At 60.1% G+C, this 56,306-nt stretch carries 52 protein-coding genes, 1 tRNA gene and 1 pseudogene (1 of these 54 running past the window's edge); 26 read left to right on the top strand and 28 right to left on the bottom strand.

Translation table 11 applies throughout. The features are described from left to right. Positions 1-1,064 carry the 3' portion of an MFS transporter gene (locus CW267_RS16250; RefSeq protein WP_012540273.1) on the top strand. The gene continues 307 nt to the left of window position 1, outside the view, so the window shows 1,064 of its 1,371 coding nt (coding positions 308-1,371); its start codon lies beyond the left edge, outside the window; it ends in the stop codon at positions 1,062-1,064. Positions 1,065-1,077: 13 nt separating this feature from the next. Next, positions 1,078-2,340 (top strand): gallate dioxygenase, encoded by a 1,263-nt coding sequence (locus CW267_RS16245; RefSeq protein ID WP_046620776.1) that lies wholly within the window; start codon positions 1,078-1,080, stop codon positions 2,338-2,340. On the opposite strand, the gene CW267_RS16240 is transcribed toward CW267_RS16245, so the two are convergent. After that, positions 2,337-3,563, bottom strand: coding sequence for a LysR family transcriptional regulator (locus tag CW267_RS16240; protein ID WP_046620775.1), 1,227 nt, complete (start codon positions 3,561-3,563; stop codon positions 2,337-2,339). The two genes, CW267_RS16245 and CW267_RS16240, sit on opposite strands and share 4 nt — an antisense overlap. A gap of 127 nt (positions 3,564-3,690) precedes the next feature. On the opposite strand from CW267_RS16240, the gene galB reads away from it, so the two are divergent. The 4 genes from galB to CW267_RS16220 are packed head-to-tail and all read left to right on the top strand — an operon-like array spanning position 3,691 to position 7,093. Continuing rightward, a complete protein-coding gene (gene galB / locus CW267_RS16235; RefSeq protein ID WP_008806774.1) occupies positions 3,691-4,431 on the top strand; it encodes a 4-oxalmesaconate hydratase in 741 nt (246 codons plus the stop codon). Continuing rightward, entirely contained in the window at positions 4,428-5,141 is a 714-nt protein-coding gene (locus tag CW267_RS16230) for a 4-carboxy-4-hydroxy-2-oxoadipate aldolase/oxaloacetate decarboxylase (protein WP_008806775.1), read from the top strand. Before galB ends, CW267_RS16230 begins: the two co-directional genes overlap by 4 nt. Then, positions 5,142-6,227 (top strand): 4-oxalomesaconate tautomerase, encoded by a 1,086-nt coding sequence (locus CW267_RS16225; protein ID WP_046620770.1) that lies wholly within the window; start codon positions 5,142-5,144, stop codon positions 6,225-6,227. A 2-nt stretch (positions 6,228-6,229) separates the two neighbouring features. After that, positions 6,230-7,093 (top strand): NAD(P)-dependent oxidoreductase, encoded by an 864-nt coding sequence (locus tag CW267_RS16220; RefSeq protein ID WP_046620769.1) that lies wholly within the window; start codon positions 6,230-6,232, stop codon positions 7,091-7,093. A gap of 3 nt (positions 7,094-7,096) precedes the next feature. Here CW267_RS16220 and CW267_RS16215 read toward each other — a convergent pair whose 3' ends face one another. The 8 genes from CW267_RS16215 to eefA all read right to left on the bottom strand — a co-directional run bounded on the left by CW267_RS16215 (position 7,097) and on the right by eefA (position 17,876). After that, a complete protein-coding gene (locus tag CW267_RS16215) occupies positions 7,097-7,387 on the bottom strand; it encodes a YicS family protein (RefSeq protein WP_002923120.1) in 291 nt (96 codons plus the stop codon). A 106-nt stretch (positions 7,388-7,493) separates the two neighbouring features. After that, on the bottom strand, positions 7,494-8,396 hold the full coding sequence (locus tag CW267_RS16210; RefSeq protein WP_002923118.1) for a DMT family transporter: 903 nt from the start codon (positions 8,394-8,396) through the stop codon (positions 7,494-7,496). 151 nt (positions 8,397-8,547) lie between these two features. Beyond that, positions 8,548-9,978: a PTS N-acetylmuramic acid transporter subunit IIBC gene (gene murP / locus CW267_RS16205; RefSeq protein WP_100781160.1), complete on the bottom strand. Its 1,431-nt coding sequence runs from the start codon at positions 9,976-9,978 to the stop codon at positions 8,548-8,550. A 24-nt stretch (positions 9,979-10,002) separates the two neighbouring features. Continuing rightward, positions 10,003-10,905, bottom strand: coding sequence for an N-acetylmuramic acid 6-phosphate etherase (gene murQ, locus CW267_RS16200; RefSeq protein WP_012967024.1), 903 nt, complete (start codon positions 10,903-10,905; stop codon positions 10,003-10,005). Between the two features lie 162 nt (positions 10,906-11,067). Further along, positions 11,068-12,231, bottom strand: a complete 1,164-nt coding sequence (locus CW267_RS16195) for a multidrug effflux MFS transporter (protein WP_016162000.1) — start codon at positions 12,229-12,231, stop codon at positions 11,068-11,070. A 45-nt stretch (positions 12,232-12,276) separates the two neighbouring features. After that, complete coding sequence (gene eefC, locus CW267_RS16190; protein ID WP_012967026.1) at positions 12,277-13,641, bottom strand: multidrug efflux RND transporter outer membrane subunit EefC; 1,365 nt, start codon at positions 13,639-13,641, stop codon at positions 12,277-12,279. Between the two features lie 3 nt (positions 13,642-13,644). Next, complete coding sequence (eefB, locus tag CW267_RS16185) at positions 13,645-16,752, bottom strand: multidrug efflux RND transporter permease subunit EefB (protein WP_016161998.1); 3,108 nt, start codon at positions 16,750-16,752, stop codon at positions 13,645-13,647. Beyond that, the gene (gene eefA, locus CW267_RS16180; RefSeq protein WP_012967027.1) at positions 16,752-17,876 is read right to left on the bottom strand and encodes a multidrug efflux RND transporter periplasmic adaptor subunit EefA; all 1,125 of its coding nucleotides are present in this window, start codon (positions 17,874-17,876) and stop codon (positions 16,752-16,754) included. The genes eefB and eefA overlap by 1 nt, the downstream gene beginning before the upstream one ends. A 206-nt stretch (positions 17,877-18,082) precedes the next feature. Here eefA and CW267_RS30650 point away from each other — a divergent pair, with 206 nt between their 5' ends. Then, positions 18,083-18,205, top strand: coding sequence for a hypothetical protein (locus CW267_RS30650; RefSeq protein WP_046620780.1), 123 nt, complete (start codon positions 18,083-18,085; stop codon positions 18,203-18,205). Here CW267_RS30650 and CW267_RS30645 read toward each other — a convergent pair. Next, positions 18,165-18,281 (bottom strand): hypothetical protein, encoded by a 117-nt coding sequence (locus CW267_RS30645; protein WP_046620779.1) that lies wholly within the window; start codon positions 18,279-18,281, stop codon positions 18,165-18,167. The two genes, CW267_RS30650 and CW267_RS30645, sit on opposite strands and share 41 nt — an antisense overlap. Between CW267_RS30645 and CW267_RS16170 the strand changes: the two genes are divergently transcribed. Next, positions 18,256-18,672: a GNAT family N-acetyltransferase gene (locus CW267_RS16170; protein ID WP_032740354.1), complete on the top strand. Its 417-nt coding sequence runs from the start codon at positions 18,256-18,258 to the stop codon at positions 18,670-18,672. The two genes, CW267_RS30645 and CW267_RS16170, sit on opposite strands and share 26 nt — an antisense overlap. Positions 18,673-19,293: 621 nt before the next feature. On the opposite strand, the gene CW267_RS16160 is transcribed toward CW267_RS16170, so the two are convergent. Continuing rightward, positions 19,294-19,941, bottom strand: a complete 648-nt coding sequence (locus CW267_RS16160) for a TetR/AcrR family transcriptional regulator (protein ID WP_023298366.1) — start codon at positions 19,939-19,941, stop codon at positions 19,294-19,296. Between the two features lie 80 nt (positions 19,942-20,021). On the opposite strand from CW267_RS16160, the gene CW267_RS16155 reads away from it, so the two are divergent. Further along, on the top strand, positions 20,022-21,515 hold the full coding sequence (locus CW267_RS16155; RefSeq protein WP_039102659.1) for an MDR family MFS transporter: 1,494 nt from the start codon (positions 20,022-20,024) through the stop codon (positions 21,513-21,515). Here CW267_RS16155 and CW267_RS16150 read toward each other — a convergent pair. Further along, positions 21,512-22,483 (bottom strand): LysR family transcriptional regulator, encoded by a 972-nt coding sequence (locus tag CW267_RS16150; RefSeq protein WP_163594384.1) that lies wholly within the window; start codon positions 22,481-22,483, stop codon positions 21,512-21,514. The two genes, CW267_RS16155 and CW267_RS16150, sit on opposite strands and share 4 nt — an antisense overlap. Positions 22,484-22,521: 38 nt before the next feature. Here CW267_RS16150 and CW267_RS16145 point away from each other — a divergent pair, with 38 nt between their 5' ends. Both CW267_RS16145 and CW267_RS16140 read left to right on the top strand, forming a co-directional pair. After that, positions 22,522-23,151, top strand: a complete 630-nt coding sequence (locus CW267_RS16145) for a pyridoxamine 5'-phosphate oxidase family protein (RefSeq protein ID WP_016946127.1) — start codon at positions 22,522-22,524, stop codon at positions 23,149-23,151. Continuing rightward, on the top strand, positions 23,151-23,621 hold the full coding sequence (locus CW267_RS16140) for a DUF1348 family protein (RefSeq protein WP_032736555.1): 471 nt from the start codon (positions 23,151-23,153) through the stop codon (positions 23,619-23,621). Before CW267_RS16145 ends, CW267_RS16140 begins: the two co-directional genes overlap by 1 nt. Positions 23,622-23,641: 20 nt before the next feature. On the opposite strand, the gene CW267_RS16135 is transcribed toward CW267_RS16140, so the two are convergent. Beyond that, entirely contained in the window at positions 23,642-24,178 is a 537-nt protein-coding gene (locus CW267_RS16135) for a carboxymuconolactone decarboxylase family protein (protein WP_008806790.1), read from the bottom strand. 116 nt (positions 24,179-24,294) lie between these two features. Here CW267_RS16135 and CW267_RS16130 point away from each other — a divergent pair, with 116 nt between their 5' ends. From CW267_RS16130 to CW267_RS16120, 3 genes are all read left to right on the top strand, one after another. Beyond that, positions 24,295-25,200 carry an AraC family transcriptional regulator gene (locus tag CW267_RS16130; RefSeq protein ID WP_008806791.1) on the top strand — a complete coding sequence of 302 codons (906 nt, stop codon included), beginning with the start codon at positions 24,295-24,297 and terminating at the stop codon, positions 25,198-25,200. Positions 25,201-25,327: 127 nt separating this feature from the next. Then, positions 25,328-26,137, top strand: coding sequence for a lipoprotein NlpA (gene nlpA / locus CW267_RS16125; RefSeq protein ID WP_023298362.1), 810 nt, complete (start codon positions 25,328-25,330; stop codon positions 26,135-26,137). Positions 26,138-26,161: 24 nt separating this feature from the next. Continuing rightward, complete coding sequence (locus CW267_RS16120; protein ID WP_032736554.1) at positions 26,162-27,016, top strand: DMT family transporter; 855 nt, start codon at positions 26,162-26,164, stop codon at positions 27,014-27,016. Here CW267_RS16120 and CW267_RS16115 read toward each other — a convergent pair. After that, a complete protein-coding gene (locus CW267_RS16115) occupies positions 27,006-27,566 on the bottom strand; it encodes an NUDIX domain-containing protein (RefSeq protein WP_032736553.1) in 561 nt (186 codons plus the stop codon). The two genes, CW267_RS16120 and CW267_RS16115, sit on opposite strands and share 11 nt — an antisense overlap. Before the next feature lie 167 nt (positions 27,567-27,733). Between CW267_RS16115 and CW267_RS16110 the strand changes: the two genes are divergently transcribed. Beyond that, entirely contained in the window at positions 27,734-28,513 is a 780-nt protein-coding gene (locus tag CW267_RS16110) for an MBL fold metallo-hydrolase (protein WP_032731505.1), read from the top strand. Positions 28,514-28,534: 21 nt separating this feature from the next. Beyond that, positions 28,535-29,488: a GlxA family transcriptional regulator gene (locus CW267_RS16105; protein WP_032731504.1), complete on the top strand. Its 954-nt coding sequence runs from the start codon at positions 28,535-28,537 to the stop codon at positions 29,486-29,488. Here the strand turns inward: CW267_RS16105 and CW267_RS16100 are convergent. Beyond that, on the bottom strand, positions 29,485-30,534 hold the full coding sequence (locus CW267_RS16100; RefSeq protein WP_032736551.1) for an NAD(P)-dependent alcohol dehydrogenase: 1,050 nt from the start codon (positions 30,532-30,534) through the stop codon (positions 29,485-29,487). The two genes, CW267_RS16105 and CW267_RS16100, sit on opposite strands and share 4 nt — an antisense overlap. Positions 30,535-30,905: 371 nt before the next feature. Here CW267_RS16100 and CW267_RS16095 point away from each other — a divergent pair, with 371 nt between their 5' ends. Beyond that, a complete protein-coding gene (locus CW267_RS16095; RefSeq protein WP_012967037.1) occupies positions 30,906-31,604 on the top strand; it encodes a winged helix-turn-helix transcriptional regulator in 699 nt (232 codons plus the stop codon). Between the two features lie 50 nt (positions 31,605-31,654). Here the strand turns inward: CW267_RS16095 and CW267_RS16090 are convergent, their stop codons facing one another. From CW267_RS16090 to CW267_RS16075, 4 genes are all read right to left on the bottom strand, one after another. Beyond that, positions 31,655-31,945, bottom strand: coding sequence for a putative quinol monooxygenase (locus CW267_RS16090; RefSeq protein ID WP_023340843.1), 291 nt, complete (start codon positions 31,943-31,945; stop codon positions 31,655-31,657). A 1-nt stretch (position 31,946) separates the two neighbouring features. Next, positions 31,947-32,954 carry a zinc-binding alcohol dehydrogenase family protein gene (locus CW267_RS16085; RefSeq protein WP_071443715.1) on the bottom strand — a complete coding sequence of 336 codons (1,008 nt, stop codon included), beginning with the start codon at positions 32,952-32,954 and terminating at the stop codon, positions 31,947-31,949. Positions 32,955-33,066: 112 nt separating this feature from the next. Then, positions 33,067-33,534, bottom strand: a complete 468-nt coding sequence (locus tag CW267_RS16080) for a DUF3237 domain-containing protein (RefSeq protein WP_004181550.1) — start codon at positions 33,532-33,534, stop codon at positions 33,067-33,069. Positions 33,535-33,701: 167 nt separating this feature from the next. Then, positions 33,702-33,796 (bottom strand) — tRNA-Sec (locus tag CW267_RS16075). Positions 33,797-34,088: 292 nt separating this feature from the next. Here CW267_RS16075 and CW267_RS16070 point away from each other — a divergent pair. From CW267_RS16070 to CW267_RS16060, 3 genes are all read left to right on the top strand, one after another. Next, positions 34,089-35,483, top strand: a complete 1,395-nt coding sequence (locus tag CW267_RS16070; protein ID WP_032740348.1) for a glycoside-pentoside-hexuronide family transporter — start codon at positions 34,089-34,091, stop codon at positions 35,481-35,483. Positions 35,484-35,495: 12 nt separating this feature from the next. Further along, positions 35,496-37,814, top strand: a complete 2,319-nt coding sequence (gene yicI, locus CW267_RS16065; protein WP_100781159.1) for an alpha-xylosidase — start codon at positions 35,496-35,498, stop codon at positions 37,812-37,814. 158 nt (positions 37,815-37,972) lie between these two features. Continuing rightward, positions 37,973-38,695 (top strand): MurR/RpiR family transcriptional regulator, encoded by a 723-nt coding sequence (locus tag CW267_RS16060; protein ID WP_012967042.1) that lies wholly within the window; start codon positions 37,973-37,975, stop codon positions 38,693-38,695. 767 nt (positions 38,696-39,462) lie between these two features. Here the strand turns inward: CW267_RS16060 and CW267_RS16055 are convergent. From CW267_RS16055 to CW267_RS16040, 4 genes are all read right to left on the bottom strand, one after another. After that, the gene (locus tag CW267_RS16055; RefSeq protein WP_100781158.1) at positions 39,463-40,842 is read right to left on the bottom strand and encodes a glycoside hydrolase; all 1,380 of its coding nucleotides are present in this window, start codon (positions 40,840-40,842) and stop codon (positions 39,463-39,465) included. A gap of 12 nt (positions 40,843-40,854) precedes the next feature. After that, a complete protein-coding gene (locus CW267_RS16050) occupies positions 40,855-42,414 on the bottom strand; it encodes a PTS transporter subunit EIIC (protein WP_048268330.1) in 1,560 nt (519 codons plus the stop codon). Between the two features lie 252 nt (positions 42,415-42,666). Then, positions 42,667-44,364, bottom strand: coding sequence for an AsmA family protein (locus CW267_RS16045; protein ID WP_050887391.1), 1,698 nt, complete (start codon positions 44,362-44,364; stop codon positions 42,667-42,669). A 140-nt stretch (positions 44,365-44,504) separates the two neighbouring features. Beyond that, the gene (locus CW267_RS16040) at positions 44,505-45,896 is read right to left on the bottom strand and encodes a nucleobase:cation symporter-2 family protein (RefSeq protein WP_008806808.1); all 1,392 of its coding nucleotides are present in this window, start codon (positions 45,894-45,896) and stop codon (positions 44,505-44,507) included. Between the two features lie 284 nt (positions 45,897-46,180). On the opposite strand from CW267_RS16040, the gene gltS reads away from it, so the two are divergent. Continuing rightward, positions 46,181-47,383 carry a sodium/glutamate symporter gene (gene gltS / locus CW267_RS16035; protein ID WP_012967046.1) on the top strand — a complete coding sequence of 401 codons (1,203 nt, stop codon included), beginning with the start codon at positions 46,181-46,183 and terminating at the stop codon, positions 47,381-47,383. A 114-nt stretch (positions 47,384-47,497) separates the two neighbouring features. On the opposite strand, the gene glpK is transcribed toward gltS, so the two are convergent. Together glpK and CW267_RS16025 are read right to left on the bottom strand one after the other, a co-directional pair. After that, positions 47,498-49,009 (bottom strand): glycerol kinase GlpK, encoded by a 1,512-nt coding sequence (glpK, locus tag CW267_RS16030; protein ID WP_008806810.1) that lies wholly within the window; start codon positions 49,007-49,009, stop codon positions 47,498-47,500. 21 nt (positions 49,010-49,030) lie between these two features. Continuing rightward, positions 49,031-49,882 carry an MIP/aquaporin family protein gene (locus CW267_RS16025; protein WP_012967047.1) on the bottom strand — a complete coding sequence of 284 codons (852 nt, stop codon included), beginning with the start codon at positions 49,880-49,882 and terminating at the stop codon, positions 49,031-49,033. Positions 49,883-50,324: 442 nt separating this feature from the next. Here CW267_RS16025 and zapB point away from each other — a divergent pair, with 442 nt between their 5' ends. The 4 genes from zapB (at position 50,325) to CW267_RS16000 (ending at position 54,097) form a co-directional block, all read left to right on the top strand. Further along, the gene (gene zapB, locus CW267_RS16020) at positions 50,325-50,570 is read left to right on the top strand and encodes a septal ring assembly protein ZapB (RefSeq protein ID WP_008806812.1); all 246 of its coding nucleotides are present in this window, start codon (positions 50,325-50,327) and stop codon (positions 50,568-50,570) included. A gap of 151 nt (positions 50,571-50,721) precedes the next feature. Further along, positions 50,722-51,711, top strand: coding sequence for a sulfate ABC transporter substrate-binding protein (locus tag CW267_RS16015; protein ID WP_002922936.1), 990 nt, complete (start codon positions 50,722-50,724; stop codon positions 51,709-51,711). 246 nt (positions 51,712-51,957) lie between these two features. Continuing rightward, complete coding sequence (locus CW267_RS16005) at positions 51,958-52,728, top strand: CDP-diacylglycerol diphosphatase (RefSeq protein WP_162499948.1); 771 nt, start codon at positions 51,958-51,960, stop codon at positions 52,726-52,728. Positions 52,729-52,792: 64 nt separating this feature from the next. After that, positions 52,793-54,097: an SLC13 family permease gene (locus tag CW267_RS16000; protein WP_008806814.1), complete on the top strand. Its 1,305-nt coding sequence runs from the start codon at positions 52,793-52,795 to the stop codon at positions 54,095-54,097. 92 nt (positions 54,098-54,189) lie between these two features. On the opposite strand, the gene tpiA is transcribed toward CW267_RS16000, so the two are convergent. Further along, positions 54,190-54,957: a triose-phosphate isomerase gene (gene tpiA / locus CW267_RS15995; RefSeq protein ID WP_002922909.1), complete on the bottom strand. Its 768-nt coding sequence runs from the start codon at positions 54,955-54,957 to the stop codon at positions 54,190-54,192. A gap of 109 nt (positions 54,958-55,066) precedes the next feature. Further along, positions 55,067-55,666, bottom strand: coding sequence for a YiiQ family protein (locus CW267_RS15990; protein WP_008806815.1), 600 nt, complete (start codon positions 55,664-55,666; stop codon positions 55,067-55,069). Positions 55,667-55,778: 112 nt separating this feature from the next. Here CW267_RS15990 and CW267_RS15985 point away from each other — a divergent pair, with 112 nt between their 5' ends. After that, on the top strand, positions 55,779-56,207 hold the full coding sequence (locus tag CW267_RS15985) for a DUF805 domain-containing protein (protein ID WP_004173894.1): 429 nt from the start codon (positions 55,779-55,781) through the stop codon (positions 56,205-56,207). Here the strand turns inward: CW267_RS15985 and CW267_RS15980 are convergent. Beyond that, positions 56,208-56,306 (bottom strand): annotated as a pseudogene (locus CW267_RS15980) (ferredoxin--NADP(+) reductase); the annotation flags it as partial.

Here is a 56,306-nt window from a genome sequence, read left to right as displayed (position 1 = left end):
GCCTGGCCGGCGCCGTGGCGCAAAGCCCATCGCAACTGGCGCTGATGCGTTTTCTTACTGGCCTTGGCCTTGGCGCGGTGATGCCCAACTGCGTCACGCTGGTGGCAGAATATATGCCGGAGCGGCGTAAAGGGGTGATGATCACCCTGATGTACAGCGGTTTTAACGTGGGTTCCGGCCTCGGCGGCTTTATCGCCGCCGGTTTGTTATCGCATTACAGCTGGCACTCGGCGCTGATTTTTGGCGGCGTGCTGCCGCTCGTGGTGCTCCCCTTTATGATCGTGATGTTGCCGGAGTCGGCGATGAACATGGTGGCGCGCCGGCTACCGGGCGAGCAGATCGCCAGGGCGCTTAACCGGCTTGGGGGCCAGTTTACGGCGGAAACCGTTTTTCAGTTGAATGCGCCGCCCATCACGCGGAGCAGCAAAGTGGCGCAGCTGTTTCGGCATGGCTATGCCCGCGGCACGATAGCGCTGTGGCTGACCTATTTTATGGGGCTGTTCGTGATATATCTGCTGAACGGCTGGCTGCCAACCATTCTCCGCTCCGGCGGGCTGTCGCTGCAGCAGGCGGCGATGATGACCGGCTTGTTCCAGCTCGGCGGCCCGCTGGGCGGGATCCTTGTCGGTATGCTGATGGATCGCGCTTCGGCGAAAGCCGTGATTGCGGCAACCTATTTCCTCGGCTGCCTGTGCCTGTTGTCCCAAGGGTTGATGGATTTCGGATCGGCGGCGCTGTCGGTGCTGATTTTTATCAGCGGGATGTGCATTAACGGCGCGCAGAACGGTCTGCAGGCCTATTCGCCAGCCTATTATCAAACCGAGATCCGTGCTACCGGCGTCAGCTGGATGCATGGTATCGGCCGTACCGGGGCTATTCTCAGCTCCACGCTGGGCGGGATGCTGATGCTGGCCGTACCGGGACACTCGTCGATCTTTTTGGTGCTTGCGCTGCCGGCCTGCCTGGCGGGGATCTGTATTTTGTTGCACCGTATGAATCACGCTAAGCCTCGACTCACAGAGGCAGAACTGGACGCTTTGTCATCCCCCCTGGAACACCGATAAGTGGAGTTATCTGATGGCTAACATTCTCGGCGGTATCGCCGTCTCTCATACCCCGACTATCGGCTTCGCGGTCGATCATCATAAACAGCAGGACCCGGCGTGGTCGCCGATCTTCCAGAGCTTCGAACCGCTGCAGCGCTGGCTGGAGGAGAAAAAACCGGATGCGCTGGTGTACATCTTTAATGATCATGTGACCGCCTTTTTCTTCGATCACTATTCGACTTTTACGCTGGGAATCGACAGTCAATATGACGTTGCCGATGAAGGCGGCGGACCACGCTGTCTGCCGCCGGTCCAGGGCAATGCGGCGCTCTCAAGGCACATTGGCGCCAGCCTGATGGCCGATGAGTTTGATATGTCGTTCTTTATGGATAAAAAGCTCGACCACGGCCTTTTCTCGCCGCTTTCGGCGCTGCTGCCCTGGGATGAAGCGCAGGGGTGGCCGACGGCGGTGATCCCGTTACAGATCGGCGTGCTGCAATTTCCGGTACCGAGCGCGCGCCGTTGTTACAAACTCGGCCAGGCGCTGCGCCGGGCAATTGAAAGCTTCCCGGAAGATATCAATGTGGCGATTGTCGCGACCGGCGGGCTCTCGCATCAGGTTCATGGCGAGCGCTGCGGATTTAATAATCCCGACTGGGATGCCCAGTTTGTTGACATGCTGGTTAATGACCCGGAAAAGCTCACCGAAATGACCCTTGGCGAATATGCTGAGCTGGGGGGGATGGAGGGGTCCGAAGTGATCATGTGGCTGGTGATGCGCGGCGCGCTATCAGCCAATGTCACCGAAACCTGGCGCGACTATTACCTGCCGTCGATGACCGGTATCGCCACGCTGATCCTTGAGAACAATGCGCGCCTGCCCCCCGTCGATACCCTGACGCGCCATCGCCAGCATATGGCGCAGCAGCTGGCCGGGGTGGAGAAACTGCCGGGAACCTATCCTTTTACCCACGAGCGCAGCCTGAATGGCTTGCGGCTTAACCGTTTCCTGCATCGGCTGATTGAGCCTGCCTGGCGCGAACGTTTTCTGCAGTCGCCTCAGTCGCTTTATGCCGAAGCCGGACTGAGCGAGGAGGAACAGCAGTTGCTCAACGTACGCGACTGGCGGGGATTGATTCAGTATGGCGCCAGTTTCTTCCTGCTGGAGAAAATGGGCGCGGTGGTCGGCGTATCCAACCTGCATATTTACGCCGCGATGCGCGGGCAGACGCTGGAGGCGTTTCAGCAAACGCGCAACCAACAGGTAACCTATTCGGTGGCGGGTAAACGTTAAACGGTCCCGTCCTGAACCTGCTGATAGATAAAACGCAACAGCGCCTGCGTCGCCGGGGAGGGCAGGCTGCCGGCGCGAAACGTCAGCCCGATACGCCGGGTGGTATCGGGCAGGGGGACCGGCAACACGCTGAGCAGCCCATTGTCTGTCTCAAAACGCATCTGGCTGGCGGAGACCGCCGCCAGCATGTCGGAGTCCTGCAGCAATCCTCGCACCATCGCCGCGTCCCCGGTCTCCACCGTCGGCTGGGGCAGCGGCAGCCCCAGGGTGACAAACGCCTTATCCAGCAAATGGCGCGCCGGCGCGTTGGCGCGCGGCAGCACCCATTGCGCGGTCGCCAGCCGGCTGCGCGGATCCGGATGGCGCAGCAGCGGGTGGTTATTACGCAGTAAAATCAACATATCCTCTTCGAATAACGCCTCGCTACAGAGGTCCGGGAGATCTTCATCCTGACGCAGGGCGCCGATAATAAAATCGATATTACCTGCCCGCATATCGGCGACCAGCGACTCATACGGGCTTTCATTGGTCATGAGGGTAATGCCCGGGTGCTGGGCCAGAAAGGCGGCGATGGCGGAGGGCAGTAGCCGGGTCCGGCTCAGCGGCAGGGCGCCAATGCGCACGGTGCCCTCCAGCACCCCGCGACGGGCGGCGATATCGCTCCAGATGTTTTCCAGCTCGTTGAGCGCTCTGCTTACCGGGGGATAGAGTAGCTCCGCGGCGGGCGTGGGGCGCACCCCTTCTGGCGTCCGGCGAAATAGCGCCGAATCCGCCCCTTTCTCCAGGACCTTCAGCGCGGCACTGACCGCCGGCTGAGTGATCCCCAACTGTTGCGCGACGGTTTGGGTATGGTTGACGTGATAGAGCTGAATAAATATGGCTAACCGGCGGGTATTGAACAGCCAGCCGGCGTCCGCCAGCGGGCCGCTGCTGCGGGTATGGTGCTTCTGCAACAGCGCCGGGATGGCCTGCAGGTCGTCAATCGCCCGCCGGGCGCGCGGCAGGATGCACTTGCCATACTCGGTGGGCACCATGCCGCTGTAATGGCGTTCGAACAGCGTGACGTTCAACGCGGCTTCAAGGTCGCGGATGGCCCGGGTTATCGCTGACTGCGTGCGGAATAAGTCATCGGCCGCACGCGAGACGCTGCCGCGCAGCGCGACCTGACAGAAAAAACGCAGCTGCATGATATTTATGATTTTATCGTGCTTTTTCTTCAGCATGGTTCGTCAGGCCTGAAACAGTGAGTGAGTCGACAACATAAATAAAAATCATAGCCTTCGCAAGTTAACGAATTACCTCCCTGCGACGGGACATGACAAGCTGAAAAAAACAACAGAGGAAGCCATCATGTCTCATCCGGTTAGCGAAAAAAGTGCCCTTGTCGTCAGCGCCCACTCGGCCGATTTCGTCTGGCGCGCGGGCGGTGCGATAGCGCTGCATGCCCTGCAGGGCTATCAGGTCCATGTGGTCTGTTTATCCTTTGGCGAGCGCGGCGAGTCCGCCAAACTGTGGCGCAAAGGCAACATGACCGAGGAGGCGGTGAAGCAGGTGCGTCGCGAAGAGGCGCAGGCCGCCGCTGAGATCCTGGGCGCCAGCGTCGAATTCTTTGATATCGGCGACTATCCGCTGCGCGCCGATAAAGAGACGCTGTTTCGTCTGGCGGATGTGTATCGCCGTATCCAGCCCCACTTTGTCCTGACGCACTCCCTGCACGATCCCTATAACTACGATCATCCGCTGGCCTCCCACCTGGCGCAGGAGGCTCGGATTATCGCTCAGGCAGAAGGCTATCGCCCCGGCGAGAAAATTGTCGCTGCTCCCCCGGTTTACTGTTTCGAACCGCACCAGCCGGAGCAGTGCAACTGGAAACCCGATGTGTTACTGGACATCACCGCCGTCTGGGAGAAAAAGTATCAGGCCATTCAGTGCATGCAGGGTCAGGAGCATCTGTGGGAATACTACACCCGCGTGGCGCTGCAGCGCGGGGTGCAGGCCAAGCGCAATATCGGCATCACGGCCGCGCGCGATATCGTTCACGGCGAAGCCTTCCAGAGCATCTTCCCCCGCGTAACGGAGAACCTGGCATGAACCTGTTAAATAAAAAAGGCCTTGTGATCCGCCACCTGCCGCGCCATGACGAGGCGGTTTTGCGCCGCTGTGAGGCGGCCGGGGTGGCGACGCTCCATGAAGCCTGGGATCGTCAGGGGCTGATGGGGCCGGCAATCCGTCCGATTCAGCAGGGCGTCAGCCGGGCGGGCAACGCGGTAACCGTGCTGGTGACGCCAGGCGACAACTGGATGTTTCATGTGGCGGTCGAGCAGTGCCGCGCCGGCGATATTCTGGTGGTGGCCCCGACGTCGCCGTGCGGCGATGGCTTCTTCGGCGATCTGCTGGCGACGTCTCTCCAATCGCGCGGCGTGGTCGGTCTGGTGGGCGATATCGGCATTCGTGATTCGCAGACTTTGCGGGAGATGGGATTCGCCGTCTGGTCCCGTCAGGTTTATGCCCAGGGAACGGTGAAAGAGAGCCTCGGTTCGGTTAACGTCCCGGTGATTTGCGCAGGCCAGCTTGTGCAGCCGGGCGATGTCGTGGTGGCCGACGACGATGGCGTCGTGGTGCTGCCTCACGCGCAGGTCCGTGATGTGCTCGATAAAGCGGAAGCCCGTATGAGCAATGAGCTTGCGAAGCGTGAGCGGATGCGCCATGGCGAGCTGGGGCTGGATATTTACGCGATGCGCCCGCGTCTGGCGGAAAAGGGGCTGCGGTATTACGACCGCGCAGACGAGGTGGAGGAATAAATGGCGCAACGCGGAATCCCCTGTCTATGGATGCGCGGCGGCACCTCGAAGGCAGCCTGTTTTCTGGCTGACGATCTGCCTGCCGATCCGGTGCAACGTGATGCGGTGCTGCTGGCGGTGATGGGCTCGCCTGATCCCCGGCAAATTGACGGGATCGGCGGCGCCGATCCGCTGACCAGTAAAGTGGCGATTATCCGCCGCTCCGCACGGCCTGACGCCGATGTGGACTATCTGTTTGCCCAGGTGAACGTGGCGGCGGCCACCGTGGATTACGGCCAAAACTGCGGCAATATTCTCGCCGCCGTTGGCCCTTTCGCCATCGAGCGTGGTCTGGTTCGCCACGATGCGCCGCTCACTCGGGTGCGTATTTATATGGAGAACACGGGGCAACTGGCGGTGGCAGAGATCCCCTGCGATGCCGACGGGGTCGACTACGCCGGCGAGAGTCGTATCGATGGCGTGCCGGGCAGCGCCAGCCCGATCCTGCTCCATTTTCTTGATGTGGCGGGCTCCAGCTGCGGGGCGCTGCTGCCGACCGGCCGGGTTCGTGACCGTTTTGACGGCGTTGAGGTGACCTGCATCGATAACGGTATGCCGGTGATCCTGCTGCGCGCTTGCGACCTCGGTTGCACCGGCTATGAGACGCGCGAACAGCTGGATAATGACGATGCGCTTAAACGTCGCCTGGAGTCGATTCGCCTGCAGGCCGGGCCGCTGATGCAGCTTGGCGACGTCAGCCAGCGCACGGTGCCCAAGATGACCCTGATCGCCGAACCGCGACACGGCGGCGCCATCAGCAGCCGCACCTTTATCCCCCACCGCTGCCACGCGTCAATCGGCGTGTTTGGCGCGGTGAGCGTGGCCAGCGCTTGTCTGCTCCCCGGCTCTGTCGCGCAGGGCCTGGCGCAGGTAGCGCCAGGCGATACGCCGCTGCTCAGCGTTGAGCATCCGACAGGCGAATTTTGCGTAACGCTTCAGCTTGATGCTGACGGCGCCCTGGCTGGCTGCGGCCTGTTACGCACGGCGCGACTGCTGTTTGCTGGCGAGGTTTTTATTCCGGCCCGCGTCTGGCCGCGTGAGGAGTGATGATGACAATCGCGTTTATTGGTTTTGGCGAGGCGGGTGGCATTCTGGCGGCGGATCTGGCCCGTGAGCATGCGGTGACCATGTGGGATTGCAAGCTCAATGGCCCGGCGCGAGAGGCGATGGGCAAAAAAGCCCGTGATTCGCGCGTTCAGGTGGGAAATTCGCTGGCGCAGGCGCTGGAGGGGGCCACGCTGGTTTTTTCTACTGTGACCGCCGGTGAGGCGCTAAAGGTGGCGCAGCAGGCGGCCGCGCTGCTGCAGCCGGGGCAATACTTCCTCGATCTCAACTCCGTGGCGCCGGAGACGAAACGGCAGGCGGCTGAACATTTTCTGCCGGGCACCTACATCGATGTCGCGGTGATGGCGCCGGTACCGCCGGCCCGATTGCAGACACCGTTATTGATCGGCGGGCCGCAGGCGGAGGCGATCGCGCCGCGTCTGCAGGGGCTGGGGCTGAATGCCCGCTATGGCGCCAGTACGGTGGGCCAGGTGTCGGCGATAAAAATGTGCCGTAGCGTGATGATCAAAGGTCTTGAAGCGCTTACCACAGAATGCCTGTTCGCGGCTCGTGAATACGGCGTTGAGGAGGAGGTGCTTAGTTCCTTGCATCATAGTTTCCCCGCTCTGGGCTGGACAGGAGCGTTCCCCGACTATCTGATCAGCCGGGTGGCGGAACATGGCATTCGGCGCAGCGAAGAGATGGAAGAGGTGGTGAAAACCCTGCGTGACGTGGGGAGCGCCGGGATAATGAGCGAGGCGATCGCGAAAAGCCAGCGCCAGCTGCCGGAGCAGATGGCCGCCCGTAGCCTGAGCTACAGGCAGCTGACGCCGTTTGACTGGAAAACGCTGGTCGCCAGGCTGAAATAACCGCTATTTGGCCGGACAGACGATTTTGTCGATTGCGGCCTGGTAGCTTTTTTGGTTATTGCGCTCTTTCGCCAGCGTTGCTTCGCGGACCGCGTTCTTGTTACCGTCGGTCGCCAGCACTTTATTGGCAAAATCGTTGTCGCTGAGGTGGCTTGCTGGCGCGCATTTTTCCTTCACCGCTTTGAGCACCTGCTGTTTTTGCTGCTCGAACTGCAGGCTTTGCAGCGGTGATTCGGCCCACGCCGACGTGGCGCTCAGGGCGGTGACCAGGCATACCATCCAACATGCTTTCATCAGGCTTCTCCTTCCGTAATCGCTTCCGTCAACTATATGCGCAGGCGCGAAAACACGCAAATAGTGGTCAGTTTAACTTATTGAAAATGCAATTTTTATCGCCTGCTCAGGCGGCTCTCACCCGCCGCCGCGAGTCGATGGCGATCAGCACCACCGACGCGAGGATCAGCAGAGTGCCCAGCCAGTCCGGCAGCGTGAAGGTGATCCCCAGCAGCAGGAGCGACAGCAGGGCGCTGCTCAGCGGTTCGGCGCAGCTGAGGATCCCGGCCTTCGCGCCGCCAATTTTCTGCGCGCCGTTAAGATAAAGGCTGAAGGTCAGCGAAGTACCGATCACCACCAGGTAGAAAAAGGCTAACAGCAGGCTACCGTTCACCACAAAATCGGTGCCCTGGCCGCCGTAAAACGGCAGCAGCATCGCGCCGCCGAACAGCATGCTCCAGCCGACGATCGGCAGCGTCCCGTAGCGGGCAATCAGCGTCGAGGGATAGGTGGTATAAAACGCGGCGGCAAACGCCGAGGCGATCCCCCAGAACAGCGCCGCCGGCGAAATCGACAGCGTCGTTGGGTTGCCGTGGGTCACCAGCAGAAAGGTGCCCGCCAGCGAGGTGCAGATAGCTCCCAGCACCAGCGGAGTGGGACGCGCTTTGCGGGCGAGGGCGAACCAGGCGACGATGATCGTAGGCGACAGGAACTGCAGCACCGTGGCCGTGGCGGCATTGGATTTTTCAATGGTCATCAGAAAGGTGAACTGCACGGTTAACGCGCCAAACAGCGAGAAAAACAGCAGGCTGAGGGCGTCGCGGCGGTTTTGCAGCACGCGGAAAATGCGGTCGCCGTGAACAAAGCCGAGCATCAACAGGATCAGCCCGGCGAACAGCAGACGCGTCATGGTCAGAAACGGCGACGACATCTGGCTTTCCTGCATAATAAACTGCGCACACACCCCGGAACTGCCCCACAGCACGGCGGCAATCAGTACGTTCAGCATCCCTTTTTTGCTGGAGCCCATCTTTTCCTCAAGCGAAATATGACAAAGGGGAATCATAGCATGCGCCAGCCCGGGCGGCGGGGCAGGAAATGGTAGTCGGGCGCGGCGGCGTAACGATGTTGCAGGCCCGGTAAGGCGAAGCCGCCACCGGGCACTACCCGACAGTCGCGTTCTAGCTTAAATCGACATTTTTACTGCCGAACAGCCAGGTGAGGACAAAGCCACACAGGTAGGAGACCGCCAGCCCGCCGGCGTAGACCGCCATCCCGGCGTAAATTCCGCTGCCGGAGGTCATCAGCGGCAGCGCCACCAGCCCGGACGGGCCGAACACCGTGTTCAGGCCGACCGGCAGCCCCAGCCAGGCGATCAGTCCGACGAAGAACCCGCCGCAGGCGCCGCCGAGGCAGGCGGTGACAAACGGCTTCATCCGCGGCAGGGTGACGCCGTAGATCAGCGGCTCGCCAATCCCGAGGAAGCCCGGAATAATCGCCCCTTTAATCTGGGTTCGCAGCAGCGAATCGCGCTTCGCCCGCCAGAATAGCGCCAGCGCCGCCCCCACCTGCCCGGCCCCGGCCATCGCCAGGATCGGGAACAGCGAGTTAAAGCCCTGGGCGTCCACCAGCGCAAAATAGACCGGGACAAACCCCTGATGGACGCCGAACATCACCGCCAGCAGGAACAGGCCGGCCAGCACCGCCGAGCCAAACGGGTTGCCGTTAAGATGCAGGAACAGCCACGACATGCCGGTAAACAACCAGCCGCCAATCGGCATGATCACCGTAAAGGTCACCGCGCCCATGATCAGCAGCGTCACCGCCGAAGTGAGGATCATATCGAGGTTGGCCGGCATTACCCGCCGCACCTGGCGTTCAACCCACGCCCCAAGGATAACGGCGATCAATACGCCGATGATATTGCCGCGCGGATCGATGCCGTGGCCGAAGAAGGTGGAAATGCCGGCGTAGAAGCCGCTGGTTGCCTCCGGGTTGTAGCCCAGCACGAACAGCGAGGCGATAATCGCGCCGTTCACGCCGGAGCCGCCGAACGCCTTCTGCGCGTTATAGCCAATCAGGATACTCAGGAAGGTGAACATCCCTTTGCTGAAGACCTTCATATAGCCAATCAGCGCTACCAGGCTGGCGTTCGGATGGGCGTTCTCCAGCACGAAGACCTGTTCCGCCAGGGTAGCAAAGCCCAGCAGCAGCCCGACGGCGATAAAGCCGGGGATCAGCGGCGTAAAGATGGTGGCGAATTTGGCGAGAAACTTCTGCACCGCGCTGGTCTGCTTGCCCTTCAGCGCCTGCTTTTTCTCCGCTGCGACGTCGGCCAGCGTCGGCGCGGCGGGCGCCTCCTCCAGCAGGACGTTCATCATCTCGGCGGCGGTTTGCGCCTTGCCGGGGCCGAGCACCACCTGGAACTGCTCGTCGCTGACGATCACCCCCATTACGCCGTCAATCTGGCGGATGGCGGCGCTGTCGGCCAGACTTTCATCGCGCAGGGTCAAGCGCAGGCGCGTCATGCAGTTGCCCGCCTGCGCGACGTTTGCGGCGCCGCCTACGTGGGCGAGGATCCGCGCTATCATTTCTTTCGTTATTTTTGCCATTGCCCGTTACCTGTCTGTCGGTGCTCAGGTGTTGCTGAGCGCCTTGCGGATATAGCCGTTGTTTTTTGCCAGCAGCGACTGCGCGTCTTCGGCACTTAAGTCCGCCAGCACCATCACGATCGCCGTTTTACAGTGGCGGCCGCAGGCCTCCAGCGCCTTCCGGGCAGTGGGACGATCGCAGTCGGTCGCCTCCATCACGATAGAGACTTGGCGCTCAATCAGCTTGGCGTTGGTCGCTTCGACGTCGACCATCAGGTTGCTGTACACCTTGCCGACGCGGATCATCGCCCCGGTGGAGATCATGTTCAGCACCAGCTTCTGCGCGGTACCGGCTTTCAGGCGGGTAGAGCCAGTGACCACTTCCGGGCCGACCACCGGGGTGATCGCCACATCCGCCAGCTGGGCCATTTCGCCATGCGGGTTACAGCTGACGATGGCGACAAAGGCATTCTGACTATGGGCGTATTCCATGGCGCCAATGACGTACGGCGTGCGTCCGCTGGCCGCCAGTCCCACCAGCACATCGCGGTGGCTGAAGTTCAGGTTCTGCAGATCCATCGCCCCCTGCGCTTTGTTGTCTTCCACGTTTTCCACGGCGCTGAGAATCGCTTTATGTCCGCCGGCGATGATCCCCACCACCTGCTCCGGGCGGGTGCCGAAGGTTGGCGGGCATTCGCTGGCATCGAGGATCCCCAGACGCCCTGAGGTACCCGCGCCGATATAAATCAAGCGGCCACCGGCCTGCAGCGCCGTCGCGACCTTATCCACCACCTCGGCAATCTGCGGCAGATAGGGCGTAATCGCCTGGGCTACCTGCTGGTCTTCCTGGTTTATCACCGTCAGCATGTCGAGGGTGGAGAGGGTGTCAATGTTGGCGCTGTTGGCGTTGCGTCGCTCGGTCAGCAGTTTGCTCAGGTCGATACTCATAGAAACCTCGTTATTCTCAGTGGCGCGCAGTATAAGGAATTATTTATTCCTTGCCTGTGAAGAGTATCACGATTAGTACGCGGAGAATAATAGGAGAATGGTAGGTATGGCGGGAAATAGTGCGGTAATAAATCTGGAATATTTTATTACCGCAGCAGGAGATTAGCGCGCGCTGCGCGGTTTGCTGAGGCCCAGCAGCAGCGCCAGCAGGTAGCAGATGGCCATCGCGAGGCTCATTTTCAGCATCGTTTCACCGCCGAGGCCTGCCAGCGGCGCGGCGATGCCGCCGAAGACAAACATCAGGGTGCCCATCAGCGCGGACGCGGTCCCGGACTGCGCGGCATCGACGGCGCTCATCGCCTCCGCGCCAGCGACGGTGCTGATGCCGCTCATCAGCGACACGGTAAAGAACAGGCCGACCAGCGCCAGCACCGGCAGCTGCAGCCAGGCAAACAGCAGCATGATCGCCGCACAGCTCACCGCCAGCGTCAGGCCGCCGCGCAGCAGGCTTTCGGCGCTAAAGCGGCGCGCCAGGCGGGAAAAGATCATCGCCGCGATAATCAGCCCGATACCGTTCAGACCGAACAGCAGGCTGAACTGCATGGCGCTCATGCCGTATTCGCTCTGCATCACGAAGGAAGAGGAGCCGATGTAAGAGAACAGCCCGGCCATCATAAAGGCCTGAATCAGGCAGAAGCGCAGAAAGCGGCGATTTTTCAGCACCGGCTGGCCGCGTTGCTGGCGGGCGGCATGCGTTGCTGTGGCCGGGCGCGTTTCCCGCAGGATCGTCAGGCTCATCACCAGCAGCACGCCGCCGATGGCGGCCATCGTCCAGAAGAGAATTCGCCAGTCGAAGGCGGTGATAACGTAGCCGCCCAGCACCGGGGACAGCACCGGCGCAATGCCGTTCACGGTCATCAGCAGGGCGAAAAATTGGGTCAGCAGGGTGCCCTGGTATTTATCGCGGGCGATGGATCGCGACAGCACCGAGCCGCCGGCGCCGGCGAAGCCCTGTAAAAAGCGCCAGACAATCAGCATGTTGATATCCCGGGTCAGGGCGCACATCGCCGAAGCAAAGATAAACAGCAGCAGAGACAGCGCCAGCGGTTTCAGGCGGCCAATGCGATCGCTCAGCGGGCCGAAAAACAGCTGACCCAGGCCGAGGCCAATCAGCGCGGCGGTCAGCGACAGCTGGGTCTGGGTGCTGGTGGCCTGCAGCTGCTGAGTGATCTCCGGCAGCGCCGGCAGATAAAAATCCGTGCACAGCGGGCCGATACCCGACAGCAGGCCGAGGATCAGCGCCCAGGAGAGGGAGACACGTGGCATAACGATTCCTTACAGAAGCCGGGCGCGGCCGCCCGGCGGGTGAAATTAACTGGCGCCGCCGCCCAGCGACTGCCAGAGGGTGATCCGGTTATTGAGGTCGGTCTGCTGCAGGGACAGCAGCGTCGTCTTCGCCGACCACAGCGTGCGCTGGGCCGTAAGCACCGACAGATAATCGCCGACTCCGGCCTGATAGCTCTTCATGGCGATATCCAGCGATGTCTGCTCGGCGGCGACGTACTGCCGCTGGGCATCGAGCTCTTCGCTCAGCGTTTCCCGGCGCGCCAGCGCATCGGCAACGTCCTTAAAGGCGCTCTGAATCGATTTCTCGTAGGTGGCAATCAACCCCTTTTTCTCCGCTTCCGCATAGCGCAGCTGCGCCAGGTTGCTGCCGCCGGTGAACAGCGGCAGGCTGATGGAGGGGGCGAACGACCACACCTGCATCCCGTGGCTGAACAGCGACGACAGCGAGTCGCTGCCGACCCCGGCGCTGGCGGTCAGGGAAATCGACGGGAAGAAGTTCGCCCGCGCCGCGCCGATATCGGCATTGGCGCTCTTCAGATTGTGCTCCGCTTCCTGAATGTCCGGCCGGCGCAGCAGCACCGACGACGACACGCCCGCCGGCACCAGCGCGATGCTGTTATCCCCGAGACTCTCGAGGGTGCCGGGCAACAGGCTCTCCGGCACGGTTTCCCCCGCCAGCAGGTTAATGGCGTTTTTATCCTGCGCCACCAGCGTGCGATAGCTGGCGACGCTGGCGCGGGCCTGCTGATAGACGCTTTCCGCCGAGCTTACATCGCCGGCGGAAGCGGTACCCACCGCCATCTGGCGGGCGACGATGTTGCGCGAGTTTGCTGCGCTGTCCATGGTCTGCTGCGCCAGCGCCAGATTGCTGTTATCCGTCGCCAGCGTCACCCAGGCGGTGGTCAAATCGGCAATCATCGTCAGCCGGGTATTCTGCGCGGTGAATTCGCTGGCAAGCCAGGTTTCGCGCGCCGCGCGCGACAGGCTCTGGTTCTTGCCGAACAAGTCCAGTTCGAAGCTGGAGACCGCGCCGTCGGCCTGTGAAGCGGAGCTCAGGCCGCTGGCTACCGTTTTGCTGCGGGTATGGCTCAGCTCGGCATCGACGGTAGGAAACAGCGACGCCCGCGTCTCGCCGTACTGGGCGCGCGCGGCCTCGATATCGGCCAGCGCTTTTTGCACATCGCGGTTGCTGTTCAGCGCGAGACTGACCACTTTTTTCAGCCGCGCGTCATTGACCACTTTCTGCCAGTCGCCGACCACCGCCGTCGATTCGCCGTGCGCCCCGGGCAGGGTGGCCGGCACCGGCGCGGCCGGGCGATCATAATGCGGGTCAAGCGAGACGCAGCCCGCGGTCAGGAGCGCGATAAACATAAAACTCAAACGAAACATACCTTACTCCTGAGAAGGACGTTGGCGGGTGAAGAGACGTTTCACCAGCACGAAGAACAGCGGTACGAAAAACACCGCCAGCAGGGTGGCCGTCAGGGTGCCGCCGATGATGCCGGTGCCGATCGCCACGCGGCTGTTGGCTCCGGCGCCGGTGGCGATGGCCAGCGGCAGTACCCCGGCGATAAACGCCAGCGAGGTCATGACAATCGGGCGCAGACGAGTCTGCGCGGCGCGGATCGCCGCCCGGGAGAGCGAATACCCCTCATCCACGGCGGATTCAGCGAACTCCACGATCAGGATGGCGTTTTTCGACGACAGGCCGATGGTGGTCAGCAGCGCCACCTGGAAGTAGACGTCGTTGCTTAAACCGCGCAGCGTCGCCGCCAGCGCCGCGCCGAGCAGGCCGAGCGGGATAACCATGATCACCGAGAACGGCACCGACCAGCTCTCATACAGCGCCGCCAGGCACAGGAACACCACCAGAATCGAGATGGCGTAGAGGCTCATCGCCTGGCCGCTGGCGAGCTTTTCCTGCAGCGAAATGCCGCTCCACGCCCAGGTGGAGCCCGCCGGCAGGCTGTCGGCCAGCTTTTCCATCTTGTCCATCGCCGCGCCGGAGCTGAAGCCGGCGGCGTTTTCGCCCTGGATCTCAAAGGCGGCGGAGCCGTTGTAGCGCACCAGGCTTTCCGGGCCGTATTGCCAGTGGGTGGTGGCGAAGGCGGAGAACGGCGTCATGCTGTTATCGCTGCCGCGAACGAACCATTTGCCGAGGTCCGACGGCACCGCGCGCGCGTCGCTTTCGCCCTGGATATAGACCTTTTTCACCCGGCCGCGATCGATAAAGTCATTCACGTAGGTACCGCCCCAGGCGCTGGAGAGCGTATCGGTCACATCGCTCAGCGACAGCCCCAGCGAGACGGCTTTGTTATTATCGATATCCACCTGCAGTTGCGGCATCTGCGGCAGATCGTTAGCGCGCACCGACTGCAGCTCGCTGCTCTGGTTGGCCGCCGCCAGCAGCTGGCTGCGCAGCTTCATCAGACTGTCGCGGTCGGTACCGCCGCTGGCCATCAGTTCGAAGGTGAAGCCGTTGCTCTGCCCGAGACCGTCCACTGACGGCGGGGTCATGGCGAACAGGGTGGCGTCGCGGATCGTCCCCAGCTCTTTGGTGGCGCGCAGGGCAATGGCCTGGGCGGTATTGTCGTCCCCTTTGCGCTGCGACCAGTTTTTCAGCGATACGAACGCCATCCCGGCGTTCTGGCCGCTGCCGCTAAAGCTGAAGCCGTCGACGGTGAAAATGACGTCGGTATTGGCTTTCTCTTTGGTGAGGAACCAGTCGGTCACCCGGCGACGCACCTCGGCGGTACGCACCGCGGTGGCCCCGGCGGGCAGGGTGTACTGGACCATGATCTCCCCCTGGTCCTCCACCGGCAGGAAGCTGCCCGGCAGCTTCCACATCGCCAGCGCCATCGCCCCGCAAATCAACGCGTAAGCGCCCATCATCACTGCGCCCCGGCGCAGGCCGCCGAGCACCCGGCGCTGGTAGCCTGCTTCCGTGCGCCCCCACAGGCGGTTAAAGGCGCCAAAGAACCCTTTGGTGTGCGGTTTGGAGTGGCTGAGCAGCGCGCCGCACAGCGCCGGGGTGAGGGTTAGCGCCACCACCACCGACAGCATCATTGCCGAAATAATGGTTACCGAGAACTGGCGATAGATGACCCCGGTCGATCCGCCGAAGAAGGCCATCGGCAGGAACACCGCCGACAGCACCAGGGCGATCGCCACCAGCGCGCCGGAGATTTCGCCCATCGATTTTTCGGTGGCTTCGCGGGCGGGCAGCCCTTCGTCGCGCATAATGCGCTCGACGTTTTCCACCACCACGATGGCGTCATCCACCAGCAGGCCGATCGCCAGCACCATGGCGAACAGCGTCAGGGTGTTAATCGAGTAGCCGAACAGCGCCAGCACCCCAAAGGTGCCAAGCAGCACCACCGGCACCGCCACCGCCGGAATGAGCGTCGCGCGGAAGTTCTGCAGGAACAGATACATCACGCAGACCACGAGAATGATCGCTTCGAACAGGGTCTGAATCACATCCTCGACCGAGATTTTGATGAACTCGGTGCTGTCCTTCGGATAGGCGATATCGTAGCCCTGCGGCATCTGACGCTGGAATTCGGCGATTTTGCTTTTCACCAGGGTAGCGGTATCCAGCGCGTTGGCGCCGGGGGCCATCATCACCGCGATCCCGGCGGCCGGATGGCCGTTCAGATTGGCGGTAGCGGTGTAATCCTCGCTGCCCATCTCCACCCGCGCGACATCGCTCAGGCGCACTACCGAGCCGTCGGCCTGGCTTTTCACGATGATCGCTTTGAACTGGTCAGGGGTTTGCAGCCGGGATTGCGCGCGCACGGTGGCGGTCAATTGCTGGGCATTGGACGACGGTAGCGCGCCGATTTTACCGGCGGAAACCTGCACGTTCTGCGCCTCAATCGCCGACTGAACGTCGGAAGGCATCAGCGAGTAGGAGGCGAGTTTGGTCGGGTCCATCCAGACGCGCATCGCGTATTCGGCGCCGAATACCTGCAGGCTGCCGACGCCCTCCACGCGCGCCAGCGGGTCCTGCATATTGCTGACCAGCCAGTCGGAGATATCGGAGCTGGTGGCGCGGTCGGTTTTGTCATATACCGCGAGGATCAGCAGGAAGCTGCTCTGCGATTTTTCCACCGTTACGCCGGACTGCTGGACTTCGCTCGGCAGCCGCGATTCCGCCTGCTGGACTTTGTTTTGCACCTGCACCTGGGCGGTGTCCGGGTCGGTCCCTTGCTCAAAGGTGACGGTGATGCTGACCGAGCCGTCGGAGCTGCTGGTGGAGCTGAAGTAGAGCAGATGGTCGAGGCCGGTAAGCTGCTGCTCGATGACCTGGGTGACGCTGTTCTCCAGGGTTTCGGCAGAGGCGCCGGTATAGGTGGCGGAGATTTTCACCGCCGGCGGGGCGACGTCCGGGTACTGGCCTACCGGCAGGGTGCGGATCGCCAGCACCCCGGCGAGCATAATCAGAATGGCGATCACCCAGGCAAAGACCGGGCGACGCACGAAGAAACGGGAGAACATCAGGCATTGCCTCCGTTATTGTTGACGGCAACGGCCTTCACTGTCTGTCCGGGGGCCACTTTACTGGTGCCTTCGACAATCAGCTTATCGCCTGCTTTCAGGCCGCTCAGCACCAGCCATTTATCCCCATAGGTGTCGCCGGTTTCCACGGTACGCTGCTCAACTTTGTTGGCGGCATCGACCACCAGCGCCGTGGCGTCGCCTTTGGCATCGCGGGTGATCCCCTGCTGTGGGGCGAGGATCGCGTCGTTCATGATGCCTTCATCGATGCGCGCGCGGACGAACATCCCCGGCAGCAGGACGTGCTGCGGGTTGGGGAAGATAGCGCGCAGGGTCACCGAGCCGGTGGATTCATCGACGGCGACTTCGGTGAGCGCCAGACGTCCTTTTTCCTGGTAGGTACTGCCATCTTCCAGGGTTAACGTTACGCTGAGAGTGTCGCTGTTGCTGGCCAGGCTTTGTTTGCGTAAACGCAGGAGATCGACGCTGGATCGCGTCAGATCGACATACATGGTGTCGAGCCCGCGGATCGTCGCCAGCGCGGTATCCTGATCGGCGGAGACCAGCGCCCCCGGCGTGACAGACGAGATGCCGATGCGCCCGGCTATCGGTGCGGTGACGGTGGTCCAGTTCAGGTTGATGCGCGCGCTCTCCAGCGCCGCTTTCTTCGATTCCACGCTGGCCTTGTCCTGGGCGCAGGTGGAGGCGGCGTCGTCGGCATCCTGGCGGGAAACGCCGTTATCCCTGACCAGCGACGCGTAGCGCTGGGCCTTCTGGCAATCGGAGACCACCAGCGCCTGGGCCTGTTTCAGCGCGGCCGCCGCTTCGTTCCAGGTCGCGCGATAGCTGGAGGGATCGATCTGGTAAAGGGCCTGCCCGGCCTTCACCATATCGCCTTCGGTAAACAGGCGCTTCTGGATGATGCCGCCCACCTGGGGGCGAACTTCGGCGCTGAGCGAGGCGGTGGTGCGCCCGGTGAGCTGGCTGACTACCGGCACCGGCTGGCTTTGCAGGGTGACCACGCCCACTTCCGGCGTGGGTTGCTGCGGGGCAGATGTCTGCGCATTATCGCATCCGCTAAGGAGAAATAATGCTGTTGCGATGGGAGCTATGATGTATTTCATTATATTTTCTCAAGATATAAGACGTCCGCCCCGTTTATTTAAAAACGAGGGAATAGGTTGGGCGCTGAGGCATTTTCGGGTGAGCGAAAATGACAAAAAAGGAACACAGATGTTCCTGAACGTGATTGTTATTGTGTCTCCGTTGAAGCCAACCTCTTCGGTCTTCAGGAGGTGAAAAGCGCATCTCCTCTGGTTTTGTGGTGAGAATGATCATTCTCATTTTTCTCCATTATACGATCCGCCGCGATAATGGAAAGGTTTTTTTGCTTACTTTTAGAACGCAAAAAATTAAGGCAAATAATCATGGAGAAAATAAGAATATTTTGTGAAAGTGGAGAGGGAAAATAACCATTCGGCATCGCAATACTGGAGATAGTTAATGACACTAATCATTACAAAAAGCATTAATCCCGACGATCAACAAGAATTGCTTGCCGGTCTGCGGCAGTATAATCAGCAGTATCTCGATGCGGCGCAGTTTGGCGATCTGGGGGTTTACTCCCGCGATGCGCAAGGGGTGATGCAGGGCGGGCTGATTGCCAAACGCAAGGGCAACTGGCTGTGCATTGAGTATCTGTGGGTTAGCGAGGCGACGCGCGGGCGCGGGCTGGGGAGCGAGCTGATGCAGGAGGCGGAACAGCAGGCGCAGGCGCTAGGTTGCAGCCATCTGCTGGTGGATACCTTTAGCTTCCAGGCGCTGCCGTTTTATCAGAAATTAGGCTATCAGCTGCAGATGTCGCTGCCCGACTTCCCCCACGCAGGCATGCAGCGCCACTATTTGTCGAAGGCGCTGTAACGATCCTGGTATCCCCGGGCGGTCAGGTACCCTACCTGTGGTTGTGCCGGATGGCGGCATAAATGCCTTATCCGGCCTACGCAGTCCTCCCGTCGTTTCGCCCCACCCAGGACCGGCAAGCGCAGCGCCGCCGGGCAGGATATCAGGCACGGCACCAGTATTCTTGCCGGGTGGCGCCTGTCGCCTTACCCGTCCTGGGGTTCGTGCGGCCTGTTATTGATATACCCACTTGCGCGACTGAAACTGCCGGTGCTGGCGGCCTCAAAATCGCTGAGACGTTCCCGGAAGGCCGGGGCAGCCCGCATGGATGCGGGCTGAGGGCCGTGTTTTGCACGGACGCTGCCTCGGCCCGACCCGAAGCCTGCAGGGATAAGTCGAAGGGACCGCGTAGCGGCGATTTTGCTGGCCGGAGCCCGGGGGTACAGGGGGCGGCGGCGACTGGCCGCCCCCTGTGCGCTCCCTGCGGCATAAGAGACATAACGCAGAAGATCAACCGGGAGCGCAATCTGCCGGGAATTAACATAGAAGTTGTAGCCCTGCTAAGCGTAGCGCAAGCAGGGAAACTCCCGGATGGCGGCGCGTGGCGCCTTATCCGGGCTACAAAAGCGTCAAAACCACGCCTTAACCTCCGACGCCGTGGCCCATTAACGCCAGCGCGTGGCTGATGATGGTCTGGCGGTTGACCGCCTGTAAACGCGGATCGCTGTGAATGCGTGAAAATGGCACCAGCACCAGGCTAATCACCGTGGTAAACAGCAGCTCCGGCGACAGCGCCGGATTGATCTTGCCCTCCAGCTGCCAGCGACGCACCGTCTCCAGCATCACCTGAAAACGCTCCTCGCCGAAGCGGGCATCCATATGCTGACGCAGGATCGGCATCTCGCCGATGATCTCCTGCATCCACAGCGGCGCAAACCAGGCATTTTTCTCCGCCATATGCGCCAGCGTCTCGACCATCATCGTCAGCGCCAGCACCGGATCCTGCGGATGATCGACAAAAATGCGGCTGATGTGATTGCGCAGCGGCATAAAGCGCTCCTCAATCAGCTGGGTCACCAGCGCATCCCGGGAACTGAAGTAGTAATGCAGCATCGCCGGCGTCACCCCGGCCTCTTTGGCGATGGCGTTCAACGATACGCGGCCCGCCCCGTCGCGGGCAAACAGCATCAGGGCAATGTCCATCAGCTGTTCGCGATTGGCAGTATCCGGTTTTTTACCGCGCGGCCGACCCGGGCGGCGGGGGGCATCCTGATCCTTTTGTGCTGTCATGGTATGGCGATCTCTTGACCCGACTCATTCTTTCACTAAATATTAATTATGCATTTAATTAATTTCAAGCGAGCGTTGTAATGACTTCTGAAGTCGCTAACCCACCGGTGCAGTCGATACGCCTGCTGTTCAGCGCATTGCTGTTGGTGATGTTGCTCTCGGCGTTGGATCAGACCATTGTCTCCACCGCGCTGCCGACGATTGTCGGCGAACTGGGCGGGCTGGACAAGCTTTCCTGGGTGGTCACGGCCTATATTCTCAGCTCCACCATCGCGGTGCCGCTGTACGGGAAATTCGGCGATCTGTTCGGTCGCAAAATCGTGCTGCAGGTGGCGATTGGGCTGTTTCTCGTCGGCTCCGTGCTCTGCGGGCTGGCGCAGAACATGACCCAGCTGGTGCTGATGCGCGGCCTGCAGGGGCTCGGCGGCGGCGGCCTGATGGTGATCAGCATGGCGGCGGTCGCCGACGTCATCCCACCCGCCAACCGCGGCCGCTATCAGGGGCTGTTCGGCGGTGTTTTTGGCCTGGCGACGGTGATCGGCCCGCTGATCGGCGGTTTTCTGGTGCAGCACGCCTCCTGGCGCTGGATCTTCTATATCAACCTGCCGCTCGGCCTGTTCGCGCTGCTGGTGATCGGCGCAGTATTCCACAGCAGCAATAAACGCAGCCAGCATCAGATTGACTGGCTGGGGGCGATTTACCTCAGCATGGCGCTGTTGTGCATCATTCTGTTTACCTCGGAAGGGGGCAGCGTCCACGCGTGGAATGACCCGCAGCTGTGGTGCATTCTGGCCTTCGGCATCGTGGGGATCATCGGCTTTATGTACGAAGAGCGGATCGCCATCGAACCGATTATTCCGCTGGCGCTGTTCCGCAACCGCAGCTTCCTGCTGTGCAGCCTGATCGGCTTCGTCATCGGCATGTCGCTGTTCGGGTCAGTCACTTTCCTGCCGCTCTATCTGCAGGTGGTGAAGGAGGCGACGCCCACCGAGGCCGGGCTGCAGCTGATCCCCCTGATGGGCGGCCTGCTGCTGACCTCGATTATCAGCGGGCGGATTATCAGCCGTACCGGTAAATATCGCCTGTTTCCGATCCTCGGCACCCTGCTCGGCGTGACCGGCATGGTACTGCTGACCCGCATCACCATTCACTCGCCGCTGTGGCAGCTGTACCTGTTTACCGGCGTGCTGGGGGCGGGTCTGGGGCTGGTGATGCAGGTGCTGGTCCTGGCGGTGCAGAATGCGATGCCGGCGCAGATGTACGGCGTCGCCACCTCCGGCGTGACCCTGTTCCGCTCGATTGGTGGCTCGATCGGCGTGGCGCTGTTTGGCGCGGTGTTCACGCACGTGCTGCAGAGCAACCTGCAAAAGCTGTTGCCGGAAGGCGCGGTGCTGCCGCCGGGAATGAATCCGGTGGCGGTTCAGCACCTGCCCGCGGATATCCGCCTCGACTACCTCGACGCCTTCGGCGCGGCGATCCACGCGGCGTTCCTGATGGCGGCCTGCATTATGGCGGTGGCGTTTGTCCTCTCCTGGCTGTTAAAGGAGGCACCGCTGAAGACCGCGACGCATTAAGCGGCCCCAGCGATGCGCAGCAGTGCCTGACGCAGCGCCGGCGCGGCAAAATCGATAAATTTCCGCAGCTTAAGCGGCGCCAGATCCCGCGCGGTATACAGCAAATGGACCGGCGCCGGATCCGGCTCGACGTTTTCCAGCAGCAGACGGAGCTCCCCGTGGCGCAGGCCATCCAGCGCCTGATAATGCAGTAAGCGGGCCACCCCCACCCCCAGCCGCGCGGCATCGGCGGCGCTCTCTGGCGTGGTGACGGATAGCACCGGCGGCAGGTTAATCAGCTGGTCCTCGCGCTCAGCGGCGCGAAAGCGCCAGCCGCGATAGGGCATCGGCGATTCAATGCGGATGATCGGCAACGCCGCCAGATCGCGCGGCCGCTGCGGCTCGCCGTATTTCGCCAGCAGCGCCGGATGGGCGCAGGCCACAATCCGCATGGTGCCGAGGCGGGTGGCCACCATGCTGCTGTCCGCCAGGTCGCCAATCCGCACCGCCAGATCGACATGGTCGCTCACCAGGTCGGCATTGCGATCGCTGAGCAGCAAACGGACGCGAATTTGCGGGTAGCGGGCGATAAATTCACTGATTACCGGAAGAACGTGCTGGCGTCCAAACATCGTTGGCGCGGAGATCACCAGCTCGCCCTTCGGTTCCTGATATTCGCCCGTCGCCTGGCGTTCGGCGTTTTCCACCTCCTCAAGGATCCGCTGCGCGGCGGCAACATAATCGACCCCGGCGTCGGTGAGCGTCAGTTTGCGGGTGGTTCGCGCCAGCAGGCGCACGCCCAGCGCGCTCTCCAGTTCACCAATATGGCGGCTGACGGTGGTCAACGGCATATTCAGCGCCCGCGCCGCCGCCGACATGCTCCCCAGCTCGGTCACTTTCACCAGCAGCGCCATCGCGCTTAATCGATCCATTATTCTCCCGTTTTTCGGAAAGATGATTGCCATTTTACCCGTATTATCATTCTTCACAGTACAGTCCATGATGGCGCCAGACAACAGGAGGCGCTATGGCAGCAACCTTTCTCGATATCGCCATCACCCCGGACGTGATGGATGTGCAGCATGAAATGGGCAGCGACTCGCTGTGGCAAACGCCGCACAGTCGCCGCCAGGCCGACCGCTTCGGCGACAGCGAAGCGGGGATGATCGCCACCCGCGACAGCTTTTATCTGGCGACGGTGTCGCAGAGCGGCTGGCCCTACATGCAGCATCGCGGCGGCCCGGTGGGGTTTCTGCATCTGCTGGATGACACCACCCTGGCGATGGCCGATTTCGGCGGTAACCGCCAGTACATCACTACCGGCAATCTGCGCGGCAGCGACCGGGCCTGCCTGTTTTTGATGGATTATCCGCGCCGTGCCAGGCTGAAAATCTACGCCACCGTCGAAGTCCTGGCGGCAGAGGACCATCCGCAGCTGCTGGCGCAGGTGGCGCCGGCCAACTATCGCGCCCGCATTGAACGTCTTTTTCTTTTTCATTTGCAGGCGTTTGACTGGAACTGCCCGCAGCACATTACGCCGCGCTACAGCGCGCAGCAGGTGGCGGAGTACAGCCAGAACCTGCAGCAACGTATTCATGACCTGGAGCAGGAGAATCAGCGCCTGCAGCAGCAATTAGCCTCAAAAGGAGACTCCTGATGAATGAGCAACGTCCCCCGTTACCGCCGTTTACCCGCGACAGCGCTATCCAGAAGGTCCGCGCCGCGGAAGATGGCTGGAACAGTCGCGATGCCGAAAAAGTCGCTCTGGCCTACACCGTCGATAGCGAATGGCGCAACCGCAGCGAATTTGTCCACGGCAGGGGGCAAATTGTTGAGTTCCTGCAGCGAAAATGGCGCAAGGAGCAGCAATACCGGCTGATTAAGGAGCTGTGGGCATGGCAGGAGAATCGCATTGCCGTGCGCTTCGTCTATGAGTGGTGCGACGACAGCGGCAACTGGTTTCGCTCGTATGGCAATGAGAACTGGGAGTTTGATAAGCACGGACTGATGCAGACGCGCTACGCCTGCATCAACGACCTGCCGATCGCCGAAAGCGAGCGCCTGTTCCACTGGCCCCAGGGGCGCCGCCCGGACGATCATCCGGGGCTCAGCGATCTGGGGCTGTAAAACCGGCGCGGCGCAACGGATTAATCGGCTTTCGGGAAGTCGACCACCGTGTCGTTAACCCGGTTCACCATGTTGGTGAACAGGATGGCGCTGACGGCGCTGATGATCTCAATCACCTGCTGGTCGCTAAAACCGGCGTTGCGCAGCGCGGCGACGTCGGCTTCCGGCAGCGTACCGGTGGTGGTCACCAGGGTCTGCGCGAATTTCACCAGCGCATCAAGCTGCGCCTCTTCCGCATACTCCCCGCGGCGCAGGGCGTGGATTTGTTCGCTGCTGAAGCCGGCTTTTTTCGCCATCAGGGTATGCGCGGCCAGACAGTAGTCACAGCCGGTGGCTTCGCTGACCGACAGGTTAATCGCTTCCAGCTGTTGGGCGCTGAGGCTGCCTTTATGGAGCATCGCATTGTGCGCCAGCGCCTGCTGCAGTGCTGCCGGCGAGTGGCCGCCGATGGTGAGATAGGCGTTCGGCACTTTGCCCATCGCTTTTTTGATCCCGGCGAAAATATCGGCGGCTTTGCCGGTGGCGTCTTGTTCACGGATATCTGCTAAACGGCTCATGGTTAACTCCTGTTGTTATCGAGGGTGTGTTGGCAATGGGGTCATCTTAGGCGCTTGCCGCATGCTAGACTGGCGGTCTTCGTCTCACCTTTTTGTCTTATCGTCTCAGGAGAAGCATGGACAGTCTCAGTCATCTGCTGGCGCTGCTGGCGCCGCGCTGCGAAGTGAACCTGCACTGTCGCTTCGGCGGCCGCTGGCAGGCCGGGCACCAGCAAATGCGCAGCGGCGTGGTGCCCTGGCACGTGGTGCTGCGCGGCGAGGGGCGGCTCAACGTCGGCGGCCAGACTCATCACCTGCGCGCGGGAGATGTGGTCCTCCTGCCGCACGGTTCGCCGCATCTGATGGAGAGCCTGGTGGAGTGGGGCCAGGTGCTGCCGGTAGCGCACCGGTTTAACGGCACGGTGACGGAAATGCGCGCCGGCCCGGCGGAGGGGGCGCTGGAGATGCTGTGCGGCGAATTCTATTTTGGTCCGCACGTCAGCTGGCTGTTCAGTGAAGCATCGACGCTGATCCATCTCCATACCGATGCGCGTGAAGACTGCCCGGAGCTGGACGCGCTGCTTAATATACTGGTGCGCGAGAGCCTGGCGCAGCGTCCCGGCGGCAGCGCTATCGTGCGCAGCCTCGGCGATACGCTGCTGGTGCTCCTGCTGCGCATGCTGCTTGGCGAGCAACAGCCGCCCGGTGGACTGCTGCGTCTGATGAGCGATGAACGCCTGATGCCGGCGGTGCTGGCGGTGATGGCGACCCCGGAGCAGCCGTGGACGCTGGAAACCATGGCCGCCCGTGCCTTTCTTTCGCGGGCCACCTTTGCCCGTCATTTTGCCCGCGTTTATCACCTGACGCCGCAGGCGTGGCTGTCGCAGCTGCGAATGGCGCTGGCCGCCCGGCTGCTGCGCCTGGAGCGTCAGACCAACCTCGAGGTCATTGCCGAACGCTGCGGCTTTCAGTCGCTGGCGTCCTTCTCGAAGCGCTTCAAAATGCGCTATGGCGTGACGCCGGGCGAGTGGCGACGGGGCTAGCGCCTCGCGTTTCGCGAAGATGATTTTATTTCCAGTTGCGTGGTTTGCTGTTTATTACCCGACCCGAAAGTCGCTATAGTTTTGCACGAAAAAAACAATGACAGTCAGGACAGACAGGGTGAAGAGGATGAGATTACGTTTACGGGCCGCCGCCGCAGTGATGCTGGCGGGTCTGGCGCTGGTCGGCTGCGACCAAAAGGGTAATGAAGCGAAGCACATTAAGGTCGGTGTGATTAACGGCGCCGAGCAGGATGTGGCGGAAGTGGCGAAGAAGGTGGCCAAAGAGAAGTACGGTCTGGACGTCGAACTGGTGGGATTCAGCGGCTCGCTGCTGCCTAACGAATCGACCAATGCCGGCGATCTGGACGCCAACGTCTTCCAGCATCGGCCTTTCCTTGAGCAGGACAACAAAGCGCATAACTATCATCTGGTGGCGGTCGGGAATACCTTCGTCTTCCCGATGGCCGGCTATTCGCGCAAGATCAAGTCAGTCGCCGAACTGCAAGACGGCGCGACGATCGCCATCCCCAACGACCCGACCAATCTCGGGCGGGCGCTGCTGCTGCTGCAAAAAGAGAAGCTGATTACCCTCAAAGCCGGGACCGGCCTGCTGCCGACGGCGGTGGATATCACCGATAACCCGCGTAACCTGAAAATTATGGAGCTGGAAGGGGCGCAACTGCCGCGCGTGCTCGACGATCCCAAAGTCGACGTGGCTATCATCAGCACCACCTACCTGCAGCAAACCGGGCTGTCGCCGGTTCGTGACGGCATCTTTATCGAAGATAAAAACTCGCCCTACGTGAACATCATCGTGACCCGGGAAGACAATAAAGACGCGGAAAACGTGAAGGAGTTTATGCAGTCGTACCAGTCGCCGGAGGTGGCGAAGGCGGCAGAGACTATCTTCAACGGCGGCGCGGTGCCGGGCTGGTAAGCCTACACACAGGGAGAGGCGCGTATGGTACGCCAACGGCAGGCTGACCTGCTGCTGATTGCCGCGACGGTGATTGCCGCCTGCGGCTGGATTTTTTCCCGCGAGGCGATCGCCGGCATGCCGGTATTCGCGTTCCTTGGGCTGCGCTTTTTCTTCGCCGCGCTGCTTCTGCTGCCGTTCTGCCGCGGTTTTCGCCCGCAAAAGCAGCACTGGCCAAAACTCATCATCAGCGGACTCTGGTTTGCGCTCAACCTCTGCCTGTGGATCTATTCGGTCTCCACGACGGCGTCGCTCGGCGAAGGGGCGTTTATCATGAGCCTGTCGATGATGTTCGTCCCGCTAACCGCGTGGGTGATGATGAAGGTGCGCCCGCCTCGCGCCTGGTGGGAGTGCCTGCCGATCGCGGTGGTAGGCCTGGGGCTGCTCAGTCTGCATATGCCGATAGCCTTCCACCCCAGCCAGGGCTGGTTTTTGCTGACGGCGCTGGTGCAGTCGATCTGGTTCTGTTACACCAGCCGCTGCGCGCGTGAAGTACCGCTGATCCCCCTGACCACCGTGCAGCTGGCGATCACCGGTATCGTCGGGTTGACCATCTCCGCTGCCGTTGAACGCTGGGACCAGCCGATGACCCTGCCGACTCTCGGCTGGCTGGTGGCCAGCATTGTCATCGCCACCAGCCTGCGCTTCGGTCTGCAGATGAAGGGGCAGAAGTACGCGGCGGTGGCCAGCGCCGCGATCATCATGGTGCTCGAACCGCTGCTGACGGTCATTGCCGCCGCGCTGTGGTACGGCGAACAGCTGCCGCTACAGAAGATTATCGGCGGCGTGCTGATCCTGGCGGCCCAGCTGTGGTTCCGCTGGCGGATGCTTAAGCCGTAAGCGGGCCGCTTCGCCGCTGCGCCATCAGCTGCAGCAGCGGCACCAGCGACAGCCCGTCCGGCATTTCGCCGCGGGCGATCAGCTGGTTTATCTCCTCGAAGGTAAACCAGCCGGTCTCCATCACCTCATCCTGATCCGCGTCCATGCCGACCCAGCGTAAACCGGTGGCCAGCCAGGTGATAAACAGCTGATCGCTGCTGCCGTAGGAGGGGTTGAAGCGAATGATCTCCTCGACGCGTTGCGCCTGCCAGCCGGTCTCTTCCCGCAGCTCGCGCAGCGCGGCGGCCGCCGGATCTTCCCCTTCATCGACGCCGCCAGAGGGAATCGCCCACACCACCTGATCGATCAGATAGCGGTAGTGGCGAATCAGCAGTACTTTCTCATCCTGGATAGCCACAATCCCCACTGCCGGGCGCGGGTAATGAATGGAATAAAAGTCGCGGCGCTCGCCGGGGGCGACATCAATCCCCACCTTACGCATGCTGAACCACGGCGTCTCGGCGATGACCTGCGGGTCGTGCATATCGGCGGCGGTCAGTTTCTTTTTCATCCTGCCACTCCTGTCAAAAATTGAGCCTTAAGAACAACATAGCCGGAGGCGGATGGCAACCGCTGCAGGTTGGCCCGATTCCATCGATCATTGCCCAAATGCCCCTGTTGAGCCAGGTGCGGACTCAGTACGATGTTCGTCAGATGACCCCACTGAGGAACACCAACATGAACATCACCCACATCCGTAATGCGACCCAGAGGATTGACTACGCCGGGAAAAGATTTCTCATCGACCCGATGCTGGCTGACAAGGGCGCCTGGCCAGGTTTTCCTGGCACTGCGCGCAGCGAGCTGCGCAATCCGCTGGTTGAGCTACCGTTTTCCCGCGATAAAATTATCGATGTTGATGCGGTGATCGTCACCCATACCCATGACGATCACTGGGACGCGGCGGCGATCGCCGCGATCCCGAAAACCCTACCGGTGTTCGTCCAGCATGAGGCCGACGCCGCGCTGCTGCGCAGCCAGGGATTTCAGGATCTGCGCCTGCTGTCGGCAGACAGCGAATTTGCCGGCGTGCGCCTGCAGAAAACCACCTCCGGCCAACACGGCAGCGACCGGACCTACGCGGTGCCGGCGATGGCTGAGCGCCTGGGAGAAGCCTGCGGCGTGGTGTTTCGCCATCCGCAGGAGAAGACGCTGTGGCTGATGGGGGATACCATCTGGCGTGATGAAATTGAAGCTGATCTGCTGAAGCTGCGCCCGGACGTGGTGGTGTTGAACGCCGGCTACGCCCACGTCATCGGCTTTGGCCCGATAATCATGGGCAAGGAAGATCTTCTTAACGTGCACTTCGCCCTGCCGGAAGCGAAAATCATGGCTATCCACCTCGAGGCGGTCAACCACTGTCTGGTGAGCCGGGAAGAGATGCGCCAGTATGCGCTGGATAATCAGATTGCCGATGTGGTGAGTATCCCGCAGGATGGGGAAACCGTGGTTTATTAACATGCGCAAGGGGAAAGGACGATGAAACTCACCGACGTGGCGATTGTCGCTGTAGAGGGCTTTAGCCCGTTTCACTACGCCGTCCCCTGCATGCTGTTTGGCGATTCGGTCTCTGAAATCAAACGCTTTAACCTGCACATTTGCGCCGAGCGGCCGGGGCTGCTTCGCGCCCGCGATGGTTTTGCGCTGTACGCCACCGGCGATTTCGCCGCGCTGGAACAGGCGGATATCGTGGTGGTGCCTTACTGGGGCGAGGTCGATCGGCGTCCGCCGCAGGCGCTGCTTGATAGCCTGGTGCGGGCGCGGGATAACGGCGCGGAGATTGTCGGCCTGTGTCTCGGCGCGTTCGTCCTCGGCTACGCCGGGCTGCTGGACGGCAGGCGAGCGGCGACCCACTGGGAGTTCGAGCAGGATTTCCAGCGCCGGTTTCCGCAGGTGCAACTGGATATCAATGCCCTGTATGTGGATGACCAGCGAGTGATCACCTCGGCGGGCACCGCAGCGGCGCTGGACTGCTGCCTCTACCTCATCCGCCAGCGTTTTGGCAGCCTCGCGGCCAACCAGATCGCCCGGCGGATGATTGTTTCGCCGCACCGCGAGGGCGGCCAGGCGCAGTTTATCGCCCAGCCGGTGCCGAAAAACACCCGCGATGCGCGAATCAACTGCCTGCTGGATTATCTCCAGCAGCATATTGCCGAGCCGCACAGTCTCGATTCGCTGGCCCGGGTGGTGGCGATGAGCCGCCGTACCCTGACCCGCCACTTCGCCCGGGCGACCGGGATGAGCATTACCGACTGGCTGACCGCCGAACGTCTGCGCCGCAGCCAGAGTCTGCTTGAGGCGGGCGATCTGCCGGTCGAGCAGGTGGCGGAGGCGGTGGGCTATCTTTCAGCGGTCACCTGGCGCCAGCAGTTTAAAGCGCGCTTTGGCGTCAGCCCGACGGAATGGCGGCGCACCTTTCGTCGCGGCGCTTAGCCGGCGAGGGTCGCACTGTCGATCACGAAGCGGTATTTCACGTCACCCTTGACCATTCTTTCCCAGGCTTCGTTGATCTCATCGCCGCGGATCAGCTCGATATCGGCGACGATGCCGTGTTCGGCGCAGAAGTCGAGCATCTCCTGAGTTTCCGGAATACCGCCGATCATCGAGCCGGCAATCGACCGGCGGCGGAAGATCAGATTGAACACTTCCGGCGACGGATGCGGCGTGGCCGGAGCGCCCACGAGGGTCATGGTGCCATCACGTTTCAGCAGCGTGGTGAAGGCATCGAGATTATGCGGCGCCGCCACGGTGTTGAGGATGAAATCGAAGCTTTTGACGTGGGCCGCCATTTCGTCTTCATTGCGCGACACCACCACGTCATCGGCGCCCAGCGCTCTGGCCGCATTACGCTTGGATTCGGAGGTGGTAAAGGCCACCACGTGGGCCCCCATGGCGTGGGCCAACTTGATCCCCATATGCCCGAGGCCGCCGATGCCGACGACGCCGACTTTTTTACCCGGCCCGACGTGCCAGTGGCGCAGCGGCGAGTATGTCGTGATCCCGGCGCACAGCAGCGGCGCGACGGCGGCCAGCTGCGCTTCGGGATGGGTTATCCGCAGCACGTAGTGTTCTTTGACCACGATCTGCTGGGAATAGCCGCCCAGAGTGTGGCCCGGCGCGTCCTGGGTCGGCCCGTTATAGGTCAGCACCATATGGTCGCAGTAGTTCTCCAGTCCCTCAGCACACTCTTCGCACTGTTGACAGCTATCGACCATGCAGCCGACGCCCACCAGATCGCCGACGGCGTAGCGCGAGACGGCGTCGCCGACCGCGGTCACCCGACCCACAATTTCATGCCCCGGCACGCAGGGATAGAGCGTTCCCGCCCATTCCGATCGCGCCTGGTGGAGATCGGAGTGGCAGACGCCGCAGTAAGCGATGGCGATCTGCACATCCTGCGGCCCCGGTTCGCGGCGGGTGATGGCCATTGATTCCAGCGGCTGGCTGGCGGAGTAGGTACCAATAGCGTTGATTAGCATAGCGAAACCTCTTCTTGATGAATGGACTCAATAGAGCGGGAGGGGAATGCGGGTGGTCAGTGGCATCGATAAGCGTAGCCTGGACTGGCCGAGATGCGAGGGGGAAAGCGGTTGAGAAACCCTCAGGCGCGGCGTAAGTCAGCGCAGTAAATAATAAGCTGGCCTTATCTTTATCGCCGCTAAGCCTTATAGGTATTTACGGCAAATAATATTATTTAATCCTGTAAAATAGAGAGAAATAATTATTGTAGATAACGATGCTTACACTCTTTTTATCTCCGTAACGTCTTGTCTTTTATTCGTTATTTCACCTGTTGATACTATGATTCTCAACGAATCTCTTTTTCAACCTGACCGATAGCATAAAAACCATGTCGATAACTGCAGCCAGCCCCTCTACCGACCAGGCGTTACCGTCTTTTTATTACGGAAGCCGGACAAAACCATTATTGGCGTTGGAGTCCTTATTCACGGCATTTCGTCCCGCCAGTGCGCCCTTTGAACTGGCGCGAGAGAGCAATTATGATTTTCGTCCAGATCAGGCCGAGCCTGGGGTCATTATGCTTGAAGAGGGGATTGCTTCAATTTGTCATGGGGAAAAACAGATGGTGGTAACCCCGCTTTTTTCTCCGTCGATATTAGGATTTATGGATGGTTATGGGCTATTTGATGATATCCCACAAAAACGGCACTACGTGCTGTTTGCCGAGACGGATTTGCATGGGCGCTGGATATCACACCAGGCTGCTGTTGATATCCTGAATGAGCAAAACCTGTGGCGCCATGTCACGCATATCCTGGCGCAGCGGTTGATGGTGTTGAGCATGCGTGAGCAAGAGCTGATGGGGGTGGATTCTTATCTGATGGTGCGAACCCTGCTAACAGAGCTGGCGGACTATCCGGAGGCATATCGTCGCCAAATCAACGTCCTGAGCTTTATTCAGCGCCGTACCAACTTGTCGCGTAGCCGCATCATGTCGATTCTGTCGGAGCTGCGTAAAGGTGACTATATTACGATCCATCGCGGTGTGCTGAGGACCATCGCCCACCCGCTTCCCGCTCACTTTTAAACCCGCGCGGCTGAGGGGCGTGATTTTCCCACCCCTCGTCAGCCGGTGGGCTAAGGCTCAACCGGCGTCAGAAAGTCCAGCCGCAGCGGCTCAGCCAGCAGGGACTCCATCTGCGTCATAAACGCCTGAAAATAGGGCATCGCGACATGGGCATCGAGGGCGTCCTGTCCCTGCCACGACTCGCGCATATAGAAGGTGTCCGGCGCGTCGCGCAGCTGAAACAGGGCGTAGTCGAGATTGCCCGGCTCCTGTCTTGTCGGCAGGAGCAGCGCCTGCAGGGCCTGGCGCAGGGCGTCCGTCTGGCCCGGTTTCGCCTTGAGCACGGCGATAAGCGATATCATCTTAAAACCCCTCGAGCACAATCTTGCCGACGGCACGCCCGGTTTCCAGCTGGCGATGCGCTTTCTGCAGATTGGCGGCGGTGATGGCGCCGTAGTGTTCGCCGAGGGTGGTTTTGATCGTGTGGCTGTCGATCAGCGCCGCCACGCGGGTGAGCAACTGATGCTGGGCGATCATATCATCCGTCTCAAACATTGAACGGGTGAACATAAATTCCCAGTGCAGGGACAGGCTTTTCGCTTTCAGCGGCACCACGTCCAGGGTCTCCGGGTCATCAATCAGCGCCAGCTTGCCCTGCGGGGCGAGGGCGTCGATCAGCGCGTTGAAGTGCTGCTCGGTATTGGTCAGGCTGGCGACATGGGTTACCGACGTGATACCAATGCGCGCCAGCTCGTCGGCGAGCGGCTTGCTGTGATCGATCACATGGTGCGCGCCCGCCTCGCGGACCCACTGCTGGCTCTCGGGACGCGAGGCGGTGCCGATCACCGTCATGGCGGTCAGTTTACTGGCCAGCTGGGTCAGGATAGACCCCACGCCGCCCGCCGCGCCGACGATTAGCAGCGTGTCGCCCGCATTGCCGCCTTCCTCAACGCCGAGACGGTGAAACAGCAGCTCCCAGGCGGTGATCGCCGTCAGCGGCAGCGCGGCGGCGGAGGCATTATCGAGGGTGCGCGGTTTGTGCGCCACCAGGCGCTCATCCACCAGCTGATATTCACTGTTGCTGCCGGCCCGGCCCAGCGCGCCGGCGTACCAGACCTCGTCCCCGGGCGCGAACAGCGTCACTTCCTCACCGACGGACTGCACCACGCCAACGGCGTCCCAGCCCAGCACCCGCGGCGTGTCACCCTGAAAGCCGGCGCGCACTTTGGTGTCTACCGGATTGACCGAGATAGCCTTCACAGCGACCAGCAGATCACGCCCGTGGGCGGTGGGGATCGGCAGGTCGATCTCGGTTAAAGAAGGGATGTTGTTGCCGTCAGCGGCGGCTTGAGTAATGGCGATAGCTTTCATAACTGCTCCGGTCTGTGATTCGGGTGAATGAAAAGATGGAGCCATCGTAGACCGCTGCCGGGAGGGGAAAAACGGGCTAACGGCAATAACAGTTATATGCAGAAAGTGAAAATCAGCCCACCTGATAGAAGTCGAGCATCACCCCATCCTGGGTCCGGCCACCGGCGCAGATAAACAGCGAGGTGGTTAGCCAGCTGAGCGCGGGAGCATCCACCTCAAAGGTGGGCACGGTGCGAAAATAGATGGCTTCTGGCGGAATATCGCTAAAAAAGCGCATATCGTCGGCGAAAAGCTGGTCATGATACTGGGCCGGCACCCGGCGGATGCCATTGTTTTCCACATAGACCGTGCCTTCCGCCACCTGCAGGGCATAGCGGGCGGACAGCCTGCAGGTGCCGTCGGGTTCGATTATCTGGCTGTCGACGCCGCCGGGTAATACGTGGCCGCGAAGTTGACCCGAGACGCTGCCGCCGATAATCGGGATCAGCTGGCGCTTACCGGTCTGCGGGCTGCGGGAGACAATTATCGGTTTATCAACCTGGATGGTAATGGAAAAACAGTGTCTGAGTTCGGGGGTCATTATGGCTCTCCTGTTTCGGTTGGCAACGGCACGCGGCCACCGCGCCAGTGTAACGGGTTTGCGAGAGACAAAATAACGCAGGGTTTGGATGAAAATGATTGGCTGGGATGATGAGTTTGGGGGTGCTCAGGTTGGTATGGCGTGGCTTTGGGGGAGCAGAGGCAAACTGGCGGAAGATCACAGGAGTTGAACCTGCCCGGGACCGCTGGCGGCCCCAACTGGATTTGAAGTCCAGCCACCTCACCGGAGATGACGATCTTCCGCGCCTCGATTGCTACATGGAGGCGGGGCGCATTATAGCTACTTTCAGCCGTTTACCACATACCTAAACGCACTTTTTTACTGTTAAAACTGGACTTTACAGAACAGTCCTGGACAAATCCTCACAAAATCCGTGAGTTACACTTTTTCACTCCCTGATTCCCTACCACGATCACAGAAAACAAGAAACGTAATCTGATAACGAGATATCGCAATTCATCTTACTGCGGCAAAGGTTTACAAAAATCGTAACCGGTACCAATCCGCGGTGCCGCTAAGGGAATAGTGCGCATATGAAAGATCATATTTTGTCCGTCAAAGAGAAAATTGGCTACGGCATGGGTGACGCCGCCAGCCACATCATTTTTGATAACGTCATGTTATACATGATGTTTTTCTACACTGATATTTTTGGTATCCCCGCCGGCTTTGTCGGCACCATGTTCCTGCTGGCGCGCGCGCTGGACGCGATTTCTGACCCGTGCATGGGCTTGCTTGCCGACCGAACCCGTAGCCGCTGGGGTAAGTTCCGCCCATGGATCCTCTTCGGCGCTATCCCGTTCGGCCTCGTCTGCGTGCTGGCCTACAGCTCGCCGGATTTAAGCCACAACGGCAAGCTGATCTACGCCGCCGTGACCTACACGCTGCTGACCCTGCTCTACACCGTGGTGAATATCCCCTACTGCGCGCTGGGCGGCGTGATCACCGACAACCCCACACAGCGCATCTCGCTGCAGTCCTGGCGCTTCGTGCTGGCGACGGCGGGGGGCATGCTCTCCACCGTGCTGATGATGCCGCTGGTCAACTTTATCGGCGGCGAAGACAAAGCGCTCGGCTTCCAGGGGGGCATCGCGGTGCTGTCGGTGATTGCCTTCCTGATGCTGGCCTTCTGTTTTTTCACCACCAAAGAGCGTGTCGAAGCGCCGCCGAGCAGCACTTCGATGCGTGAAGACTTGCGCGATATCTGGCGCAATGACCAGTGGCGGGTGGTTGGCGTGCTCACCATCCTCAATATCCTCGCGGTCTGCGTTCGCGGCGGCGCGATGATGTACTACACCACCTGGATCATGGGCTCGGCGGCGCTGTTCACCGTCTTCCTCACCACCTACTGCGTCGGCAACCTGATTGGCTCGGCGCTGGCGAAACCGCTGACCGACTGGAAATGCAAAGTCAGCGTCTTCTGGTGGACCAACGCCCTCCTGGCGGTGCTCAGCGTGGCGATGTTCTTCGTACCGATGGACGCCGAAATCACTATGTTCACCTTTATCTTCATCATTGGCGTACTGCACCAGCTGGTGACGCCAATCCAGTGGGTGATGATGTCCGATACCGTCGACTACGGCGAATGGTGCAACGGCAAACGTCTGACCGGCATCAGCTTCGCCGGCACCCTGTTTGTGCTCAAGCTGGGGCTGGCGCTGGGCGGCGCGCTGATCGGCTGGATGCTGGCCGGCGGCGGCTATGACGCCGCCGCTAAAACCCAGAACAGCGCCACCCTCACCATCATTATCGCCTTGTTCACCCTCGTTCCGGCGGTGTGCTACCTGTTGAGCGCGGTGATCGCCAAACGCTACTACACGCTGAAAACGCCGTTCCTGAAAAAAATGATGGCCGAGCTGGCCGAGGGCGCGCGTCGCAACGAACAAGATTTCACCGCAGCCCCGATCGATAAAGAATGGCAAAACTAAGAGGACGTTTTAATGAAAATCAGTGATGGAAACTGGCTCATTCAACCAGGGCTCAACCTGATCCAACCCGTACAGGTTTACGAGGTGGAACAGCAGGGGAATGAAATGGTGGTCTATGCCGCGCCGCGCGATGTTCGCGAACGCGCCTGGCAGCTGGATACGCCATTGTTCACCCTGCGCTTTTTCTCGCCTCAGGAAGGGATAATCGGCGTGCGCATGGCGCACTTCCAGGGCGCGCTGGATAACGGCCCGCACTATCCGCTGAACGTGCAGAAAGACGTCCATGTCGAAATAGAAAATACGGCCGAGTTCGCCGAGCTGAAAAGCGGCAGCCTCAGCGTGCGGGTGACTAAAGGTGAATTCTGGGCGCTGGATTTTCTGCGCGACGGCGTGCGTATCACCGGTAGCCAGTTGAAAAACAACGGCTACGTGCAGGATAGTAAGACCCAGCGCAACTACATGTTTGAGCGCCTCGACCTCGGTGTCGGCGAAACCGTCTACGGCCTCGGCGAGCGCTTTACCGCGCTGGTGCGCAACGGCCAGACGGTAGAAACCTGGAACGAAGACGGCGGTACCAGCACCGAGCAATCCTACAAAAATATCCCCTTCTATCTGACCAACCACGGCTACGGCGTGCTGGTCAACCATCCGCAGCGCGTCTCCTTCGAGGTGGGCTCGGAGAAGGTCTCTAAAGTCCAGTTCAGCGTTGAAGGCGAATACCTTGAGTACTTCGTGATCGACGGCCCGACGCCGAAAGCGGTGCTTAACCGCTATACGCAGTTCACCGGCCGCCCGGCGCTGCCGCCGGCATGGTCGTTCGGTCTGTGGCTGACGACCTCGTTCACCACCAACTATGACGAAGCGACGGTAAATAGCTTTATCGACGGCATGGCTGAGCGCCATCTGCCGCTGCACGTCTTCCACTTCGACTGCTTCTGGATGAAGGCCTTCCAGTGGTGCGATTTTGAATGGGATCCGCTAACTTTCCCGGACCCGGAAGGGATGATCAAACGCCTGAAGGCGAAAGGGCTGAAGGTCTGCGTGTGGATCAACCCGTACATCGGCCAGCGCTCGCCGGTGTTCAAGGAGCTGAAAGAGAAGGGCTACCTGCTGAAGCGCCCGGACGGTTCGCTGTGGCAGTGGGATAAGTGGCAGCCGGGGCTGGCGATTTATGACTTCACCAACCCGGAAGCCTGCCAGTGGTACGCCGACAAGTTAAAAGGCCTGGTGGCGATGGGGGTCGATTGCTTCAAGACCGACTTCGGCGAGCGTATCCCGACCGACGTCCAGTGGTTTGACGGTTCCGATCCGCAGAAAATGCACAACCACTACGCATTCATCTATAACGAGCTGGTGTGGAAGGTGCTGAAAGAGACCGTCGGCGAGCAGGAGGCGGTGCTGTTCGCCCGCTCCGCCTCGGTGGGCGCGCAGCAGTTCCCGGTGCACTGGGGCGGCGACTGCTACGCCAACTACGAATCGATGGCGGAAAGCCTGCGCGGCGGGCTGTCGATCGGCATGTCCGGCTTCGGTTTCTGGAGTCACGATATCGGCGGTTTCGAAAACACCGCGCCGGCCCACGTCTACAAGCGCTGGTGCGCCTTCGGCCTGCTCTCCAGCCACAGCCGGCTGCACGGCAGCAAATCCTATCGGGTGCCATGGGCTTACGACGAAGAGTCCTGCGACGTGGTGCGCCACTTCACGCAGCTGAAATGCCGCATGATGCCGTATCTCTATCGCCAGGCGGCGCTGGCCAACGAGTTCGGCACGCCGATGTTGCGTGCGATGATGCTCGAGTTTCAGGACGATCCGGCCTGCGACTATCTTGACCGCCAGTATATGCTCGGTGATTCGGTCCTGGTGGCGCCGGTGTTCTCCGAAGCGGGCGAGGTGCAATTTTATCTGCCGGATGGGCGCTGGACGCACCTGTGGCATAACGATGAATTACCGGGTAGCCGCTGGCATAAGCAGCATCACGATGCGCTGAGCCTGCCGGTCTACGTTCGTGACAACACCCTGCTGGCGCTGGGCAACAATGACCAGAAACCCGATTATGCCTGGCATGAGGGCACCGCCTTCCAGCTGTTCCACCTCGAGGATGGACGCGAGGCACGTTGTGACGTTCCGGCGGCAGACGGCTCGACGATTTTCACCCTGAAGGCCAGGCGCCAGGGCAACACCATCGCCGTGAGCGGCGAAGGCGAGGCCCGCGGCTGGACGTTGTGCCTGCGCAATATCCCGCAGGTCGCGGGCGTGCAGGGCGGGACTCAGGCCGGCAGCGAATGGGGTATGGTAGTGAGCGCCGAGGGCAATACGCTGACGATTACCCTGTAAAACACCATCTTAACGGCTGCAACCCTCTCCGCCAGCGGCGAGGGTTTTTTTATTTCATTTTTGTACAAAAAGTAACGTTCATTTCATAGTGGTGACTCAGGCCGCAGACGCTGTCGCCGAACGGTGTTAGCGTATTCTGCCGTTGAGAGGAGCCCGCCATGGACTTAGAAAATATCTTTCGTGACGTGAAGCTAAGCAAAACGGAAATGACCGTGCTGCGCTTTATTCAGAACGACCCGGAGCAGTGTATCCGCCAGGGAGTCCGCGCTGTGGCCGAACAGTGCTACAGCAACCCCTCTTCGCTGGTCCGGCTGGCGAAGAAACTGAAGTTCAGCGGCTGGCTGGAGCTGGTCTATTTCATCAAGTTCAATATCACCATGCCGAAGCTCGATGTCACCAACGATATCGACTACATGAGCGTTCAGCCGGAAGAAGCGCTGACGCCGCTGCTGGCAAGCCTTAAACAGCAGCGCATCCTGATCCACGGCAGCGGCTTTTCGCAGCTAATCGCCCAGTATATTTACAACAAGTTCCTCGTCACCGGCGTGAATGCCAGCCTGGCGCTGTGGCCCGATTATGAAATCCTCGAACAGAAAAACGCCGCCCGCTTCGACTCCATCTGGATCGTTTCTAAATCCGGGCGCAGCAGCTCGGCGCTTAACTGGGTGAAGGCCCTGGAGGGGAAGGAGATTAATCTGGTCTGCTTTACCGGCGACTATCAAAGCCCGCTGGCGCAGGCTGCGGATACGGCGTTTATTATTCACGACCCGCAGAAGTTCGACGATGATATTTACTGGAGCAACCCGTTTTTCGGCTACTGCATCTTAGGCTTTGAGCGACTGTTGAAGATGTGGTTTACCAGCCTACGTAGTAATAGTTAGCCCCCGCTAAGCGCGACGCGAGCGGGGGGAGTTCCCGGATGGCGGCTGGCGCCTTATCCGGGCTACCGGGTGATGCGGCAATTTTGCCGGGAGGCGGCTTACGCCTGACCCGGCCTACATAAAACACAAACCGCTCCGTTCGTAGCCCCGCTAAGCGCGGTGCGGGCGGGGGGAGCTCCCGGATGGCGGCTGGCGCCTTATCCGGGCTACCGGGTGATACGGCAATTTTGCCGGGTGTCGGCTTACGCCTGACCCGGCCTACATCAAATACAAACCGCTCCGTTCGTAGCCCCGCTAAGCGCAGCGCGAGCGGGGGAGTTCCCGGATGGCGGCTGGCGCCTTATCCGGGCTACCGGGTGAGACGGCTATTTTGCCGGGTGGCGGCTTACGCCTGACCCGGCCTACATCAAACACAAACCGCTCCGTTCGTAGCCCCGCTAAGCGCGTCGCGAGTGTGGGAGTTCCCGGATGGCGGCTGGCGCCTTATCCGGGCTACCGGGTGAGACGGCTATTTTGCCGGGTGGCGGCTTACGCCTGACCCGGCCTACATCAAACACTAACAGCTCCGTTTGTAGCCCCGCTAAGCGCGTCGCGAGTGTGGGAGTTCCCGGATGGCGGCTGGCGCCTTATCCGGGCTACCGGGTGATGCGGCTATTTTGCCGGGTGGCGGCTTACGCCTGACCCGGCCTACATCAAACACAAACCGCTCCGTTCGTAGCCCCGCTAAGCGTAGCGCGAGCGGGGGGGAATCCCATCGGCAATGCGGGTTACTGCCAGGCGGCGAATTGCTCATCGTCGAGATAGGCTTCGACCAGGGTTTTCGCCAGCGAATAGGAACCGATCAGCGGGTGCGCCATCAGCGCCCGCACCGCCAGCGATTTATCCTGCTGCAGGATTGCCGCCACCGCCAGCCGCTCATACTCCTTCACGCAGGAAATCATATTCTTCTGCGCCGTCGGCACCTTCACCGGCGTCACCGGCTTGAGGCCATCCCGGCTCAGGTCGCAGCTGATCTCGATCACGTCGTCAGGGCGCAAAAAGTCGAGCGTGTCGTGATTCTGGATCGATACCACGATACGCTTGGTGGTGGTGCTGTTCACCGCTTCCAGGATATCCAGCGCCACCCCGGCATAGCCGCCGGTGTCCGGCTCTTCGATAAACTGGCGCAGCGTCAGCGGTTCGCGGGTGTGGAATTTTTCCTGCTGCGACTCATTCTGCATATAGCTGTTTTCCCGGCGCAGGTAATGCCGCATCCAGATGGTGAAAGCGGCTTCCGGTTGCGTTCTGGCATCCACAGTGCGCAGCGCTTCGCGCATCTCCTGATTGATACGGGCGATCTGCTCTCCGCGCGTCTCGCCGGCTTCCTGAATCGCCTTCAGCGCCACCTCTCGATAGTAGTAATAATAGAGATATTCATTGAGGAGCTGATTATCGCAAAGCCGCACCAGCTCCGGGGAGAAGTACTGCATCGCCGTCTTCTGGTACAGTTCCGGGCTGGCGATCAGCCGTTCGGTTACCTCTTCCCCGCGTACGGTGAAGTGGGTAAACCATGAGAAATGGTTCAGCCCATAGCATTCCACGCTGAGGTCGCGTTCTTCACAACCAAGGATCGCCGGCAGTTCACGAATCAGCTCGGAGGGAGCATCGCAGATCCCATAGACCCGGCGCTTAAAACCGGACTTGATGATCGCTTCCGTCACCAGGCCTGACGGGTTGGTAAAGTTAAACAGAATGGCGTCTTCGGCGGCATGTTCTTCGATCAGCCGGCAATAGCGAAGGATCGCCGGGATCGAACGCATGGCCATCGCGAAACCGCCGGCGCCGGTGGTCTCCTGGCCGAGGGTGTTATGCTGAAGCGCAATGCGTTCGTCGCGAATACGGCTTTCGTCACCGCCAACCCGCAGGGTGGTAATGATATAGTTGGCATCCTGCAGCGCTGCGATCGGGTCGGTAGTGGTACTAAACTGAATATCCGGGCGAATAGTATTAAATACATAGCGGGCAATTTCGCCAAATATCGCCAGATTATCAGCAGAGTTATCGAGAAAAACCACTTCTGTTAAACCAATGCGGTGAGCGTTATAGGCCAGAGATTTCGCTAAAAATGCAGTGCGAACGCCGCCCCCGCCTAATACGGTTAATTTCATACAAACTCCTCATTAATTTTCTGCTAACCAGTTATCAACCCGGGAACGTACCTGTCCCACTTTGACGCCATAAATAACCTGAACTTCATTACGATTTCGTACGACGCCGTTGGCGCCGGTATTTTTTAATTGCGCGTCATCAACCCGCGCCATATCGCGCACGGCCACGCGCAGACGAGTAAAACAATTATCGACGGAGAGAATATTCTCCTTGCCCCCGAGGCCGCGGATAATGTCATCGGTGACCGACTGCGGTTGCGAGACTTTCTGGCGGTACTCTGCTTTGCTGTAAAGCTTCACGTTCTCGTCATCTTCCCGGCCCGGCGTTTTCAGATTCAGCTTCACCACCAGGGTGCGGAAAATCACGTAGTAAACGGCGAACTGGCCGATACCAATAAGGACATAGCCCGGCCAGCGCGTTAAGGAGACCGGCAGCGGCAGGTTATAGATCAGAAACTCGATCAGGCCCGATGCTCCCCAGGGACGTACGGTGAAAATGTCGCAAATGGCCTGCGAGGCGGCGGTTAACGTCGCGTGGATCACCCACAGCAGCGGCGAGACAAACAAGAAGGTGAACTCGATCGGTTCGGTGATACCGGTCAGCATCGAGGTGATGATCGCCGGCAGCAGAATCGCCTTCGCCATCACTTTCTTCTCCGGTTTCGCGGTGTGGTAGAACGCCAGCGAGGCGCCCGCCAGGCCAAAGATAGTGGTCATCCCTTGCTGCGAAAAACGTAATGCGTCGTTCATGACCGGCGTCAGGTCGGGGTGGCGCATATAGGCGAGGAAAATGGCCTGGGTCCCGGAGACCACCTGACCGTCCACGTTCAGGGTGCCGCCAATCTGGGTGAGCTGGAAGGGGGACCAGACGAAATGGTGCAGGCCGGTGGGGATAAGGAATTTTTCAAAGAAACCATAGACGAAGACCCCGGCGACCCCGGCATTTTTCATAAAACCGGTGAGCGCGGAGATGCCGTGGGTCATAAAGGGCCAAATCCAGGTAAAGGCGATGGCGTAGAAGATAACCACCGGCGTCATCGCCACCAGCGTCAGCTTGGCGCCGCCGTACATCGACAGCGCGCCAGGCAGCTCAATGGCAGAGACTTTATTGTGCACCCACGCAATCGTGCAGCCGAGAATAATGCCCAGGAAAACGCCCATATCCACCACCACAAAGCCCAGCAGCTGGGTTTGCCCGGTGCCATAATATTCACCGTTAATTTTTTCGGCGAGTCCGTGGGTGTGTTCCAGCCAGGAGTGGTTGGCGCCAAGAAACATAATGAAGCACATCACTGCAACCAGCGCGACTTCGGTTTTTTTATCCTTTGCCAGGCCATAGCTAATGCCGACGCAAAATAATAAGCCGAGGTTGCCAAATAAAGGCCAAAAGGTGTCGCCGAGCATTTGCCCAAGCTGATGTAAGAAACTGGTTTCAGCAATTAATGTCGGATTAGTTAATACTGAACTGAGGGCCAGAATTAAGCCAATGACCGGCAAGAACAATACGGCGCCGATCATGGCCCGGGAGAATTTTTGCATATTCTCCAGAATACGCTGACGTATTTCAGGCATGATTGATCCTTTTATATTTTTGTAGGTACAGGGAGCGGTTTTTTATCGACTTCCAGTAATTTGGTTATAGCAATTCTGATATTTGAAAGGAACCTGTTGCGCTAAATAGGTACAGATAGCCGCGTATTGCACACAGGTTTCAGGACTCGCACCCTAACCCCCTCCCTGAAAGGGAGAGGGAGTGGCCAGAGCGGAGTTTGCCGGAAAGCATGCCCTCTCCCCGTGGGGAGAGGGCCAGATAAGGGGGGGGGGTTACTGCGGCGCGGCGGGGGCGGGGCTGACCTCGCCGTTGCGCATGATTTGCGCCACCTGCTGTTTCTCCATATTCACGGCGCTGAGCTGCCCGTTGACCGTCGGCTTGAGCGGGGCATCGGCCTGCACGCTGCCGCTGGCGGTCAGCTGGAGATTGCCATCCCCGCTTATCGGTAGCGACGGCCAGCCCCAGGCCTGCAGAATATTCAGCGGCACGCCGCGGCCGGTAAAGCTCAGATTGACCTGGCGCTGCGGCAGCTGGGATACCGCGGCGGTGGCCTGCAGAATGCCGCGCTCGGTGAAGGCGCTAAGCTCAGTGATATTGACCGTCGACGCTGTCGCGCTCAGCTTGAGTGACGGGCGGCGCACGTCGATCCGGTTAAAAGTCGCCGCCGCGGCGTTCAGCGTCGCGCTGCCGTTCCATACTCCCCAGTTGCCGTTTTTCACCAGCTGTAGCTCGCCGCCATAGCCATCGAGGGCGGTAATTTGCCACGGGAAGGCAGGATCCACATCGATGATCAGGTTACGGCTGGCGCTGAATTTTTTCAGCGTCAGGCTTTGCAGCCAGGCTGGCATCGGCGCCATCCACAGCTGTTTCCAGTTCGCCGGCAGCGTGTACTCCAGTCCGGCGAAGGCGGTGTCGTCGAGCACCAGCGCGTTACCAGCGCGCAGCCAGTTGCCGGAGGTGCGCACCATGCCGCCCTCCCAGCGCGAGGAGAACTGGCGCAGCGCAATGCCCTGGGGAGAGAATTCAGCATTCAGAATCGGGTCGAAGAAGTGCAGCGAGCCGTAGATAAATTCGCTGGCGTTCATCGACAGCGTGCCGTCCTGGCTCTGCCAGCCGCCGTGGCTGAGCGTCAGGTTGCGCAGGCTCAGGTCGAGGTCGGTTACCGCCCAGTCCGGCCCCTGCAGGCGGGCGTCGGTGATATCCAGGCGGCCAATCTGCAGAGAGGGGACCGTGGTTAACGGCGCGAAAAACTCGGCCAGCGAGGCGGGGCTCTGCAGTCGAATCTCATTGAGCTGGAGGTTATCCACCAGCCAGCTGCCGTCGGCGCTGCGTTTCGCATTGCCGGTTAAGGTGCCGCGGGCGACATCGGCGCCGAGGGTGGAGAGGGTCACTTCACCCTGATCAATCCTGCCCTGAATCAGAACGTTGCTGGCTTCGACGCCATTGAGCGTCATCGAGCCCGCGCTCATCTGGATCTGCGCCGTTTTCCCCAGCACATTGCCCGCTTCCGGCGTCCATGGACTGACGCCGCCGGTGACGCGCTGCGCGCTGAGCGCCCAGCCGGTTTCCGGGCTGTTGAAAGCCATGTTGCGCAACATCAGCCGGTCGGCAGCGAACGGCAGGCCGGCAGAGTGGGGTGACAGATTCAGAGTGCCGTCGTTAAGGACTATCTCATCCGCATGCAGCGGATCGCTAAACTGGCGGGTGCTGAAGCCAATATCGACCGTTTTTGCCACCAGGGTGGCCGGCTTGCCTTCCCGGCCAAAGGTGACGTTTTGCAACTGCACATGAAGAGGGGAGGAGAAATCGTGTTCCATCGCATCGAAGGAGACCTGCCAGCCGGTGCCATTGCTGAGCCAGGCGCTGGCCTGGCGGGCGCCCCAGTGGGTTTGCAGCAGGAACCACGCGCCAACAATGACGAGCAGCAGAGCGACTAGCAGCCAGAGAATCAGCTTTCCAAGAAATTTCATGGTCTTCCATTCTGTGAGATGCACATCACCGTGTTATGCCCGATTTAGGCGCACTTCTCAAGGCGGGCGTGGTTTATTTCCGTGATGAGGCAGGTCGTGGAGAGCGTCCCGGCCAATGGCGCGACCGGGAGCGCGTCAGATCAGGCTTTTTCTGGCGGGAAAATTAAATTCAGAACAATCGCTGTGATACCGCCGGCGGCAATCCCCGAAGAGAGCAGGTTTTTCAGCCAGTCTGGGGCGAACTGCAGGATCAACGGCTGCTGCGACACGCCGAGGCCCACCGCCAGCGACAGGGCGATAATCAGGATCGCCCGACGGTTCAGCGGCTCACGGGAGACGATGCGCACGCCGGACGCGGCAATGGTGCCGAACATCACCAGCGTGGCGCCGCCGAGCACCGGCTCAGGGATGTGCTGCACGAAGCCGCTCACCGCCGGGAACAGACCGAGGACGATCAGCATCAGGGCGACCACGAATCCGACGTAGCGGCTGGCAACGCCGGTCAGCTGGATCACGCCGTTGTTCTGGCCGAAGCAGGAGTTCGGGAAAGTGTTGAAGACCGCGGAAACAAAGGAGTTCAGGCCGTTAGCCAGCACGCCGCCTTTCAGGCGCTTCATATACAGCGGACCGGAAACCGGCTGTTCGGAGACGTCCGAGGTGGCGGTGATATCGCCGATGGTTTCCAGAGAGGTGATCATAAACACCAGCATCAGCGGCAGCAGCAGGCTCCAGTCGATGCCGAGACCATAGTAGAGCGGCGTTGGCACGGTGATGAGGCTGCTGTTGGTCGGGGCGGTATTGGCTGGCAGCATATCGAGGAACCATGCCGCCAGATAGCCCGCCGCCATGGCAATCACCAGCGAAGCAATGCGCAAATAGGGATTACGCTGGCGGTTGAGAATAATGATCAGCGCCAGCACGATGCCCGCCAACAGCAGGTTCTTCGGCGCGCCGAAGGTGTGGTCGGCCATCGCCGCGTAGCCGCCGCCGATGGAAGTCAGTCCGACCTGAATCAGCGACAGGCCGATAATCATCACCACCACGCCGGAGACCAGCGGGGTAATGATGCGGCGCGCCAGGTGCAGGACGCGGGAGAGCACCATTTCCGTGCAGCTGGCCAGCATCAGGGTGCCGAACAGGGCGGCCATCATGGTGGGGACGTCGGCGCCGCCGGTTTTCAATGCGGTACCGCCCATGATCAGCGGGGCGACAAAGTTAAAGCTGGTGCCCTGGATGGAGAGCAATCCGGAGCCGACCGGGCCCCAGGCTTTGATCTGAATAATAGAGGCGACACCGGAAGCGAACAGCGACATGCTGATGATATGTTGGGTATCTTGCGCCGGGAGACCGAGAGCCTGGCAGATTAACAGCGCTGGAGTGATCACCGCGACAAACATCGCCAGCAGGTGCTGGAAGGCGGCGAACAGGGTTTGCGGTAGCGGTGGGCGATCTTCGAGGCGGTAGATTAATTCGCTAGCTGATTTATGCGCAACCGGTTGCGCATTTTCTGACTCTGCGGTGTTAACGGACATCACAAGCAATCCCAAGGTGGCAAAGCGGGAATTTTATCGGACTGTAGACCAAAAGCAAACGTTTGCCAGCATTTGGTCATAAAAATTTATGCCGTGAATATGCGCAACGAGGTTATTAACATTTTGTATGCTAAATCGCATCATTAAGGATACAAAATATCTTTTTCTGTCATTTTTTCCGCCGTTCTGCGTAAAATCCCCTTCTGACTCCTCATGATGAGAAGCTAAAGACACCAGGAATTACGTCGCGTGTGAATGGATCATGCGCCCATAAGGAGCTTTTTATGTTTCACCTCGATACCTTATCGACGCTCGTTGCCGCAACGCTTGTGCTATTGCTCGGCAGAAAACTCGTGCAAACCGTTCCCTTCCTCAAGAAATACACCATTCCTGAACCTGTTGCCGGCGGTTTGCTGGTAGCGCTGGCGCTGCTGGTGCTGAAGAAAAGCATGGATATCGAAATTGATTTCGATATGAGTCTGAAAGACCCGCTGATGCTGGCGTTCTTCGCCACCATCGGTCTTAACGCCAACCTCGCCAGCCTGCGGGCCGGCGGCAAGGTGCTGGGCACTTTCCTGATCGTGGTAGTTGGCCTGCTGCTGTTGCAGAATGCCCTCGGTATCGGCATGGCGACGCTGCTGGGGCTGGATCCGCTGATGGGCCTGCTGGCCGGGTCGATTACCTTATCCGGCGGCCACGGCACCGGGGCGGCGTGGAGCAAGCTGTTCGTTGAACGCTATGGTTTTGCCAACGCCACCGAAGTGGCGATGGCCTGCGCGACTTTCGGCCTGGTGCTGGGCGGCCTGATCGGCGGCCCGGTGGCTCGCTACCTGGTGAAGCACTCTTCCTCTCCGGACGGCACTCCGGACGATCAGGTGGCGCCAACCGCCTTTGAAAAACCGGACGTGGGGCGGGTAATCACCTCGCTGGTGCTGATCGAAAGTATCGCCCTGATCGCTATCTGTCTGACGGTGGGCAAGGTGGTTGCGCAACTGCTGGCGGGCAGCGTCTTCGAGCTGCCGACTTTCGTCTGCGTGCTGTTTATCGGTGTGATCCTCAGCAACAGCCTGGCGCTGGCGGGGTTGTATCGGGTGTTCGATAGGGCGGTATCGGTGCTGGGCAACGTCAGCCTGTCGCTGTTCCTCGCCATGGCGCTGATGAGCCTCAAGCTGTGGGAGCTGGCCTCGCTGGCGCTGCCGATGATTATTATCCTGGCGGTGCAGGCGCTGGCGATGGCGCTGTATGCGGTGTTCGTTACCTACCGGATGATGGGCAAGAATTACGATGCCGCGGTGCTGGCGGCGGGCCACTGCGGGTTTGGTCTGGGCGCAACGCCGACGGCGATTGCTAATATGCAGGCGATTACCGACCGCTTTGGCCCGTCACATATGGCCTTCCTGGTGGTGCCGATGGTGGGAGCGTTCTTTATCGACATCGTCAACGCACTGGTGATTAAGCTATACCTGCTGCTGCCAATATTTGGCTGATAAAAAACCCGGAGGCGGTGCTGCGCACCTGTCCGGGCTACAAGATCGTGCTGTTTGGGGTTTTGTAGCCCGGCTAAGGCGTTTACGCCGCAAGCCGGGAATACCTCCACAATATTACGCTTCGTCGTGCTCTTCCCACGCTAACGCGCGTTTCACCGCTTTCTTCCAGCCGCTGTAACGATAGTTACGCTCAGTGGTTTCAATCCCCGGGCGGAATTCGCGCTCAATCACCGCTTTCTCCTGCAGCTCGTCCAGATTCTGCCAGAAACCGACCGCCAGACCCGCCAGATAGGCTGCGCCCAGCGCCGTCACTTCGCGTACTTCCGGACGCTCGACACGGGTGCCGAGGATATCGGACTGGAACTGCATCAGGAAGTTGTTAGCCACCGCGCCGCCGTCCACGCGCAGGGCGTGCAGACGAATGCCAGAGTCTGCCTGCATCGCCTCCAGCACATCGCGGGTCTGATAGGCGATGGACTCCAGCGTCGCACGGATAATGTGGTTGGAGTTCACGCCGCGGGTGAGGCCGAAAATCGCGCCGCGGGCATACGGGTCCCAGTATGGTGCGCCAAGACCAGTGAACGCGGGTACCACGTATACGCCGTTGGTATCCTTCACTTTGGTGGCGAAGTACTCGGAATCGAAGGCATCGCTGATGAGCTTCATCTCGTCACGCAGCCACTGAATGGACGCGCCGGCCATAAACACCGCCCCTTCCAGCGCGTAGTTCACCTCGCCGCGCGGGCCGCAGGCGATGGTGGTCAGCAGACCGTGGGTGGAGGTAACCGCTTTTTCACCGGTGTTCATCAGCATAAAGCAGCCGGTGCCATAGGTGTTTTTCGCCATCCCTTCTTTGACGCATAGCTGGCCGAACAGGGCCGCCTGCTGGTCACCGGCGATCCCGGCGATAGGGATACGGGTCCCGCCTTTACCACCGATGTTGGTCTGGCCGTACACTTCGGAAGACTTGCGCACTTCCGGCAGCATGGCGCGCGGAATGTCCAGCGCGTCGAGCATTTTGTCGTCCCAGTCCAGCTCGTGGATGTTGAATAGCATGGTACGTGAGGCGTTGGTGTAGTCGGTAACGTGCACGCGGCCCTGGGTCATCTTCCAGATAAGCCAGGTGTCAACGGTGCCGAACAGCAGCTCGCCGCGTTTCGCACGTTCACGGGAACCTTCGACATGGTCGAGGATCCATTTTACCTTGGTGCCGGAGAAGTAGGGGTCCACCACCAGGCCTGTGGCCTTGCGGATATACTCTTCCATCCCGTCACGCTTGAGCTGCTCGCAGATCTCCGCGGTACGGCGGCACTGCCAGACGATGGCGTTGTAGATGGGTTTACCGGTCTCACGCTCCCACACCACCACGGTCTCACGTTGGTTGGTGATGCCGATGGCCGCGATCTGATCGGAGTTGATATCCGCTTTGGCCAGCGCTTCGACCAGCGTTGAGCTTTGGGAAGCCCAGATTTCCATCGGGTCATGTTCGACCCAGCCTGGCTTAGGATAAATTTGTTCAAATTCTCGCTGGGAGACGCTGACGATATTGGCATCATGATCCATCACAACGGCCCGGGAGCTGGTAGTGCCCTGGTCAAGCGCAACGATATATTTTTTGTCGGTCATAGTCGGTGTCCCGTAGTCAGATTACAGCGAAGCTTTATGTTGAGTGGTGGAAGAGGAGGGGCTCTGTTGCTCTTCATCCACGCAGGTGTCGCAAGGCAGGTGACGGCCAATCAGCTTACGATAGCTGAATGCGCCCAGCGCCGCGCCGACCACCGGTGCGCACAGCGGCACCAGGAAATAAGGAATATCTTTGCCGCCGGTGAAGGCGACGTCGCCCCAGCCGGCCAGCCAGGCGAAAGCTTTCGGGCCGATATCACGCGCCGGGTTCATGGCGAAGCCGGTCAGCGGTCCCATGGAGGCGCCAATCACCGCAATCAGCAGGCCGATCAGCAGCGGAGCAAGCGGGCCGCGCGGCACGCCGTTGCCATCGTCGGTCAGCGCCAGGATGACGCCCATCAGGATAGCGGTAATCACCATCTCTACCGCGAAGGCCTGCACAAAATTGATATGCGGGTTCGGATAGGTGGAGAAGATGCCGGCCAGATCGAGGCTTTCTACGCTGCCGCGGACCATATGGTGGGTAGTTTCATAATCGAGGAAAAGATTGTAGTAAAGCCCGTAAACTAATGCCGCAGCGCAAAAGGCGCCAGCGAATTGCGAAATGATAAAAGGGACCACTTTGCGGCCATCGAAGCAGGCGAACAGCCAGAGTGCGATAGTTACCGCAGGGTTAAGGTGCGCACCGGAGACCCCAGCGGTCAGGTAGATCGCCATGGCGACGCCCAGACCCCAGATGATGCTGATTTCCCATTGCCCGAAGCTGGCTCCCGCGACCTTGAGCGCAGCCACGCACCCAACGCCGAAAAAGATCAACAACCCGGTACCGAGGAACTCTGCGATGCACTGGCCTTTTAAGGTTGATGTTTGGCTCATAATCGAATCCTGAAGCGTGGTGATGATTATTGTATGTAGGGTGGTCACAGACGACCATATTGCCATGTAGGCATAGTGTTAATTTATCGTTAACGAGCAAAAACGAGAAATATCGAACTTCAAATGTGTGTACCGCGTCAAGAAAATGAGCGTTTTCGCGCCATCCGCGCGCATTGAGACCGGTGCCGGAGCGTTTCACCTCGCATTTTGTTAACCATAAAATTAACAATGTCCCATGAAGTACGAGCGAACTGCGCTGAAAGCACCAGGTAAAGACTGAAAAGTGTTGCAAACCGCAATCTGCGCGGCTTGCCGCTGGACAGGGGCGGCGGGGATTCATACAATCGACGATAACACCGCTATGTGCGCTAATTTTCGTTAAGGCGGGACCGCGTATACGAAACACGAGTTTCTATCAACGCCTTGCAAGTTCAGGAGAGGTATGACGATGTCATTAGAAGTGTTTGAGAAATTAGAATCTAAAGTTCAGCAGGCGATTGATACCATCACTCTGTTGCAGATGGAAATCGAAGAGCTGAAAGAAAAGAACAACACCCTGGTTCAGGAAGTTCAGAGCGCGCAGCATGGTCGTGAAGAGCTGGAGCGCGAAAACAGCCAGCTGAAAGAGCAACAGCAGGGCTGGCAGGATCGCCTGCAGGCGCTGCTGGGCCGTATGGAAGAAGTCTAATCGCTTCGCGCCCTCTCCCGCCCGGGAGGGGGCAATCCTTATTCACCTCTTTATATCCACAAGTTATAGCCAATCTTTTTTTATTCTTTAATCATTGAATCGCTTTCTGGCACGCTTAGCCCATCACAACACACATAAAGAGAGCGGTGCGATGAATAAGTGGGGCGTAGGGTTAACTCTGTTGCTGGCATCCGCCAGCGTTCTGGCAAAAGACATTCAGCTTTTAAACGTTTCTTATGATCCAACGCGCGAGCTGTACGAACAGTACAACAAAGCGTTTAGCGCGCACTGGAAGCAGGAGACCGGCGACAACGTGGTGATCCGCCAGTCGCACGGTGGTTCTGGCAAACAGGCGACCTCAGTGATTAACGGTATTGAAGCGGATGTGGTCACACTGGCGCTGGCCTACGACGTAGACGCCATTGCTGAACGCGGCCGTATCGATAAAAACTGGCTGAAACGCCTGCCGGATAACTCCGCACCGTATACCTCAACCATCGTGTTCCTCGTCCGCAAGGGCAACCCGAAACAGATCCATGACTGGAACGACCTGATCAAACCGGGCGTGTCGGTCATTACCCCGAACCCGAAAAGCTCCGGCGGCGCCCGCTGGAACTATCTGGCAGCCTGGGGCTATGCTCTGCATCAGAATCACGGCGACCAGGCCAAAGCCCAGGAATTCGTCAAGGCGCTGTATAAAAACGTGGAAGTGCTGGACTCCGGCGCGCGTGGTTCGACCAATACCTTCGTAGAACGCGGCATCGGCGATGTGCTGATTGCCTGGGAAAACGAAGCGCTGCTGGCGACCAACGAACTGGGCAAAGACAAGTTTGAAATCGTGACCCCGAGTGAGTCGATTCTGGCTGAGCCGACCGTCTCTGTGGTCGACAAAGTGGTGGATAAAAAAGGCACGCGCCAGGTGGCGGAAGCGTACCTGAAGTATCTCTACTCGCCGGAAGGCCAGGAGATTGCGGCGAAGAATTTCTACCGCCCGCGCGATCCGAATGTGGCGAAGAAATATGCTAACGAGTTCCCGAAACTGAAGCTGTTTACTATCGATCAGGAGTTCGGCGGCTGGACGAAAGCGCAGAAAGAGCACTTCTCCAACGGCGGCACCTTCGACCAGATTAGCCAGCGTTAATCCTCTTGTCCCTGCTTGCGCTACGCTTAGCAGGGCTACAGTTCTGCTTCGTCTGGTAGCCCGGGTAAGGCGGAACGCCGCGACCCGGGGAATCCCCGGCTTTCTCTGCGCTTAGCCGGGCTACTATTTGCACCGTCCGTAGCCCGGGTAAGGCGTCAGCCGCTACCCGGGATAACTCCCCGCCCGCCATCTGTTTTCATTTAGTCATCAAATTACGTTACTCTTCCGCTTCAGGCTTAACAGGGAATGAAAATGAGAAGAGTAAGATACTTTTTGCTGGCGCTGCTGGTGGCGATCCTCGCGGCGCTGGCGGGCGGCTACTACTGGCTGCACTCCGGCAACCCGGACGCATTACGCAAGATTGTCCTGCAGCAGTGCGTACCCCATCAGCAACAGCAGCAAAACCCGTCGCCGTGCGCGGAAGTGAACCTCAAGGGCGGCTATGTGCTGTTTAAAGACCGTAACGGCCCGCTGCAGTATTTGCTGATGCCGACCTACCGCATTAACGGCACCGAAAGCCCGCTGCTGCTGGACCCGTTGACGCCGAACTTCTTCTGGCAGGCCTGGCAGGGACGTGAAATCATGAGTCAGCGTCACGGCGCGCCGGTTCCTGATAACGCGATATCACTGGCGATTAACTCGCGCAGCGGACGCACGCAAAACCATTTCCATATTCATATCTCCTGCCTGCGCCCCGATGTGCGCGCGCAGTTAGATAAGGATGCGGGCGCGGTCAGCAGCCGCTGGCTGCCGCTGCCGGGCGGGCTTCAGGGCCATGAATACCTGGCGCGCCGGGTGACGGAGGCCGAACTGGCCCAGCGCAGCCCGTTCCTGATGCTGGCGGAAGAGGTGCCGGAGGCGCGCGAACATATGGGACGCTTCGCGCTGGCGATGGCGCAGCAGAGCGACGGCTCGCTGGTGCTGCTGGCGACGGAGCGTAACCTGCTGACCCTGAACCGGGCTTCAGCGGAAGAAATTCAGGATCATCGCTGCGCCATTCTTAACGCAAGCCACTAGTTCTGGCGTTTACCTGTCTTACCTGTCGTCGTATTCTTGCTGAAAAAAACGACAGGAGACAGGCATGTCGCTCTGGCTTACCCACCCGCTGTTCCTTCCTTCATTGATTGTCGGCGTCACCATTGTGCTCTGGGCGACGTCGCTGCTGCCGGAATTTATCACCGCGCTGCTGTTCTTCGCAGCGGCGATGATGGCGAAAATCGCTCCACCGGAGGTGATCTTCGGCGGCTTTGCCTCTTCGGCGTTCTGGCTGGTGTTCAGCGGCTTTGTGCTCGGTATCGCGATCCGTAAAACCGGGCTGGCGGACCGGGCGGCGCAGGCGCTGTCTGCGCGGCTCACTGACTCCTGGCCGCGGATGGTCGGCAGCGTGGTGTTGCTGAGCTACGCGCTGGCGTTTGTCATGCCTTCCAACATGGGACGTATCGCGCTGCTGATGCCGATCGTGGCGGCGATGGCCCGCCGCGCGGGCATTGTCGATGGCAGCCGCGGCTGGTTCGGCCTGGCCCTGGCGGTGGGGTTCGGCACCTTTCAGCTTTCGGCGACGATTTTGCCCGCTAACGTGCCAAATCTGGTGATGAGCGGCGCGGCGGAAGGCTCGTACGGTATCCATCTGAATTATGTTCCCTATTTGCTGCTGCATACGCCGGTGCTTGGCTGGCTGAAAGGGGCGGTGCTGGTGGCGCTGATTTGCAGGCTGTTTCCCGGCAAGCCGCATCCACCGCGTGACCTGGCGCCGCTGCCGCCGATGAGCCGCGACGAGAAACGTCTGGCGTGGCTGCTGGCGGTAGTCCTCACGCTATGGGTGACCGAGAGCTGGCACGGCGTCGGCCCGGCGTGGACAGGCCTGGCGGCGGCAGTGGTCACGCTGCTGCCGCGGGTGGGCTTTATCAACGGTGAGGAGTTTGCCAGCGGGGTGAATATGCGCACCTGCATTTATGTTGCCGGGATTCTGGGACTGGCGATCGCCGTTACCCAAACCGGAATTGGCGGTGCGGTGGGCAATGCGCTGCTGCAGGTGATGCCGCTGGATAAAGACAATCCGTTCACCAGCTTCCTCGCCCTGACCGGGATAACCAGCGCGCTGAACTTTATTATGACCGCCAACGGCGTGCCGGCGCTGTATACCACTTTTGCGCAGAGCTTTGCCGACGCGACCGGTTTCCCGCTGCTCAGCGTGATCATGATTCAGGTGCTGGGGTATTCCACGCCGCTGCTGCCCTATCAGGCGTCGCCGATCGTGGTGGCGATGGGGTTAGGCAAGGTCCCGGCGAGGGCGGGGATGCAACTGTGTCTGGCGCTGGCGGCGGTGAGTTATCTGATTTTACTGCCGCTGGACTACGCGTGGTATCAGCTGTTGGGGAAACTGTAACGGCAAAAGAAAGCCCGGCTTGCGCTGTGCTAAGCCGGGCTCCCACGTTTTGTCAGTCACCCCGGTCGCGTTTCGCCACCGGGAAAAGCGAATTACGCTTTTTTCGCTGCTTCTGCTGCTTTAACGATCACCGCGAAAGCGTCAGCTTTCAGGGAGGCGCCGCCAACCAGCGCGCCGTCGATGTCCGGCTGGGTGAACAGCTCTGCTGCGTTGCCAGCGTTAACGGAACCACCGTACTGGATGATCACTTGCTCAGCGATTTTCGCGTCAGCTTTAGCAATGTGGTCACGGATGAATTTGTGCACCGCCTGAGCCTGAGCCGGGGTCGCGGATTTGCCGGTACCGATAGCCCATACCGGTTCGTAAGCGATAACCACGCCTTCGAAAGCGGCAGCGCCCTGCGTTTTCAGCACGGCGTCGATCTGACGTGCGCAAACTTCTTCGGTTTTGCCCGCTTCGTTTTCGGCTTCGGTTTCACCGATGCACAGTACCGGGGTCAGACCCTGCTCTTTCAGCACAGCGAATTTCTTCGCGATCAGCTCGTCGGATTCTTTGTGGTAGGTACGACGCTCGGAGTGGCCGATGATGATGTACTGTGCGCCGATATCTTTCAGCATTTCGGCGGAGGTTTCACCGGTGAATGCGCCGGACAGGTTCACGTCAACGTTCTGCGCGCCCAGGTGAATGTGGCTGCCTTCTGCCGCACGTTTAGCCAGGTCCAGATACATTTCCGGCGGGGCGATGGCAACTGCACAGCCGCTTACGCCAGCCAGCTCGGTACGCAGGTTCGCAACCAGTTCGTTTACCATGTGGCGGCTGCCGTTCAGTTTCCAGTTACCCATCACTAAAGGATGTCGCATTTTAATTCTCCACGCTACTTAAGCGAATTAAGGAATATAGCCGCCCCAGAGGGCAGCATGGTCTGTGAAACAGTATAGAGACTCGTCACTGGAAAGGCTTTGCTTTTTGTCATTTATTGTTGCCTTCCAGCGTTTCAGATAACGCCAGCTTAATCGGTTCAATGGCGAAGGTCAGACCCTTTTCGCCATGATCTGCCACCACATAGCGTACAGCGCCTTCGGTATCGGCAAAGTAGCGTTTGCCCTTGCCGGCGGTCAGCAGTTTCTGCAGCTTTTGCTGGCTTTGCGCCGGGCTAAGGGTGGGGACAAAGGCGCGGATCATGGCGCTCATATACTCCAGCGCTTTGGCTTTCGCCGCCTTTTGCTCCGGCCCCTGGATCGGCAGCCAGGTGATCTGCATGGATTTGATCTTCAGCGTGCCGCGCTCCAGCGCGGTCGAGGCATAGAGATTTTCATTAATTTTGCTGGCGGCGCGGGTCAGATTAGCCTGATCCCGGCTGGTGGCGATGGAACGGAATTCGTTCAGGGGCAGCTTCGGGTTATCGGCGTTAAATTTTTCCCGGAACTGGCTGATCGACAGGTCAAAACTCGGGGCGCCAGAGAGCAGATAGGGCGCCGCTGTCGCCGATTCGCTTTCTGCGGACAACGCGTGCGGGCCGACGGTCAGGCCCATCAGCCCACTTAAACACAAGATTGTCCACTTCTTCATGCCCGTCGTTCCTTTTTTTGCCTGCTGACGATTAAATCGGGAAGCGCGGCGCTTGTCAAAAAGTCACGACGCCAGGGTAAACTACGCAGACGATGATGATAAGGAAAAACGCATGACCCTACAGCAGTGGTTATTCTCAATTAAAGGGCGCATTGGCCGCCGCGATTTCTGGATCTGGATTGCCATTTGGCTGGTGACCATGAGCGCCCTGTTTACCCTGGCAGGCAGCAATCTTCTCAACCTGCAGACGGCGGCGTTTATTATCGTCTGCCTGCTGTGGCCGACGGCGGCGGTGGTGGTCAAGCGGCTGCACGATCGCGGCAAATCCGGACTGTGGGCGCTGCTGATGATTCTGGCGTGGATGCTGCTGGCGGGGAACTGGGCGATGCTGCCGCAGGTCTGGCAGTGGGGCGTCGGGCGCTTTGTGCCGACGTTGATTATCGTCATGATGTTGATCGACCTGGGGGCGTTTGTCGGCACCCAGGGCGAGAATAAGTTCGGCAAGGAGACCCAGGACGTGCGCTGGAAAGCGGACGCCTGATTACCAGTAGTGCTCCGCTGTCATATGGCCCGGCCGGCGACGCAGATGTTTGGTCATCTGCCGGGTCTCTTTTAACAGCTGTTGGGTATCGCGCACCAT

This window comes from Klebsiella sp. X1-16S-Nf21 (assembly GCF_002837615.1).
In the GTDB taxonomy this organism is placed as follows: Bacteria; Pseudomonadota; Gammaproteobacteria; order Enterobacterales; family Enterobacteriaceae; genus Klebsiella; species Klebsiella variicola.
The sequence above is the reverse complement of the archived record's forward strand: the minus strand, read 5'-3'. Positions and strand labels throughout refer to the sequence as shown.

What these genes read in the sequence shown, in the direction of transcription:
- CW267_RS16245 (WP_046620776.1), top strand. Translation starts at nt 1,078, where the DNA reads ATGGCTAACATTCTCGGCGGTATCGCCGTCTCTCATACCCCGACTATC.
- CW267_RS16240 (WP_046620775.1), bottom strand. Translation starts at nt 3,563, where the DNA reads ATGCTGAAGAAAAAGCACGATAAAATCATAAATATCATGCAGCTGCGT.
- galB (WP_008806774.1), top strand. Translation starts at nt 3,691, where the DNA reads ATGTCTCATCCGGTTAGCGAAAAAAGTGCCCTTGTCGTCAGCGCCCAC.
- CW267_RS16230 (WP_008806775.1), top strand. Translation starts at nt 4,428, where the DNA reads ATGAACCTGTTAAATAAAAAAGGCCTTGTGATCCGCCACCTGCCGCGC.
- CW267_RS16225 (WP_046620770.1), top strand. Translation starts at nt 5,142, where the DNA reads ATGGCGCAACGCGGAATCCCCTGTCTATGGATGCGCGGCGGCACCTCG.
- CW267_RS16220 (WP_046620769.1), top strand. Translation starts at nt 6,230, where the DNA reads ATGACAATCGCGTTTATTGGTTTTGGCGAGGCGGGTGGCATTCTGGCG.
- CW267_RS16215 (WP_002923120.1), bottom strand. Translation starts at nt 7,387, where the DNA reads ATGAAAGCATGTTGGATGGTATGCCTGGTCACCGCCCTGAGCGCCACG.
- CW267_RS16210 (WP_002923118.1), bottom strand. Translation starts at nt 8,396, where the DNA reads ATGGGCTCCAGCAAAAAAGGGATGCTGAACGTACTGATTGCCGCCGTG.
- murP (WP_100781160.1), bottom strand. Translation starts at nt 9,978, where the DNA reads ATGGCAAAAATAACGAAAGAAATGATAGCGCGGATCCTCGCCCACGTA.
- murQ (WP_012967024.1), bottom strand. Translation starts at nt 10,905, where the DNA reads ATGAGTATCGACCTGAGCAAACTGCTGACCGAGCGACGCAACGCCAAC.
- CW267_RS16195 (WP_016162000.1), bottom strand. Translation starts at nt 12,231, where the DNA reads ATGCCACGTGTCTCCCTCTCCTGGGCGCTGATCCTCGGCCTGCTGTCG.
- eefC (WP_012967026.1), bottom strand. Translation starts at nt 13,641, where the DNA reads ATGTTTCGTTTGAGTTTTATGTTTATCGCGCTCCTGACCGCGGGCTGC.
- eefB (WP_016161998.1), bottom strand. Translation starts at nt 16,752, where the DNA reads ATGTTCTCCCGTTTCTTCGTGCGTCGCCCGGTCTTTGCCTGGGTGATC.
- eefA (WP_012967027.1), bottom strand. Translation starts at nt 17,876, where the DNA reads ATGAAATACATCATAGCTCCCATCGCAACAGCATTATTTCTCCTTAGC.
- CW267_RS30650 (WP_046620780.1), top strand. Translation starts at nt 18,083, where the DNA reads ATGATCATTCTCATTTTTCTCCATTATACGATCCGCCGCGATAATGGA.
- CW267_RS16170 (WP_032740354.1), top strand. Translation starts at nt 18,256, where the DNA reads ATGACACTAATCATTACAAAAAGCATTAATCCCGACGATCAACAAGAA.
- CW267_RS30645 (WP_046620779.1), bottom strand. Translation starts at nt 18,281, where the DNA reads ATGCTTTTTGTAATGATTAGTGTCATTAACTATCTCCAGTATTGCGAT.
- CW267_RS16160 (WP_023298366.1), bottom strand. Translation starts at nt 19,941, where the DNA reads ATGACAGCACAAAAGGATCAGGATGCCCCCCGCCGCCCGGGTCGGCCG.
- CW267_RS16155 (WP_039102659.1), top strand. Translation starts at nt 20,022, where the DNA reads ATGACTTCTGAAGTCGCTAACCCACCGGTGCAGTCGATACGCCTGCTG.
- CW267_RS16145 (WP_016946127.1), top strand. Translation starts at nt 22,522, where the DNA reads ATGGCAGCAACCTTTCTCGATATCGCCATCACCCCGGACGTGATGGAT.
- CW267_RS16140 (WP_032736555.1), top strand. Translation starts at nt 23,151, where the DNA reads ATGAATGAGCAACGTCCCCCGTTACCGCCGTTTACCCGCGACAGCGCT.
- CW267_RS16135 (WP_008806790.1), bottom strand. Translation starts at nt 24,178, where the DNA reads ATGAGCCGTTTAGCAGATATCCGTGAACAAGACGCCACCGGCAAAGCC.
- CW267_RS16130 (WP_008806791.1), top strand. Translation starts at nt 24,295, where the DNA reads ATGGACAGTCTCAGTCATCTGCTGGCGCTGCTGGCGCCGCGCTGCGAA.
- nlpA (WP_023298362.1), top strand. Translation starts at nt 25,328, where the DNA reads ATGAGATTACGTTTACGGGCCGCCGCCGCAGTGATGCTGGCGGGTCTG.
- CW267_RS16120 (WP_032736554.1), top strand. Translation starts at nt 26,162, where the DNA reads ATGGTACGCCAACGGCAGGCTGACCTGCTGCTGATTGCCGCGACGGTG.
- CW267_RS16115 (WP_032736553.1), bottom strand. Translation starts at nt 27,566, where the DNA reads ATGAAAAAGAAACTGACCGCCGCCGATATGCACGACCCGCAGGTCATC.
- CW267_RS16110 (WP_032731505.1), top strand. Translation starts at nt 27,734, where the DNA reads ATGAACATCACCCACATCCGTAATGCGACCCAGAGGATTGACTACGCC.
- CW267_RS16105 (WP_032731504.1), top strand. Translation starts at nt 28,535, where the DNA reads ATGAAACTCACCGACGTGGCGATTGTCGCTGTAGAGGGCTTTAGCCCG.
- CW267_RS16100 (WP_032736551.1), bottom strand. Translation starts at nt 30,534, where the DNA reads ATGCTAATCAACGCTATTGGTACCTACTCCGCCAGCCAGCCGCTGGAA.
- CW267_RS16095 (WP_012967037.1), top strand. Translation starts at nt 30,906, where the DNA reads ATGTCGATAACTGCAGCCAGCCCCTCTACCGACCAGGCGTTACCGTCT.
- CW267_RS16090 (WP_023340843.1), bottom strand. Translation starts at nt 31,945, where the DNA reads ATGATATCGCTTATCGCCGTGCTCAAGGCGAAACCGGGCCAGACGGAC.
- CW267_RS16085 (WP_071443715.1), bottom strand. Translation starts at nt 32,954, where the DNA reads ATGAAAGCTATCGCCATTACTCAAGCCGCCGCTGACGGCAACAACATC.
- CW267_RS16080 (WP_004181550.1), bottom strand. Translation starts at nt 33,534, where the DNA reads ATGACCCCCGAACTCAGACACTGTTTTTCCATTACCATCCAGGTTGAT.
- CW267_RS16070 (WP_032740348.1), top strand. Translation starts at nt 34,089, where the DNA reads ATGAAAGATCATATTTTGTCCGTCAAAGAGAAAATTGGCTACGGCATG.
- yicI (WP_100781159.1), top strand. Translation starts at nt 35,496, where the DNA reads ATGAAAATCAGTGATGGAAACTGGCTCATTCAACCAGGGCTCAACCTG.
- CW267_RS16060 (WP_012967042.1), top strand. Translation starts at nt 37,973, where the DNA reads ATGGACTTAGAAAATATCTTTCGTGACGTGAAGCTAAGCAAAACGGAA.
- CW267_RS16055 (WP_100781158.1), bottom strand. Translation starts at nt 40,842, where the DNA reads ATGAAATTAACCGTATTAGGCGGGGGCGGCGTTCGCACTGCATTTTTA.
- CW267_RS16050 (WP_048268330.1), bottom strand. Translation starts at nt 42,414, where the DNA reads ATGCCTGAAATACGTCAGCGTATTCTGGAGAATATGCAAAAATTCTCC.
- CW267_RS16045 (WP_050887391.1), bottom strand. Translation starts at nt 44,364, where the DNA reads ATGAAATTTCTTGGAAAGCTGATTCTCTGGCTGCTAGTCGCTCTGCTG.
- CW267_RS16040 (WP_008806808.1), bottom strand. Translation starts at nt 45,896, where the DNA reads ATGTCCGTTAACACCGCAGAGTCAGAAAATGCGCAACCGGTTGCGCAT.
- gltS (WP_012967046.1), top strand. Translation starts at nt 46,181, where the DNA reads ATGTTTCACCTCGATACCTTATCGACGCTCGTTGCCGCAACGCTTGTG.
- glpK (WP_008806810.1), bottom strand. Translation starts at nt 49,009, where the DNA reads ATGACCGACAAAAAATATATCGTTGCGCTTGACCAGGGCACTACCAGC.
- CW267_RS16025 (WP_012967047.1), bottom strand. Translation starts at nt 49,882, where the DNA reads ATGAGCCAAACATCAACCTTAAAAGGCCAGTGCATCGCAGAGTTCCTC.
- zapB (WP_008806812.1), top strand. Translation starts at nt 50,325, where the DNA reads ATGACGATGTCATTAGAAGTGTTTGAGAAATTAGAATCTAAAGTTCAG.
- CW267_RS16015 (WP_002922936.1), top strand. Translation starts at nt 50,722, where the DNA reads ATGAATAAGTGGGGCGTAGGGTTAACTCTGTTGCTGGCATCCGCCAGC.
- CW267_RS16005 (WP_162499948.1), top strand. Translation starts at nt 51,958, where the DNA reads ATGAAAATGAGAAGAGTAAGATACTTTTTGCTGGCGCTGCTGGTGGCG.
- CW267_RS16000 (WP_008806814.1), top strand. Translation starts at nt 52,793, where the DNA reads ATGTCGCTCTGGCTTACCCACCCGCTGTTCCTTCCTTCATTGATTGTC.
- tpiA (WP_002922909.1), bottom strand. Translation starts at nt 54,957, where the DNA reads ATGCGACATCCTTTAGTGATGGGTAACTGGAAACTGAACGGCAGCCGC.
- CW267_RS15990 (WP_008806815.1), bottom strand. Translation starts at nt 55,666, where the DNA reads ATGAAGAAGTGGACAATCTTGTGTTTAAGTGGGCTGATGGGCCTGACC.
- CW267_RS15985 (WP_004173894.1), top strand. Translation starts at nt 55,779, where the DNA reads ATGACCCTACAGCAGTGGTTATTCTCAATTAAAGGGCGCATTGGCCGC.